We start from the raw sequence: 49760 nt of genomic DNA, 5'->3' as shown, positions 1-49760 counted from the left end.
CTTGGCTGACCGAAGCGGGCTTGGCTGACCGAAGCGGGCTTGGCTGACCGAAGCGGGCTTGGCCGGCTCCGAAGCAGGCTTGGCGGCCGCCGGGTCACGCGGCTGGCGCGCCCCTGTCCCGATCCGGTACAAGCCCGGACGCATGCGACCGCGTCCGGGCCTCGCGCCGGGCATCTGAGAAACACCTGAGAGACCCAGACCCATGTGCGGAATCGTTGGCATCGTCGGACGGGACGCCGTGGCCGGGCAGCTGGTGGAAGCCCTGCGCCGGCTCGAATATCGCGGCTACGACTCGGCCGGCATCGCCACCCTGACGGAGGGGCACCTGGAGCGCCGGCGCGCCGAGGGCAAGCTCGCCAACCTGGAGATGCGCCTGCGCGACGCGCCGCTCGGCGGCAGCCTCGGCATCGGCCACACCCGCTGGGCCACCCACGGGCGGCCCAACGAGACCAACGCCCATCCGCACGCCACGACGCGCGTCGCCGTCGTGCACAACGGCATCATCGAGAATTTTCGCGCGCTGAAGGCCGAGCTGCAGGGCCAGGGCGTGCGCTTCGAGAGCGAGACCGACACCGAGGTGGTGGCCCAGCTCGTCAGCCACGCGATGGAGGGGGGCCTGGGGCCGGTCGAGGCGGTGGCGGCCTGCCTGCCGCGCCTGCACGGGGCCTTCGCCCTGGGCTTCATCTTCACCGGCCACGACGACCTCCTCATCGGCGCCCGCCACGGGGCGCCGCTGGCCATCGGGTTCGGCGAGGGCGAGACCTATCTCGGCTCGGACGCCCTGGCGCTGGCGCCCTTCACCCAGGAGATCACCTATCTCGACGAGGGCGATTGGGCGATCCTGTCGCGCGCGGGCGCCGAGATCCGCGACCCGGACGGACGGCCCGTCACCCGCGAGCGCCAGCGCATCGTCGCCCAGGCCTATCGGGTGGAGAAGGGCAACCACCGCCACTTCATGGCCAAGGAGATCCACGAGCAGCCCGAGGTGGTGGGCCGGACGCTGGCCCATTACGTCGACCTCGCCAACGGCCGCGTGGCCCTGCCCGAACCCCTGCCCTTCGACTTCGCCACGCTCTCGCGGATCTCGATCACCGCCTGCGGCACCGCCTACTATGCCGGCCTCGTGGCCAAGTACTGGTTCGAGAGCCTGGCGCGCCTGCCCGTCGAGATCGACGTCGCCTCGGAGGCGCGCTACCGCGAGCCGCCGCTGGACCGGGACGGGCTCACCCTCGTGATCTCGCAATCGGGCGAGACCGCAGACACCCTGGCCTCCCTGCGCTACGCCAAGGGGCAGGGCCAGCACACCCTGGCGGTGGTCAACGTGCCGACCTCCACCATCGCCCGGGAGGCCTCCGCCACCGTGCCGACCCTGGCCGGACCCGAGATCGGCGTCGCCTCCACCAAGGCGTTCTCGTGCCAGCTCACCGTGCTGCTGTGCCTCGCCATCGCGGCGGGGCGGGCCCGCGGCGCCCTGAGCGCCGAGGCGGAGCGCCGCCTCGTCGACGCGCTGATCACCGTGCCGGGCCTGATGGCCGACGCGACCAAGCTGGAGGGCGAAATCGAGCTGCTGGCCCGCGAGGTCGCCAAGGCCCGCGACGTGCTCTACCTGGGGCGCGGCACCAGCTACCCGATGGCGCTGGAAGGCGCCCTGAAGCTCAAGGAAATCAGCTACATCCACGCGGAAGGTTATGCGGCGGGTGAACTCAAGCACGGCCCCATCGCCCTCATCGACGAGAGCGTGCCGGTGATCGTGATCGCGCCCCACGACGCGATCTTCGAGAAGACGGTGTCGAACATGCAGGAGGTGGCCGCCCGCGGCGGGCGCATCATCCTGATCGGCGACGCCAAGGGCGCGGCCGCGGCCGGCCTCGACACCATGGCCACCGTGACGATGCCCGACCTCGACCCGGTGGTGGCCCCCATCGTCTACGCGGTGCCGATCCAGCTCATCGCCTACCACACCGCCGTCTTCATGGGCAAAGACGTCGACCAGCCGCGCAACCTCGCCAAATCCGTCACGGTGGAATAGGTCCGTGATGGGGGAGGCGGGTGCGGGCCGGCCCTTCGGAACCGCGACGGGCACGGCGGACCGAGGACCGCCAGTGGCCAGCCCCCTGCCACGGGCCTATGCTCGCCGGCACAGGCCCCTGCGACGGTCCACCGGGATGTTCCTGCAAGGGATCGTCATGGGAGGGTTTCATGGACGGAAAGACGGCGAGCCTGTTCCGGAGCGGCCGCAATCAGGCGCTGCGCATTCCGCGCGGGTTCGAGCTTCCCGGCACGAGCGCGCGCATCCGCCGGCTGCCGAACGGCAATCTCGAGATCGAGCCTCTGGGTGAGATCGGGCTGCTGGCCGCCTTCAAGGATGAGCCACCTCTGCCGCCGGACGATGCGATGGACCCGATCCCGGATCGTCCCGCAGAGCCCGTGGAGCGATGAGCGAGCGCTACCTGCTTGACACCAACATCCTCTCCGAGATCATCCGGGCGGGCAGAGACAGCGCCGTCCTGGGCATGATCGCCCGGGTCGGCCAGGACACCATCTGCACGAGCGCGATCGTGGCGAGCGAGATGCGCTACGGCGTCGAGCGCAAGGGCTCGACGCTCCTGCGTGACAAGGTGGAGCGTGCCCTGCGCAACATCGAGATCGTCCCCTACGCCTCCGACTGCGCGCACGCCTACGGCACCATCCGAGCGACGCTGGAGCGCGAGGGCAGGACGATCGGCGCCATGGACATGCTGATCGCCGCCCATGCCCTCGCGCTGAATCGAACCCTGGTGACGGACAATCTGCGCGAATTCGAACGCGTCGCCGACCTGCGCGTGGTCAACTGGCTCGACCCGGCCTCGCGGGAAGGCGGTCCCGCCGTGTAGGGACGCCGGCCGTCGCGGATTCTGTCCACGGTGCCAGGCCCTGATCGGTCCGACGCTCGACCTGACGAAGGGGGACCGGGCGCCGCGCGCCCGGTCCCGTGTCGCCTCACTCGGCCGGCTGCAGGGCCGGGAGCTCCGAGTCGAGGGGCATCGGGTTGCCGCCGAGCGCCGCCGCGAGCTTGACGTCGTCGACCTCGCCCTCCCAGCGGGCGACCACGATGCAGGCCACCGCGTTGCCGATGAAGTTGGTGAGCGCGCGGCACTCGGACATGAAGCGGTCGACGCCGAGGATCAGCGCCATGCCGACGACCGGCACCGAGGGCACCACCGCGAGGGTCGCCGCCAGGGTGATGAACCCCGAGCCGGTGACGCCGGCCGCGCCCTTGGAGGACAGCATCGCCACGAGGAGCAGGAGGCCCTGCTCGCCGTAGGTGAGGGGCGTGTCCGTGGCCTGCGCGATGAACAGCGCCGCCATCGTCATGTAGATGTTGGTGCCGTCGAGGTTGAACGAGTAGCCGGTGGGGACCACGAGGCCGACCACGGGCTTCGAGCAGCCGGCGCGCTCCATCTTCTCGAGGAGCGAGGGCAGGGCGGACTCGGAGGACGAGGTGCCGAGCACCAGCATCAGCTCTTCCTTGATGTAGCGGATGAGCTTGAGGATCGAGAAGCCGTTGTAGCGGGCGACGAGGCCCAGCACGCCGAGGACGAAGATCGCCGAGGTCAGGTAGAAGGCGCCGACCAGGTAGGCGAGGTTGGCGAGCGAGGCGATGCCGTACTTGCCGATGGTGAAGGCCATGGCGCCGAAGGCGCCGATGGGGGCGACCTTCATGATGATGTTGACGACGCCGAAGATGGCTTCCGACAGCACCTTGATGATGTCGAGGACCGGCTTGCCGCGGTCGCCCAGGAATGCGAGCCCGAAGCCGAACAGCACCGAGAAGAACAGCACCTGGAGGATCTCGCCGCCCGAGAACGCCCCCACCGCCGTGGTCGGGATGATGTTCATCAGGAAGTCGGTGATCGTCTGCGTCTTGGCCTTGTCGGCGTACATCGCGATCGACTTCGGATCGAGCGACTTCGGATCGATGTGCATGCCCGCGCCCGGCTGGACGAGGTTCGCCACGATCAGGCCGACGATCAGCGCCAGGGTCGAGAAGGTGATGAAGTAGATCAGCGCCTTGCCGCCGACGCGGCCGACCTTCTCCAGGTTGGTCATGCCGGCGATGCCGGACACCACGGTGAGGAAGATCACCGGCGCGATGATCATCTTGACGAGCTTGATGAAGGCGTCGCCGAGCGGCTTCATGTCCGCGCCGACCTGCGGGTAGAAGTGACCGAGGGCGATGCCGATCGCCACGGCGACCAGCACCTGGAAATACAGGGTCCGGTAGATCGGCTTGGGCTGGGGCGGCGCGTGGGGCGCGGTGAGGGGCGATGGTACAGCGGCCATGATGGCGTTCTCCCGGTGGGTCTCTCGAACGATGCCGGCGCGGCTCGGGGACGGCGTCCCGCGTCCGCGCTCTCTTGCTCTTGCGCCGAGGGGTCCGGCCTCCCCCGGCCGCGCCCCGGAGGGGTGCGGCGGCGGGGACGGCGGCCCTGCGGCGGACAGTCCTGCGGTCGACGCAGGGCTGCATTACCCCTCCGGAATGGCAACCGGCATGCCAGGGCGAGCGCCGGCGAAACGTTTCGTTAAGCCTTTGAAATCGGGATCGTTTTCACGATGAGTCCGCGGCGCGCGCAGGATCGCTTTGCGAAAACCCGGACGCGGCGGCGAAATCCTTTCCGGGAAATCGCAGGGGTCCGACCGGCATGAGGCCCCGCGCCCAGCCGGCCCGATCCCGGCCGGAGGAGGGGCCCGGCGCGCCCCGGGCCCCCGCGTCGCATGGGCCGAGCCGGCGGAGCCTCGTCCTGCTGGCGAGCGTCGCCGCGATCCTGCTCGCGGCCTGGCTCGCCGGGGGGATCGCCGAGCGCTGGGCCCTGGCCGATTTGCGCCGCACGGCCGCGGCGACGCTGGGGCTGCAGGTCGGCGTCCTGGCGGCTGAGATGCAGAAGCAGACCTCCCTGCCCCTGGCCCTGGCGGCGGATCCGGAGATCGCCGCCGCCGCGCAGGCCGCGCCCCCGGCGGACCTGATCGACCGCGTGAACCGGCGCCTCGCAGAGGTCGCCGCCGCGACGGACTCGGCGGTAATCTACGTCATCCGGCCGGACGGCGTCACGGCCGCGGCCAGCAATGCGGGGAGCCGGGGCAGCTTCCTCGGCCGGGACTACGCCTTCCGGCCCTATTTCCGGCAGGCGATGCAGGAGGGGTCCGGCTCGCAGTTCGCCCTCGGCACCGTGAGCGGCCGCGCCGGCCTCTACCTGTCCCGGCGAATCGGCGCCGCCGGCGGCGTCGTGGTGGTCAAGATCGAGTTCAACGGCGTCGAGGCGGCCTGGCGCGCGGCGGGGGACGGGGTGTTCGTCGCGGATGCGCGCGGCATCGTCCTCGTGGCGAGCGAGCCGGCCTGGCGCTTCACCACCCTGCGCCGGATCGACGAGGCCGAGCGGCGGCGCATCCGCGAGGCCCTGGAATTCGGCGACGCGCCCCTCGACGACATGCCGCTCTATCCCGTCGCCGGCACGGAGGATCTCGTGCGCGTCGGCCAGGGCGCGCGCCCGGCCTGGGCCGCCCTGCGGCTGGACGCCCCGATCCCCGGCACCGCCTGGCGGCTCACCGCCCTGACGCCCCTGGGCCGCACCGTGGAGCGCGAGCGGGTCCAGGCCTGGATCATCGCCGCCCTGGTCACGGGCCTCGCCTGCCTCGGCCTCACCGCGCTGGCGGGCCGGGGCCGGCGCAACCGCGCGCGCCTCGCCCGCGCCTCGGCCCAGCGGGACGCCCTCGAGACCCGCGTCCGGGAGCGGACCCTGGAGCTCACCGACGCCAACCGGATGCTGCGCCTCGAGATCGAGGAGCGGCAGCGGGCGGAGGCCGAGCGCGAGCGCCTGGGGCGCGAGCTCGCCCAGGCGGGGCGCCTGGCCGCCCTCGGGCAGTTCGCCGCCAGCATGGCCCACGAGATCAACCAGCCGCTGGCCGCCATCCGCTCCTACGCCGACAACGCCGCCATCCTGGTCCGGCGCGGCCGGACGGAGGAGGCGGCCGAGAATGCCTTCGCCATCGGGCGCCTCACCGACCGCATCGGCGGCCTCACCCGCCAGCTCAAGGGCTTCGCCCGGCGTTCCTCCGCCAGGCGGGAGCCCGTGGCCCTGTCCGAGATCCTGCACAACAGCCTGGAGCTGGTGGAGGCCCGCGCCTCGGCCGCCCGCATCCCCCTGGTGGTGGAGGGCGCGCGCCCCGGCCTGCGGGTGCTCGGCGACGGGCCGCGCCTCGAACAGGTCGTGGTGAACCTGCTCCAGAACGCCCTCGATGCCGTCCAGGGCCGGACCGACCCGCGCGTCGGCGTGCAGGTCGCCGAGGAGGCGCCGGACCGCGTGGTGGTCGCGGTCCGCGACAACGGGCCCGGCATCCCCGAGGCGGTGCGGGCGCAGATCTTCGACGCCTTCTTCACCACCAAGTCGGACGGGCTCGGGCTCGGGCTCGCCATCGCCCGCGGAATCGTCGAGGATTGCGGCGGCAGCCTCACCGTCCAGGGCGATCCGGCGGGCGGCACGATCTTCCGCATGGCCCTGGTGAAGGCCGCGGCACAGGGGGGGACCGGGGTGGCCGGACCGGCGGAGGCGACGACGTGAGCGAGACCATGGCGGGGGCGGCCTCGGCGGAGCGGGTCGTCTTCATCGACGACGAGGCGGAGGTCTGCCGGGCCAACCGCCAGAGCCTGGAGCTCGACGGGTTCACGGTGGAGACCTTCGGGGCCGCCGGGCCGGCCCTGACCGCGATCCTGGCCGATCCCCCCGGCCTCGTCATCACCGACGTGCGCCTGCCCGACCTCGACGGGGTCGCGCTGTTCGCCCGCCTGCGCGCCCTCGACCCGGAGCTGCCCGTCATCCTGATCACCGGCCACGGCGACATCCGCATGGCGGTGGGGGCGATGCGCGACGGCGCCTACGACTTCCTGGCCAAGCCCTACCCGGCCGAGGCGCTGCTGGCCTCGGCCCGGCGCGCCCTGGAGCGCCGCCGCCTGGTCCTGGAGAACCGCCAGCTGCGGGCGCGCCTCGACGCCGCCCTGGAGGAGGATCCGGCCTTCCTCGGGGTCTCGCCCGGCATCGTGCGCCTGCGCCAGCTCGTGCGCGAGGTGGCCCAGGCCGACGTCGACGTCCTCGTGTTCGGCGAGACCGGCGCCGGCAAGGAGGTGGTGGCGAGCGCCCTGCACCGCTGGGGCCGGCGGGCCAAGCGCAACTTCGTGGCGATGAATTGCGGGGCGCTGCCCGACAGCGTCGCCGAGAGCGAATTGTTCGGCCACGAGGCCGGGGCCTTCACGGGCGCCCTGAAGCGCCGGGTCGGCCGGATCGAGCACGCCCAGGGGGGCACGCTCTTCCTCGACGAGATCGAGAGCATGCCGCTCAACCTGCAGGTGAAGATGCTGCGCGTGCTGCAGGAGCGCCGGGTCGAGCCGCTCGGCGGCAACGAGTCCCTGGCCGTCGACATGCGAGTGGTGGCCGCCACCAAGGTCGATCTCGGCCAGGCCGCGGCCCAGGGCACCTTCCGGGACGACCTCTACCACCGGCTCAACGTGATCACGATCGCGATCCCGCCCCTGCGGGACCGGCGCGAGGACGTGATCCTGCTGTTCCAGGAATTCCTGCGGCGGGCGGCCGCCCGCTTCGGCCGCGCGGTCCCGGCGATCACGGGCCCGGTGCTCGACCACCTGCGCCGGCACGACTGGCCCGGCAACGTGCGCGAACTCGGGCACTTCGCCGAGCGCTACGCCCTGGGGCTCGCCGACCTGGAGCGCTCGGCCCCGGAGGCCGTCACCGCCGGCACCCTCGCGGATCAGGTCGACCGCTTCGAGCGCGGCCTGATCCGCGAGGAGCTGATCATGGCCGGGGGCGACGTCCGGCTGGCGGCGGAATCCCTGGGGACGCCGCGCAAGACCCTCTACGACAAGATCGCCCGCCACGGGCTCACGCCGACCGACTACCGCTGACGGCCCCGGTCGGGGAGGCCGGCCCTGGGGCCGGCCTCCCGCTTCAGATCAGTCGACGACCTTGCCGTCGGGGCCGACCTTGACCTTCTGCTCGCGGTCGGGGAGCGCCACCTTGATGTCGTACTGCACCGAGGCGCCCTCGCGCTCGACCTCGGCCTCGTAGGCCTTGCCGCCGCCGGCCTTCTGCTCGGCGATCTTCAGAGCGTCCTTGAGCGAGGTGGTGGCCTTCTGGAAATCGGCCGGCTTCAGGCGGGTGAAGTAGCGCTCGATCGGCTGGTTCTCGGTCTTGTACAGGGCGCCGTCATCGGCGTTGATGCCGTACTCCACCAGCTTGCCGTCGGGGTAGACGACCTTGATGCTGTAGTGGTTCGGGTTCTTGCCGTCGGCCTTCTCGAAGTCGGCGTCGATGGCGCGGCCCTTCTCGCCCTGCTGCTCGGCGGTGGTCAGCGCCTGGGCGAGGGTGACCTTGCTGACGGCGGCGCGCTGGTACTCCTTCAGGTCCTTGTCCGTGTTGGCGTCCATCTTGGCGGCGGGGGTCTGGGCCAGCACGAGGCCGGAGCTCAGGGCGAGAAATCCGGCGGCGGCGGCGAGGCGGTACATCATGGCGGGTCGTCCCGTTTCGGGTTCGTTGAAGGACCCTGGAAACGGGCACCGGCCCGTTTGGTTGCCCCGCGTCGATCCGGTTGCCGCCGCCGGACCTCAGCGGGCCGACGGGCCCGTCGGGGCGAGGCCGCCGAGATGCGCGCGGTGCGGCGGCGAGGCGGACGCGCCGGACGCGGCGGACGCCCGGGCCGCCTGCCGCGGCCCGGCGTAGCGGGCGAGCTTGCGCGCCGCGCCGGCGAACAGGCCCGCCAGGGCCAGCAGCGTCGCGTCGAACCAAACGAAGCGCGCCTGCCCAGCGAGGAGCCCGGCCCAGCCGTGATCGACCAGGGCGAGGTCGGCGGCCACCACCGCAAGATAGAGGCCGGCGGTCGCGGTCAGCGCCGCGCCCCAGGCCCGGCGCCCCGGCCCGGCGAGGGCCGCCAGGGTGACGAGGCCCCAGGTGGCGAAGAAGGCGGCGATCTCCCCGTCGCTCCGCCCCGGCAGGCCGAGGGGCAGCAGGCGGTTGGCGAGGAAGTAGGCCGCGATTCCCGCCGGCAGCCCGGCGACGGCGCCGATGTTGAGGGCCTGGACCAGGCGCAGGCCAGGCAAGCCCCGTTCGCCGGCCTTGGGCAGGCGCGCCACCGCCCACAGCACGAGGCCGGTGGCCACCATGGCGGAGCCCATCAGGCCGCAGACGAAGAACAGGATGCGCAGGGCCGGCCCGGCGAAATGCGCCTCGTGCAGGCCGACCAGGGTGGTGAAGGTCCGGGTCGCCGGCTTGAGGCCGCCCTGCCGGACCTCGCGCACCGCGCCGGTCACCCCGTCGAAGGCGACCTGCGGGTGCTCGTGCGAGAGCCCGTGCGGCTCCTCGAACACCGCCGTCACCACGGCGTTCGCGTCCCGCGGATTGGTGATCGCCAGCCGCTCCAGGGGCTCGGGCACCGTCGCCATGGCCGCGCGCACCATCGGGCCGATGGGCGCCAGGGTGCCGGGCTGCCCGGCGGGGGGGCGCGGCGCCGGGATCTGGCCGCTCTCGGCGAAGAAGGTCTGGGCCTCGCCCCTGTAGGCCGTGGTGATGCCCCAGGGCATGTACATCACGCTCAAGGTGACGATGCCCGTGTAGGTGATCATCAGGTGGAAGGGCAGGGCGAGGACGCCGGTGACGTTGTGGGCGTCGAGCCAGCCGCGCTGGGCCGACTTGTCCCGCCGCAGCGTGAAGAAGTCCGCGAAGATGCGCCGGTGCGTGATCACGCCGGAGATCAGCGCGACGAGCATGATCATGGCGCAGAGGCCGACGATCCAGCGGCCCCAGAGGGGCGGCATGTGCAGCTCGAAGTGGAAGCGGTAGAGGAAGTCGCCGCCCTTCGTGTCGCGGATCACCGCCGGCGCCCCCGTCGCCGGGTCGAGGCGGGCCTGCCCCGGCGGGGTGCCCGGCCTCGTCCGCCAGAACAGGTCGACGACCGGGCTGTCGGGGGTCGGCAGGCCGATGAACCAGCTCCGCGCCCCGCCCGCATGGGCGGTGAGGTGGGCGACGCCGAACTCGGCCGCCCGCACCTGGGCGTCGGGGCTGAGCGATTCGACCTGGCGGAGCTCGGGCCGCATCCAGCGCGAGATGTCCGTCCGGTAGTAGCTCGCCGTGCCGGTGACGAAGACCGCCAGCAGGACCCAGCCCACGACGAGGCCGGACCAGGTGTGGAGCCAGGCCATCGCCTGGCGGAAGCTCGTTCCCATGCATCCTCCGGGGGGGCGGGCCTGGCGAGGGTACGCGTTACCAGCGGTAGCGCAGGGTGGCGTAGACGGTACGGGGCAGGCCGTAGAAGCAGCTCGAGTAGCTGAAGCAGCCCGTGACATAGCGCTCGTCGAGGAGGTTCTGGGCGTTGACCTGCATCGTGAAGCCGTTGAGCGTCGCGTTGAGGTTCTTCAGGTCGTAGGTGAGCACGGCATCCACGAGGACGCTTTCCGGCACCTTGAAGGAATTGGCCGGGTCGCCCCAGGAGGAGCCGAGATAGCGCACGCCGCCGCCGAGGCCGAGCCCGAGCAGGGGGCCGCTGGTGAAGCGGTAGTCGACGAACAGCGAGGCGGTGGTGTCCGGGATCTGGACCGGGACTCGGCCCCGGAGCGGCACCTGCTGGTTGGTGACCTGGTTGAGGGTCGTGGTGATGTCGGAGACGGTGCGGGCGTCGATGACCGAGACGCCGCCGATGACGTTCAGCCCCTCGGCCAGGTTGGCCCGCGCCTCGAACTCCAGGCCCTGCACCCCCACGGCCCCGGTCTGCACCACGAAGTTCCGGTTGACCGGATCGGCGTTGGTCGCGTTCGAGCGGCGGATGTCGAAGGCGGCGGCGGTGAGCAGGATGTCGGTGCCGGGCGGCTGGTATTTGATGCCGGCCTCGAACTGGTCGCTGGTGATCGGATCGGGGATGCGGCCGACCGAGCCGAAATTCGCGTCGAAGATCCGCCCGGCGGTGATGGGCTCGAAGGCCTCGCTGTAGGAGACGTAGGGCGCGACGCCGTTGTCGAAGCGGTAGAGCAGGCTCGCCCGGCCGGTGAAGGCCTCGGAGGGCACGTCCTGGTTGGTCACGACGTTGGTCGTGAGGCTCCGGGTCGGGCCGAAATTGCTGGCCCAGTCGTAGCGGCCGCCCAGGGTGAGGACGAGGCGGTCGAACTTGATCTGGTCCTGGACGTAGAGGCCGGTCTGCTCCGACGTGATCCGCGCATCCGTGGTGAAGGGCGGCGTCGGGATGGTCATGGCGTAGTCGGGCGCCAGCACGTTCAGGCTGGGGGCCGCCGGGAAGGCCGTCGACAGGGTGCGGGTCTCGAACCTCCGGTAGTCCACGCCGACGAGGGCGGTGTGCGCGAAGAGGCCGGTGTCGAACTTGCCCACGAGGTTGTTGTCGATGGTGTAGGCATCGATCCCGACCCGGGTGGCGATGCGCGAGCGGTCGATGAGCGGCCCGCTGCTGAAGGGGCCGGTATTCTCGCTGAAGGCACTGTAGACGCTGCGGTAATCGCCCTCGGTGCGCAGGTAGCGCGCCGCCGAGTGGACGTGCAGCGCCTCGTTGATGTCGTGGTCGAAGATGTAGCTGATCGAGGCCTGGGTCCGGTCCGAGCGCTCGAAGTTGCGGTCGCCGTCGTAGAAGTCCACCGGCAGGCGGCCGGTGACGCCGCCGCCGAAGTTGCGCGGGAACACCGTGCCCACGGCGGGGAAGCCGCCGTAGAAGCCCGAGAACGGATCGCGCTGGTAGTTGCCGATGAGGGTGAGCGAGGTGTCGGCGGAGGGCCGCCAGGTGACGCTCGGGTTGATGAGCACGCGCTCGACCTCCGTCGTCACCGCCGGGCCGTCGCCCTTCCAGCCGAGGCCGATCACCCGGTAGGCGAACTGGTCGGCCAGCGGCCCCGCCGCGGACGGGATCGGGCCGCCGATGTCGAAGCCGCCGCGGACCTCGCTGAAGCCGCCGCCCTGGACGAAGATCTCGCCGTGCTGGACGAAGCGCGGCATCTTGGACACGAAGTTGACGATGCCGCCGGGGCCCGACTGCCCGTAGAGCACCGAGGCCGGGCCCTTGATGACGTCGATGCGCTCCACCCGGAACGGATCGATGCTCGCCGAGGCGTCGCGGCTGCCCGGCAGGGCGAGGCCGTCGAGGAAGAGCGGCGCGGTGAAGCCGCGGATGTAGAACTGCTCCAGGCGGGTGGCGCCGGCGCCGCCCCGCTGCTCGGTGGTCACGCTCGGCGAATAGCGCAGGGCCTGGTTGATGGTGAGCGCGTTCTGGTCCTCGATCTGCTGGCGGCCGATCACCGAGATCGACTGCGCCGTCTCCAGGATCGGGGTGTCGGTCTTGGTGGCCACCCGACTCTGGGTGGCGACGTAGCCGGGCACCGGGCCGACCGCGCCGCCGGGCTGGCTGCCCGAGGCGTTCCGGCCCGCGCCGGCGCCCTCCACCGAGAGGGTGTCGAGGGTCACCGCGTCGGTGGCGTTCTGCGCCTGCGCATCCCGGAGCGCGAACCCGACCGCAGCAACGCCGGACAGCAGCGTGACCAAGAGACAGCGATGGGCTGCTCTGGCGACGGGACGGGCACGCTCATGCGACGCAAAGCAGTTCACAGCCAAAGACCATTCCAGGGTGAGTACGAAGGCGCTACCGCAGACGTGAATTGACTTACTTTCGGAAGCACCAAAACGTCTTGGCAGGATTCCCAATTCATCTGCAAGAGATATGTTTTTTACTTATTCCAGATTGGAACTGAGATGAGCAGACCGCGCGCACACCACCCTTAATCCCGCCCTCTGCGAAAAAACCCGCACCGCGACCCAAAGCGCACAGCCGGCGGAGGGGGCGTCGATCCGGGGACCCCGGACGGGCCGCGCTCCGGCGGCGCGGGCCGGGAGCGGTTTGTCCCCGAGGATCTCCGGGGAAGATCCCGAACGTCGGTCCACGCACCGAAACAGGATGTCCGACGTCTGCCGAGAGACCATGCAGACCCGCACGGATACTTGAAACGCGCGCCCACAACTCCATTTCAGAAATGTCGGTCGCATCCCGCCGCGGGCGGTTGAGGAGACCGCGCGCGCTCTTGCCGTCCTGGGAGGAGCGCCATGCCGGATCCGTCACAGCCGAGGTCTTCGCCACCCGATCCGGTCCGGCAGGCCACGGTGCGGAACCGGCTCCTGCGGGCGATGGGGCCGGAGGATTTCGCGCGGCTCGCGCCGCACCTGGAGCCGATGGCGGGCGCGCTCCGCCAGCTGCTGATCCGACCCAACCAGCCGGTCGAGCGGCTGTACTTTCCCGAGAGCGGATTCGTCTCGATCGTCACCGAGGCCTCGGCCGGCCGGGTCGAGATCGGCCTCGTGGGCCGGGAGGGCCTCGTGGGCGCCACGCCGATCCTGCTCGACAGCGATCGGACCCCCCACCACGCCTTCGTGCAGAGCGCCGGCCGCCTGCTCGCCATCGACGCCCCGGCGCTCCTGGCGGCCGTCGGGCAGAGCCCGTCCCTGCGCCATCTGCTGCTGCGCTTCGTCCAGGTGCAGATCGTCCACCTGGGCAAGACCGCCTTCGCCAACGCCACCTTCACCCTGGAGGTGCGCCTGGCCGCCTGCCTGCTGATGTGCCACGACCGGATCGACGGCGACGACATCGCCATCACGCACGCGTTCCTGGCCCTGATGCTGGGGGTGCGGCGCTCCGGGACGACCCTCGCGGTGCAGAACCTCGAGGGCCAGAACCTGATCCGGGCGCGGCGCGGGCGCATCACCATCCTCGACCGCCCGGCGCTGCGGGCCCTGGCCGACGGAAGCTACGGCACCGCCGAGGCCGAGTACGCCCGGCTGATCGGCGGGGCCTGATCCCCGCCGGGGGCCAATCCCCGCCGGGGGCCAATCCCCGCCAGGGCGGCGGAGCGGAGGCCGCCCCGGCCCGCGCCGACCGGGCGCGCGCCCGGCAGGTCCTCGCCACCATCCTGGGGGGCTGAGAACGTTCGCGGCCGAGAACGCGCGCGGCTCGGCTCAGCCCCGGTCGGGCCGGGCCTCCCAGATCGCCGCCTCGACGAAGGGGCGCTTCAGCTGCGGGCCGGCGCCGCTGCGCAGGACGAAGTCGTTGGCGCCGGGATGGCGGCGGATGGCCTTGCTGAGGTTCAGCCGGTAGCCCGCCCCGAACACGAAGGGCGGCGCCATCGGGTCGGCCATGTAGGCGTTCACGGCCGCCGTCACCTCGGTCGCGGGAATGAGGCCCAGGTCGCACAGGGCGCGAATCGTCAGCTTCTCGGTCATGCGCTCTTCCATAGGCCCCCGGGGGGCGGGGCCGCAACGCGACCCGTCGCACGGGGCGCGGACGCGGTCTTGAGCCGCGGGAGCGCAGGGGCTACCTCTTGGGACGGGGGCCAAGCTTGCCGGAACCCCGGCTCCGCACGCCGCGCGGGGCAGGGGCGTTCCGCGCAGGGCGCTCCGAGACGCCGTCCCCCCGGCCGAAAGTGCATCCGTGGCACCCACCCTGTCCCCCCCGCTTCCCCCACCCGAGCCCGAGGCCGGCGCCCGCCCGCGGGTGAGCGCGCGGGGCCGCCTGCGGACCTATTTCCTCACCGGCATCATCGTGTCGGGGCCGCTCGCCATCACGATCTACCTGACCTGGTGGTTCATCAGCCTCATCGACGGCTGGGTGAAGCCCCTGGTGCCGGCGAGCTACCTGCCCGACCATTACCTGCCGTTCTCGATCCCGGGCCTCGGCCTCCTCATCGCCTTCGTGGCGGTGACCCTGCTGGGCTTCCTCACCGCCAACCTGGTGGGGCGCAGCGTGGTCGAGTTCGGCGAGGTGCTGCTCGCCCGCACGCCGGTGATCTCCGGGCTCTACAAGGGCCTGCGCCAGATCTTCGAGACGCTGTTCTCCGCCAATGGCACCTCGTTCCGCACCGTCGGCCTCGTGGAATTCCCCGTGAAGGGCACCTGGTCGGTGGTGTTCCTGTCCGCGCCGGCCGCCCCGGACGTGCAGAACGCCCTGGCGCCGGGGGGCGACCATGTCGGCGTGTTCCTGCCCTGCGCCCCCAACCCCACCACCGGGTTCTTCTTCTACCTGCCGCGGACCGACATCGTGGAGATCGCCATGAGCGTGGACGACGCGGCCAAGCTGGTGATGTCGGCCGGCGTGATCCAGCCCGACGACCACCCCGCGAAATTCCAGGCCCTGGCGGCGAGCCTGCGGGCCGCCCACGGCGAGCCCCCGAAGGTCGACGCCTGATCCGGGCGCCCCCGGCGTCTCGTCGTCGAACCCGAAGGCTTGGTGCCGTCTGCGACCGACCGAGGCCCTGGAAGCGGATTTGAAAGGGCCTCAACGGCGGATATTCGCCGTATGCGCGTTCCCGCAGCTTCGTGCTCAATCAGGAGCGCAGACCGTGGTGCCGCCGCCATTGGCTGGGCGTTGAGCCCGTCCAGCCCAGGAACGCACGCGTGAAGTGAGCGGCATCGTCGTAGCCGAGCTCTGCGGCGATGCGCCCGATGCTCAGCGTCGTCTCAACCAGCCGCTCGCCCGCGCGGAGAAGCATGATGCGGCGATGAATGTCGGCGTAGCACGTACCAACCTCCTCCAGGCGGCGCTGGAGGGTCCGGCGCGAGAGGCCGAGGCGTCGGGCCACGTGATCGATGGAAGAGCCCCCCTCGTCGAGTTCGAGGGCGATCACGTGTGCGACGCAATCTGCGAGCCGGTCGGTGATCGGCGCGTCCTGCATGGCCCCGTCGCGAACAGGACGGAAGCGGCAGGGATTGACGGTCTCCAGAAGATTGGCTGGGAAGGCGAGCCCAGCGCGTGGGCCTAGCGCGACCTCGCATCCGAACAGGACCTCGATCTCGCCGCGGGCCGGGAGCCACGCCCCTGTCACCACGGCGCGCGTAGGCCGCCAGGCCTTGCCGAGAAAATGGCGCACCGTACCCAGCAGATAGCCGAGCGCCAGGATCTCGTTGGCCTGACGCCCGCACGCGATCCGCTCGGCGACTTCGTAGCCGTAGAAGGCCTCCGCCCCCCGGCAGCAGACGCCGGTCCGGGTCGCGGTCTGCAAGAGCAGCGGTGTGACGACCTCCACCCGCCCAAGGGCGTCGCCGAGGGTGTCAGCGGACTGCACCTGGATGCCGATGGGACCCAGGCCTGCGATACCGGTGCGGGTCGAGAGCCGAGCCGGCAAGGCGGGATCGCCGATCTCGCGGATGGCTGCCTCGACGAGCGTGAGCTGATCCCGGAGGAGGATCAGCCGATCCGGAGTATCCAAGAGCGTCAGGGGCATTCCGGCGCGACCGAAGGCGCGGCCGACGGAACCGCCGGCTGCGGCGACCGCCTCGGCGATCGGCCCCATCGTGCGCGCCCTGGTCAGTCCGTATGCCGACATGGATGGCCTCCCGGCCGCAAGGTCCGCGCTTTGGCGCAGGATGGCAAGATTGGGGGTTCGGTGTCGCCTAGACCGGAGGGAATTGGCCGGCGTGGATCAGGCCAGAGGTATCCGGGAGGGAACGGCCATGTCGGCTTTCAACGATCGCAGCGTCATACGGCACGCGTATCGGATCGGTATGATCGGCGGCGTCATGACATCGCTGGCGGGGACACCGATCCGCGCGGCGGAAACCACCCCGGTTTCAGTCGCGGTGCTGCCTCTCAAATTGCTCGACACCTCAGGCGAGCCCGCTGATCAGTCCGTTCAGCACACGGAGCGTCTGGCACGCCTGACGGACGACCTCGCCGTCGATCTTACCCGCACGGGCATGTACCGCGCGGCCGTGCTTCCCGCCGAGCACCTGAGCCAGGATTGCCCCACGGGCCAAGCGACTTGCTTGCTCCAAGCCGCACGGGATCGCGGTGCGCAGCTGATCTTCGTCGGCGTCGTGCATAAAAGCAGCACCCTGATCCTTCAGCTTTGGGCGCGTCTGGTTGATGCACGGACGGGCCGAGATATCATGACCCGCGACCTGAATTTCCGGGGCGATACGGATGAGTCGTGGCAGCGCGCCGAGGCGTTCCTCGTCGCCCAGATCCGCGATGCGGCGGCGAAGCCGCTTTAGCCGATCACCTATCGAAGGGGAGGCACACACTCTGCAGGCGCAAGATGGCGTTTCGCTCGGTTGGCCAGACTCTCGTACCGGAGCAAATCCTCTGCTTGGAAAAAGCCTCCGGCAGATGATGGATGTTCGCTTCCGCAACACGTTGCTGGGAAGCGAACGGGCAGACATCCCCCCGTCCCGGCCGCTCGCCGCGGTGAACCGAGCGCCCGATCGTCCGGTCAGCCCGCCCCGAGCAGGCGGATCGCCGCGTCGCGCTCGAACAGGTAGAGCAGCACCCGGAGCGCCTGCCCCCGTGCGCTCGTCAGGCCGGGGTCGCGCTGGACCACGAGCTGCGCGTCGTCGCGGGCCACCTGGAGCAGTTCGGCGTCGGTCTCCAGGCTGGCCAGGCGGAAGGCGGCCATCCCCGATTGGCGGGTGCCCAGCACCTCGCCCTCGCCGCGCAGGCGCAGGTCTTCTTCCGCGATGCGAAAGCCGTCCTCGGTCTCGCGCATCATCTCGAGGCGCGCCCGCGAGACCTGGCCCAGCGGCCCGCGATAGAGCAGCAGGCAGGTGGAGGCGCGCGCGCCCCGCCCGACCCGGCCGCGGAGCTGGTGGAGCTGGGCCAGCCCGAAGCGCTCGGCATGCTCGATGACCATGATGCTGGCTTCCGGCACGTCGACGCCGACCTCCACCACCGTGGTGGAGACGAGGATCTTCGTCTCGCCCCGCTGGAAGCGCTCCATGGCGGCGTCCTTGTCGGGCCCCGGCATCTTGCCGTGGATCAGCCCGACCGCGTCGCCGAAGCTGTGGCGCAGGTCCCCGAAGCGCTCCTCGGCCGCAGCGAGGTCGACGAACTCGGATTCCGCCACCAGGGGGCAGATCCAGTAGACCCGGTCGCCAGCGGCGAGCGCCCGCCCCAAGCCCGCCACCACCTCGTCGAGGCGGTCGGTGGAGACGAGGCGGGTGGCGATGGGCTGGCGCCCGGCGGGCTTCTCGTCGAGCACCGAGACGTCCATGTCGCCGAAGCAGGTCAGCGCCAGGGTCCGGGGGATGGGGGTCGCCGTCATCACCAGGATGTCGACCGCCGCGCCCTTGGCGCCCAGAGCCAGGCGCTGGTGCACGCCGAAGCGGTGCTGCTCGTCCACCACGGCCACGCCGAGATCGGCGAAGACCACGCTGTCCTGGAACAGCGCGTGGGTGCCGACGACGATGTCGACCGCGCCGGCCGCCAGGGCCGCCAGGGTGGCCCGGCGCTCGGAGGCCCTGTCGCGCCCGGTGAGGAGGCGCAGGCGCAGGGGCGCGGCCAGGGGGGCGAGGCGCTCGAAGTGCTGGCGCGCCAGGATCTCGGTGGGGGCCATCAGGGCGGCCTGGCGCCCGGCCTCCACGGCCGAGGCCATGGCGAGGAGCGCCACCGCGGTCTTGCCGGAGCCGACATCGCCCTGGAGCAGGCGCAGCATGCGCCGGTCGGAGGCGAGATCGGCGCGGATCTCGGCCACGGCGCGGCTCTGCGCCCCCGTCAGCCCGAAGGGCAGGGCGGCCTCGATCCCGCCGCTCAAACGTCCGTCCCCCGCATTGGCCCGGCCGGGCGCCCGGCGGTTGCGGGCCCGCATCAGGGCGAGGGCCAGCTGCGAGGCCAGGAGCTCGTCGTAGGCCAGGCGCCGCCGGGCCGGGGAGCGGGGGGCCGCGCCGCCGCCCTCGGGCACGGGGGGCGGGGCCACCTCCGGCCGGTGCTCGGCCCGCAGGGCGTCGGCGAAGGCCGGCAGTCCCTCGCGGGCGATCCAGGCCGGGTCCTGCCACTCGGGCAGCACCGGCAGGCGCTCCAGGGCGGCATGGGCCAGCTTCGAGATCGCCCGGGAGGTCAGCCCCTCGGTGGCGCCGTAGATCGGCTCGACGGTGGGCAGAGCGGCGAGCCCCGCCTCGTCGACGATGCGGGCGGGATGGACCATCTGGCGGTGCCCGTCCCAGAGGTCGATGCGCCCCGTGATGTAGCGGTGGCTCCCCAGGGGCAGCATCTTCTCGACCCGGGCCTGGGGCATGCCGAAGAACACCAGGGTGATGTCCCCGGTGGCATCCTCCACCAGCACCCGGAACGGCCGCCGGCCCGCCCCGGGCTGGGGCGCCCGGTAGCCCGTCACGGTGACGCCGAGGGTCACGGGCTCGCCGGGGGGCGCCTCGGCGATGGAGCCCATCAGGCGCCGGGCGACGCCGCCCTGCGGCAGGTGGAACAGGAGGTCGACGATCCGGGCCGGCTGCTCGGGGGTGCCGAGCAGCCGCTCGATCATCGGCGCCATCTTGGGCCCGATGCCGGGAAGGCCGCGCGCGGGCGCGAAGAGGGCATCGAGGACGCTCGGGCGGAGCAGGGGCTGGCGGGACGCAGGCTCGGTCATGCGGCTCGGGGGCGGGAAACGGGCGGATGGGAATCCGGAGGAGGGGGCAGGACCCGGGCGGAATCGGACGGCCCGGGCGGGATGGCGGCGCGGGCCGCTGACTCTATATACCGCCTGGAAGGCTTGGTCCCGCGACGGATGACGCACCGGGGCCGGGCCGGGGCTGCCACGATCCAAAGGATCCTCCGATCCAAGGATCACGGCATCCCGGGATCCCCGCATCACAGGCTGACTGCATGTCCGGCACCACCCGCACCAGCGCCGACCTCGATCCGCGCCGCCGCCGCACCCTCTTCCGCGCCTGGCACCGGGGCATCCGCGAGATGGACCTGATCATGGGCCGCTTCGCCGATGCCGAGATCGGCACACTCACGGAGGAGGAGCTCACCACCTTCGAGGCCCTGATCGAGGTGCCCGACCGCGACCTGTTCCGCTGGCTCACCGGCGAGGACGCGACGCCCGCGAACTACGACACCCCGGTCTATCGCCGCCTCAAGGCCTTCCACAGGCACGACGCGCCGATCCACTAGGGATCGGCGCGCGCGCGACCCGTCCGCGCCCCCGACTTCCCGCCTCCCGGATTCCCGAGCATCGGGTTCGCCGGCCCTGGCATCGGCGCCGGGGTCGTGGGAAGACCGTCGATCGGTCGAGGCCGACCCGGACGGTCAGCGTCGGAGCTGAAAACACAAGAAGAGCGCCGGCCGCGAGGTTCTTTTCCTGCCGTCGATCATCGGGGCAGACCGTAGATCCGCAGACGTGCGCGCCGATACCCAAAAAACGACCGCGATAGTCCACTCCGAATCAACCAAACCCGCTCAAATTTTCGGCGAGATCAAGGCTGCAATGCTTTTGAAACTTTCACGATCTACTGTTCTGCGCAGAACATAAAAGTAGACTATCGCGCGAGCCTGGATGATGGGATCTTTGATGAAGCGGCGCGTTTTCGCGTATGCAACAGGTCTGGCCTGTTGTCTCGGGGGCCTCCAAGCCTACGCCCATGCCTCGAACGTCGCCGGCATCGTCATCCAGAAAGCCCGACAATTCGGCTTCCAGGCCGTCACCCTGCAGGCCGGCGGGTCCATCGTGCTGTCCAACGACGAGGCGACGGCCGTCCACCACGCCTATATCGAGGCGGACGGCGTCCGCCGCGACTTCGGCGACCAGGCCCCCGGCAGCCGCACCACGATGGTGTTCCCGCACCGGGGCGACTTCCTCGTCCTGTGCGGCGTCCACCCGAAGATGAAGCTGGCCGTCCACGTGGACTGAGGTGCCGGCGGGCGCGGATCGAGCGGACTTCGTCGCCCGATCCGCACCGGCAGGGTCCCGTCCCGGGGAGATTCGGTCACCGACCGTGGGCGTGCGCCGCCGATCGTCCGTCGGCCGAGGACAGGAACTGCACGTTCAGGCTGGTGCCGGACCGATGCCGCACGGCGCAGTCGAACTCGCGTCCATCCGCCTCGACGACGACCGCGAACCGATCCGGCACCTGGGCGGGCTGGCCCAGATGCAGCCGCGCCCCGCCCTGCGTCAGGTCGCGGATGGTGCAGGCGAGGCGCGCGCCGCCGGGCAGGCGGATCGCGGCGCGCAGGAGGACGCGCGTCCGTCGCTCGGTGCGCCGCTCCTCCATCCCGATGGTCCAGTCGTCCAGGCCCGTGCTGATGCGCGACACCCCGTCGGCCGCCTGCTGCATGCTGGCCAGGATCGCGCCCGTGGCCTGCGCCTGCTCATCCATCGCGGCGGTGACGCCGTCGACATGCCGGCTGATCGTGCCGACCGCCGCCGTGATCGTCGCCAGGGTGGTGGCGACCTCGCTGGAGACCGCCTGCATGCCGGCGATCTCGCTGCTGATCCGGTTCGTGGCGGCGGCGGCCTGGCCGGCCAGGGTCTTCACCTCGGTCGCCACCACCGCGAAGCCGCGCCCGGCCTCGCCGGCCCGGGCCGCCTCGATCGTCGCGTTGAGGGCCAGGAGATTGATCTGCTGGGCGATGTCCGTGATCATCGTGGCGACGCCGCTCATCGCCTGGGCCGCGCCGCGGAGCCGCTCGGTGGCGGCATCCGCCTCCCCGGCCCGGCCGTGGATGTCGTCCACGACGGTCTTGGACTGGGCCATGCTGCGGGAGATCTCCCGCGCGGAGGCGTTCATGACGTCGGCCGCATCGGTGACCGCCTGGACGTTGTCGAGGGTGCGCTCGGCGGTCTCGACCGCGACGGAGCGCGCCTCCATGTTGGCGGTGACGTCGGTGGCGTACTTGACGATCTTGGTCAGGCGGCCGGCGGGATCGAAGATCGGGTTGTAGCTGGCCTGGATCCAGACGGGCCGGCCGCCCTTGCCGAAGCGCTGGAACATGCCCGACGCGAAGCGGCCGGCGCGCAGGCGGTCCCAGAAGGCGGCATACTCGGCCGTCTGCGCGTAGCCGGGCTCGACGAACAGGGCGTGCGGCCGGCCCCGGATCTCCTCGATCCCGTAGCCGAGCGCCGTCAGGAAGTTGGCATTGGCGTCGAGGACCGTCGCGTCGGGGGCGAACTCGATCACCGCCTGCGAGCGGTTGACCGCCGCCAGCTGCGCCATCGCGTCCGCGACCTGCAGCTTCTGCGCGGTGATGTCGGTGGCGAACTTGACCACCTTGACCGGCACCCCGTCCCGGTCCCGGATCGGGTTGTAGGTGGCCTGGATCCAGATCTCGCGGCCACCCTTGGCGATGCGCTTGAACTCGCCCGAGCGGAACTCGCCGCGGCCGAGATCCGCCCAGAACGCGCGGTACGCGGCCCCCGCGCGCTCGTCCGGATCCACGAACAGGCCGTGATGGCGCCCCTGGACCTCGTCGCGGGTGTAGCCCACCGCGGCCAGGAAATTGGCGTTGGCCTCCAGGATCGTGCCGTCGAGGGCGAAGGCGATGACGGCCTGGGAGCGCTGCAGGGCCTCGAGCTGCCCGTCGTGGTCGATGCTGCGCAGGACCTCCGCGGTGACGTCGGTGGCGAGCTTGACCACCCGGGTCACGCGCCCGGCGCGATCGCGGACCGGGTTGTAGGTGGCCTGGATCCAGACCGCCCGGCCATCCTTCGCGAAGCGCTTGAACGCGCGCGTCTGCGGCTCGCCGCGGCGCAGGGCGTCCCAGAACGCGCGATAGGCTTCGCTGGCCCGCTCTTCGGGGGAGACGAAGCGCCCGTGGGGCTCTCCCGTCACCTCGGCGAGGGTGTAGCCCATCAGGTCGAGGAAGAGGTCGTTAGCGGTGAGCACCGTGCCGTCGGGGGTGAACTCGATGCGGGCCCGGGATCTGTCGATGGCGGCCATCAGCGCGCGCAGATCGGTGTCGAAGAACGGCACGGAGGGCCCCCCACGATGCGCAGCCCGCATCCGAACCCGTCCTACGAGAGTCTGATTAAGCAAACCCGAAACATCTTAAAGTCGAGGACTCGAACACCTTCAATCTTTGACGCGATGCGCTTCACGGAGTCGCGATCTCGACATTCATCGATGAGGTTAAACAATGTTGTTGCTGGGCAGCACAGGGCGCCTTGCCTGACCGGGTGAGGGACCGGCCCGGGCCGCCGCGCAGCCCCGCCCGACGGGCTTCCCAAATGCCGATCCGCCAAATGCCGATCCGCCAAACGCCGATCCGCCAAACGCCGATCCGCCAAGCGTCGATCTCCCAAGCGTCGATCCACCGGGCGGGCGGGCCCGACGCGGGGCGGACCGCGAAAGTCTTGACAATATTCCTAATTCGTGCCCCTATCTCCCGACCTGCCGCCCGTACGAATCGGGAGCCCGACCGGAGACCGACCGGACGGGCTGGGGGCGGCGGGGCGGTGCCCGCGTCGGTGGCTTCGGTCGCTGCCGCCCCGGGCGACGGCTCGCTATGACCGCCGGCTCGGCACAGGGCGGCGCGCCGGGGGAGGAAATGCCCCCGCCGTCCGACCCGTCGCTGGGCCAGCGGGAAGACGCTGCGGCGCCGCCCATGACGAGGCGGCGTGCGACGAAGGCTCGCTCCGAAGCGTGCGGGGTCTCCCCAGAACCCGCCGAACTTAGCGCCAGCGCGAGCCCCGTCGGAGACACCGCGACGCCAACGGCCCCGGCGGCGACGCCGGAGCCGAGGGACGCCGGGGAACCGGCAACATTCCAAGCGCAACACAGGGTTCCGCGGCGTCCCGCGTCCCCGTCCGCGCGTTGACATCTGGGCCATGCCTCCGGCGCGGAACCGCGCGCGGGGGTGAAGCCGCGTGGGGAGGGGGAACCCGCCGCCGGTCGAGGTCCGCCGGCCGCTGCGCTGGATCAACGCGGCGGGGTAGGTTAACGCCGGTTACGGCGGGGGGCGGGTCTGGTAAGGACCGGGCTCAGGGATACATACGGTCCCGTCCCCTTGCGCGTCCGTCCCGCCGGTCCGCCCCCGGGGGGGAACGAAACGTCCTTTCGAGGCCGCCGAGGCGGTCCTTCCGAGACAGGATGGCGGACGGAAGAACAGGCGCTTCCGCCCGGCCCAGCACGAGTTCAGAACCCCGACCCGATGGCAAAACCTCAACCCAAAGCCCCCGCGCCCGCGGCAAGACCCCAGACGGCGCGCTTCGCCCTGCCGAAATCCGGGGCGCTGGCCCGCGCCCTGGAGGCGCTGAAGCGCGGCGACAGCCCGACGCTCGCCAACGTGCCGGAGGGGTTCGACGCGGTGGTCGTGGCGGATCTCGCCCGGGCCCTCAGCCGGGACGTCGAGGGGCCGGCGGTGCTGGTGCATGTCGCCCGCGATTCGGGGCGCTCGGCCGCCTTCGTCAGCGCCCTGAAGTTCGTCGCCCCCGAGATCGAGGCGATGAGCGTGCCAGCCTGGGACTGCCAGCCCTACGACCGGGTCTCGCCCAACGGCGCCATCGCGGCCCAGCGCATGACGGCCCTGTCGCGCCTCGCCCGCTCGCGCTCCTCGGAGGAACAGCCCCGCATCCTCTGCACCACCGTCAACGCTTTGATTCAGCGGGTGCCGCCCCGAGAGAAGATCGCGGTCGAGACGTTCTCGGCCGCCATCGGCAACGTGGTGCCGATGGACACGGTGACGGCCTGGGTCGAGGCCAACGGGTTCCTGCGCACGGGCACCGTGCGGGACACCGGCGAGTACGCGGTGCGCGGCGGCATCCTCGACCTGTCGCCGCCGGGTCTGCCCAACCCGATCCGCCTCGACTTCTTCGGCGACACCCTGGAATCGATCCGCGCCTTCGACCCCGAGACCCAGCGCACCGTCGGGCAGCTGCGCTCCCTCGACCTCGTGCCGATGAGCGAGGTGCAGCTCACCACCGAGACGATCCGGCGCTTCCGCCAGGGCTACCTCTCGAATTTCGGGGCCGCCACCCGCGACGACCGGCTCTACGAGACCATCAGCGAGGGCCGGCGCTATGCCGGCCTCGAGCACTGGATGCCGCTGTTCTACGACCACCTCGACACGCTGTTCGACTACGTGGCCGGCGTGCCGATGGTGTTCGACGCCCAGGTGGACGAGGCGGCGCACGAGCGCCTCACCCTGATCCGCGACTATTACGACGCCCGCGCCGAGGCGATGAAGGCGCCGTCCCCCGGGGTCGCGCCCTACAAGCCCCTGAAGCCCTCCGCCCTCTACCTCACCCCCAACGAGTGGCGCGACCGGGTCGCGGCGGCGGCGATCGCCCGGCTCTCGCCCTTCTCGATGCCGGAGAGCCCGGACCGGGCGACCATCGACTGCGAGGGCCGCCAGGGCCGCACCTTCGCGGCCGAGCGCGCCGAGGAGGCCGCCAGCGTGTTCGACGCGGCCGTCGCCCACGTGAAGGACCTGCAAGGGTCCGGGCATCACGTCATCCTGGGCTCCTGGTCCGACGGCTCGCGCGACCGGCTCTGCTCGGTGCTGGCCGACCACGGCCTGAAGAAGCCCGTGGCCATCAACACCCTCGCGGCGGTGAACGCCCTGAAGCGCGGCACCGACGTCGCCGTCGCGGTCTGGGGCCTGGACTCCGGCTTCGTCGTCGACCGCCTCGCGGTGATCTCGGAGGGCGACATCCTCGGCGACCGGCTGGTGCGCCAGAAGCGCAAGGCCAAGCGCCCGCAGGACATCATCCTGGAGGTGCAGGCCCTCCAGCCCGGCGACCTCGTGGTCCATGCCGACCACGGCATCGGCCGCTTCGTCGGCCTCAAGACCGTGACGGCCGCGGGGGCGCCGCACGATTGCCTGGAGATCCAGTATGCCGGCGGCCTGCTGCTGCTGCCGGTGGAGAACATCGAGCTCCTGACGCGCTACGGCTCGGAGGATGCCGAGATCGCCCTCGACCGTCTCGGCGGCGGCGCCTGGCAGGCCCGCAAGGCCAAGATGAAGAAGCGCATCCTGGAGATGGCCGGCCAGCTCATCCGGGTCGCGGCCGAGCGCTTCGTGCGGCAGGCCCCGCGCCTGCACGCGCCGGAGGGGCTCACCGACGAGTTCGCCGCCCGCTTCGCCTTCGACGAGACCGAGGACCAGGCCAACGCCATCGACGCGGTGCTCACCGACCTCAATGCGGGCCGGCCGATGGACCGCCTCGTCTGCGGCGACGTCGGCTTCGGCAAGACCGAGGTGGCGCTCCGCGCCGCCTTCGCGGGGGCCATGGGGGGCAAGCAGGTGGCGGTGGTGGTGCCCACCACGCTGCTGGCGCGCCAGCACTACCGGACGTTCAGCGAGCGCTTCAAGGGCCTGCCCGTGGAGGTCGCCCAGATGTCGCGCTTCGTCTCCAACACGGAGATGAAGCGGGTGCGCGACGGGCTCGCCGCCGGCACCGTCGACATTGTCGTCGGCACCCACGCGCTGCTGGCCAAGGCCGTGGCCTTCAAGGATCTCGGCCTCATCATCGTCGACGAGGAGCAGCATTTCGGCGTGGCCCACAAGGAGCGCCTCAAGGCGCTCCAGGCCGACGTGCACGTGCTCACCCTGTCGGCGACGCCCATCCCCCGCACCCTGCAGCTCGCCATGACGGGGGTGCGCGAGCTCTCGATCATCGCGACGCCGCCGGTGGACCGCCTGGCGGTGCGCACCTTCGTGACCCCGTTCGATCCGCTCCTGATCCGCGAGGCCCTGCTGCGCGAGCGCTACCGCGGCGGCCAGTCGTTCTACGTGGTGCCGCGCATCGAGGATCTGGCCGAGGTCAAGCGCTTCCTCGACCAGGAGATGCCCGAGACCACGGTGGCGGTGGCCCACGGCCAGATGGCGGCGGGCCAGCTCGAGGACGTGATGACGGCCTTCTACGAGGGCAAGTTCGACGTGCTGCTGTCGACCACCATCGTCGAATCCGGCCTCGACATCCCCACCGCCAACACCCTGATCGTGCACCGGGCCGACATGTTCGGCCTCGCCCAGCTCTACCAGCTGCGCGGCCGCGTCGGACGCGCCAAGGCCCGGGCCTACGCGCTGTTCACCACCCCGGCCAACCGCACCCTCACGGTCCAGGCGGAGAAGCGCCTGAAGGTGCTCCAGACCCTCGACACCCTGGGCGCGGGCTTCCAGCTCGCGAGCCACGACCTCGACATCCGCGGCGCCGGTAACCTCCTCGGCGACGCCCAGTCGGGCCACATCAAGGAGGTGGGCTACGAGCTCTACCAGCAGATGCTGGAGGACGCCGTCACCGCGCTCAAGGCCGGCATCGACGAGCCGGTGGAGGAGGCCTGGTCGCCCACCATCGCGCTCGGCGCGCCGGTCACGATCCCGGAGGACTACGTGGAGGACCTCACCGTCCGCCTCGGGCTCTACCGCCGGCTCTCGACCCTGGAGAACGACGCCGAGATGGAGAGCTTCGGCGCCGAGCTGATCGACCGCTTCGGACCCCTGCCGCCGGAGGTGGAGCAGCTCCTCAAGATCGTCACCATCAAGATCCTGTGCCGCGACACCAACGTGGAGAAGGTCGAGGCCGGCCCGAAGGGCGTCGTCGTCCACTTCCGCGACAAGGCCTTCGCCAACCCGCAGGGGCTCGTGGCCTACGTCGCCGAGCAGGCCTCCTTCGCCAAGGTGCGGCCGGACATGAGCATCGTCTTCATCCGCGAGCTCGACACGATCCCGGAGCGCCTCAAGGTGACGACCACGATCCTGCGCAGCCTGTCGACCATCGCCCGCCGCAAGAAGGCGGCCTGAGCCGGAATGCGAAAAGGGCGCGCCGCCGGCACGCCCTTTTCGCATGGAACAGAAGAGGGTGGGACGGTCTCTTCGACCAGTCTCTCAGAGGTCCGGCTGGTTCAGCACGTAGGGGCCGATCTGGCTCTGCAGGTCGATGCAGGTGCCGGACCGGCGGCCCATCGTCTCGTCGACGACGATCACCGGGATGCCGGCCTGGCGCATCTGCTCGCGCAGGCGCTCGGAGAGCTGGGCATAGGCCGGATCGCGCCGGGACGAGGCCTGGAGCAGGATGGCGGCCGGGCGCGCGATGACCGCGAGCACGTCATGCGCCGCCTCGAGGGAGGCGGTGACGCTGGCGTAGCCGAGCTCCGCGAGCTCGGCGGCGAGCGAATGATCGATCGCACGGTGGCCGTCGTCGACCACGAGAACTTGTTGCAGCGCACCCATGAGCATCAGTGCTAGCCCATCCTTCGTCCCTTGGAAAGAGACCCGTGTGACAACACACATGGGGGCGGTTGGTTCGCCGGCCACGTTTCGGACGTGACCGTGCCGCCCGATCCCTGAGCGGCGGATGAACCGATTCGATGCGGCGCATCATTCGGTGGCGACGGAGCGCACGGCCTTCGCCCAACCCGTTCCGGCGAATCGGCAAACCGGCTTTCGGCACCGCAATCGCGGATCGGCGGCGGGCGCCGCGGCCGATCGCCGGAGGGCGCCGCGGTCCCCCGGCTGGCAGCCCGGACGGCGGGCGGTTCAGGCCCGCCGGATGGCGAGGGTGCGGTCGTCCTCGATGCCCGCGGCGAAGGGCGAGGGCGCCCAGGCATCGACCGTCTCGGGGATCGCGATATCGCGCTGCAGCGGTTCGGCGTGGCAGGCCCGGCCCCGGAAGGCGAGGCGCCCGTCCGGGTCCCGCCGCAGGGCCATGAGGGTCGAGAACAGGTGGGCGCGCTCGGGATGGGTCAGCGCCAGGGCGACGTCGTTGGCCTCCCGGGCACCGGCCAGGAGGGCGGTCTCGTCGAAGGCGACCACGTCGATGATCGGGCGATGGGCCTCGGAGGCGAGGGTGCGCGGACCGAGGCGCCCCGGGGCGCGATGCGCGAGGACGATGGCCTCCAGCGTCCGCGGTAGGCGGCTGGCGGCGAGGTTTCGCTCCAGCGCCGCCGGCACGACGAGGCGGGTCGGCAGCGGCCGGTCGAGGGCGTCGGCGAAGCTGCGGGCCTCGAACACCGGCAGCGTCTCGAGGCCGGCGCCCGCCACGAGGGCCGCCCCGAGGCCGGTCACGAGGCCGCGCAGGTCGCTCTGCGGCACCAGGCTGAGGATGCGGTCCCCGGGCTGGACCCGGGCGGTGACGAGGTACACGGCGATGGCCGCCAGCAGGGCGTCGCCGCTGCGGTGGACCGGATGCGCGGGATCGCCCGCGGTGAAGCTGATGAGGCCGCCGGGCCCGGGGGCGAAGGGGCCGCCCGCCTGGTCGAGGGCCATGGCGTCGAGGCTGATCACGCCGTCCGGAACGTCCGGGCCGAAGGCGGCGAGGTAGCGCAGCCCGAAATACCGGACCGCGACCCGGCACAGGCGCTCGGCCAGGGCGAGGGGGCCGAACCGGGTCTGGGTGATGACCGCCGGGAGCGCGGCCTGCTGCACGGCGGCGAGGAGGCCCTCCTCGTCGAGGCTCAGCGGCAGCAGGCAGGGGATGTGGCCGGCGGCCTCCACGGCCAGGTAGGCGAGGAAGCTCTCGGAGCTGCCCGGGAGGGCGAGGCCGATGCGGCTGCCGGGGGCCAGGCGCCAGCTGCGCAGGCCGTTGGCGAGGCGGGCCACGATCTCGGCCGCCGCCCCGTAGGTCCAGGTGATGGCGGGCCGCCCGCTCCAGAGGGGCTTGTGCGGCGGATCGACGAAGGCGACGCGATGGGGATGGGCATGGGCCGTCCCCGCCAGAAGGGTACAGAGACGCTGCGCCCGGGGCGGAACCCGCGCGCTGTCGGGCCCCGCGCCCGCAGGGCTCCCCGGCGTGGCCCCGGACCCCACCAGGGCCGGACGGCCGGGCCCGGGTGCGGACCCGCCGGCCATGCGGCGGCTGGCCTGGGACAGGGGGATTCCCGCCCGGACCGAGTCCAGGAGATGGGAGGCTTGGAACTGGGCTGCTTGCTGCGCCGGCACGTACGCTGACTCCCGCGACCCTTCGTTCATGAAGGCTTAGGGTTAAGTTCGCCTTAACCCCGGAGCCGCCGCAGCCCCCCGGCCACGGCCGTGGTGTCATGTCTTCGCCGCATTCGGGGGGAAAGCAGGCCGCCCTGTCGTCGGGACGGGACTGCGCCGTCGAGGGCGCGGTCCGCGGGTTGCCGCGCGGTGGCGGAGGCTCTCATCCGCTGCACCGCTGCGATCCCGGTCCAGTCATGATCTCGGCCCAGGGGGATGTCGGCTTCGAAGCGATCTCGGTCGAAGGGTACCCGTCCGGCGGGCCTGGTGCGATGTATGCGCCGGGCAGGGGCCGAACGGACGTCCGAACGCCCGAAGCGCCCTTGAAGTCCGAACCGTTCGATGCGAATCCGCGCCCCAGCTTCGAGGCGCATCCCGCGAGCCGAATCCGTTACGCCGTATCTTAAGGGGTCAGAGCTGATGTTCTTCGCCAACCGTCCCGCGCGCCCGCTGCGCGTCGCCGCGTTCCTCGCCCTGGCGGGCCTTACCGGAATGGCGGGGGTTGCCGGACCGGCTCTCGCGCAGGGAGCCAAGGGCAAGGCCGCGCCGGCCCCGACCGCCCCCGCGCCGACGGCGCCCCCGGCCGCCGCTCCCACCGGGGCGGCCCAGACGGGCCCGCAGATCGTCAACGTGAAGTCCGATCCGGCCCAGACGGAATGGACCAAGGTCTGCGGCAAGGACCAGGCCAGCGGCACCGACGTCTGCTACACCACCCGCGACTTCGTCTCCGACCAGGGCCAGCCCGTGCTCGCGGTCGCCGTCTACGAGATGAAGAACGCCGCCCAGAAGCAGGAAGTGCGGGTGATCCGCTACCTGCTGCCCCTCGGCCTGCTGCTGCAGCCGGGCATCCGCTTCACCATCGACGGCCAGCAGGGCACCGCCGGCAAGTTCGCCGTGTGCTTCCCCAACGGCTGCTTCGCCGAGGCCGGCAATGTCGGCCCCGAGCTCGTCGCCGCGATGAAGAAGGGCACCACCCTCAACGTCAGCGTCCAGAACCAGACCCAGCGCGAGGTCACCTTCGCGGTGCCGATCACCGGCTTCGGCAAGGCCTTCGACGGCCCGGCCATCGATCCGAAGGTGCTGGAGGAGCAGCAGAAGAAGCTGCAGGCGGAACTCGAGAAGCGCAGCGAGGACATGCGCAAGAAGCTCGAGCAGCAGAACGCCGCCGGCGCTGCACCGGCCGCCGGTGCGCCGGCCGCCGCGCCGAAGCCCTGAGGATCGCGACTCCGCCGGCCGCTCGCGCGGCCGGCCTTCCTGAACGCAACGAGGCCGGGCGCGATGCCCGGCCTCGTTGCGTTTCACGGGCCTGTCTCCCGGCGCCGACCGCGCCGGCGGGGTCTCAGTTGGCGTGGGCTGCCCCGCGCATCCGGTAGCTGCCGTCGGCGCCGCGCTCGAACACCTCGGCGATGCCGGTATGCCGGAGGGCCTCCCCGGAGGTGTCGGTCACGAGGTTCTGCTCGGACACGTAGGCGACGTATTCGCTCTCCGCATTCTCGGCGAGCAGGTGGTAGAACGGCTGGTCCTTGCGTGGCCGGACCTCCTCGGGAATCGCCAGCCACCATTCCTCGGTGTTGTCGAACACCGGGTCGATGTCGAAGACGATGCCGCGGAAGGGATAGATGCGGTGGCGCACGACGGCACCGAGGCCGAACTTGGCGGTTCTCATCACGGAATCGGCAGTGATCGTATCGGTCATGCGATAGAAAATAAGCGGCTCCGGGCCACTTGTCATCGGCGGTGCTCCGCCGATGACGAAGGGGAGGGGAAAAACCCTCAGGCGAGACCGTAGGTCTTGGCGAGTTCCGGATCCTTCTCGGCCACGAGCTTGGCGAGATCGACGATGACCTTGGCCTGCTTCCAGGTGGCGTCGTCCTGCATCTTGCCGTCGAGCATCACCGCGCCGGTGCCGTCGGGCATCGCCTCGACGATCCGCACCGCGAAGGCGACCTCCGCCGGATCGGGGGCGAAGACCCGCTTGGCGATGGCGACCTGATTCGGGTGCAGGGTCCAGGCCCCGGCGCACCCCATCAGGAAGGCGTTGCGGAACTGGGCCTCGCAGGCCTCGCCGTCGGAGAAGTCGCCGAAGGGGCCGTAGAAGGCCTTGAGACCGTTGGCCATGCAGGCATCCACCATCTTGGCGATGGTGTAGTGCCAGAGGTCCTGCTGGGCGGAGGCCCGGGCGGCGCCGTCGCTCGTCGGGTCGGCGATGACCCGGTAATCCGGATGGCCGCCGCCGACGCGGGTGGTCTTCATGCCGCGGGAGGCCGCGAGGTCGGCGGGTCCGAGGCTCATGCCGTGCATGCGGGGCGAGGCGGCGGCGATGGCATCGACGTTGGCGACCCCCTCGGCGGTCTCGAGGATGGCGTGGACGAGGATCGGCTTGGTCACGCCGTGCCGGGCCTCGAGCTGGGCCAGCAGCTGGTCGATGTAGTGGATGTCCCACGGCCCCTCGACCTTGGGCACCATCACGACGTCGAGCTTGTCGCCGACTTCGGCGACGATCTCGAACAGGTCGTCGAGGATCCAGGGCGAGTTCAGGGCATTGATGCGGGTCCAGAGGCCGGTGCCGGACGCGGCGAAGTCGGTGGCCCGGGCCATGGCCACGAAGCCCTTGCGGGCCGCCTCCTTCTGGTCGATCGGCACAGCGTCCTCGAGGTTGCCCAGCACCACGTCGACGGTGGCGGCGAGCTCCGGCACGCGGGCCCGGACCTTCTCGTTGTGGGGCGGCACGAAGTGGATCATCCGCTCCAGCTTGACGGGAAGCTCGCGGAAGGGGGCCGGTGCGCCGGTGGCGAGCGGCTGGAAGAAGCGGCGTGGCAGTTTCATGGGTGGTTCTGGCTCCCGGGAGTTTCTTTGTGTGAGATCGGCGTCCCGAACCAGCGGTTAGGGCAAGGCCGGCCCCGCCGTAAAGGTGCGCGGGCGCACGCAAGCCGTTTGCCATGCCGCCATCGCGGTGCGCGCGGCGGAACGCCCGTCTCCGGCTCACGTTCTCACGATCGAGGGGGCACCTCACGGACGACGAAGGACGGACCCATGTCCGGATCATCGACCCGGCGGACTGGCTTCCGCCATCCGGTGCTGCTTGGAGCAGCCCTGATCGGTCTCGGCCTTCCGCAGACCACGTTCGCCGCCGAGCGCGCCAAGCCGGCCGCCGAGAAGCAGGTCCAGTCCGCGACGCAATCCGGGCGCGTGGCCTTCACGGCCGCCGAGGCCGCGACGGCGTGGCCCGACGGACTGGCGGCGGGGCTGCGCATTCCCGGCGACGATGCCGCCGCCTTCCGCACCCTTCTCGATGGAGCCTCGGCCGCCAACCGGCCCTGGCTCGTGCTCTCGGGCGGGGGTGAGAACGGCGCCTACGCGGCCGGCCTGCTCAACGGCTGGAGCGAGGCCGGCACGCGGCCGGATTTCGGCATCATCACGGGCGTCAGCACCGGCGCGATGATCGCGCCCTTCGCCTTCATCGGCACCGCCGGCGACGCGGCCCTGCGCCAGAACTACACCGAGATCTCCGCCGCGGACGTGTTCGAGTTCGGCGGCACGAACGAGGCCCTCACCGATACCTGGCCCCTCAAGCGCCGGATCGACCGGGCGGTGACCCCGGCCCTTCTCAAGGCGGTGGCCGCGGAGCACGCCAAGGGCCGCCGGCTCCTGGTGGCGACCACGGCAGTGGATGGCGAGCGGCCGGTCCTGTGGGACATGGGGGCCATCGCGCAGACCGGGGGCCCGAAGGCGCTGGCGCTGTTCCGCTCGGTGATCCTGGCCTCCTCGGCCGTGCCCGGAGTGTTTCCCCCGGTGATGATCGACGCTGTGGCGGGCGACGGCAAGCATTTCCAGGAGATGCACGACGACGGCGGTACCACCGCGCCGTACTATCTCGCCCCGGAAGCGATGCTCCTGGCGAAGGATCCGGCGCCCTTGCCGACGCCTCAGGTCTACCTCGTCGTCAACAACAGTCTGGCGCCCGACTTCCAGATGGCGTCGCGCACGACCCTGAGCGTGCTCGGCCGCTCGATGTCGGCGGCGATCAAGGCACAGACCCGCGCCGCGCTCGCCCTCAGCCAGGGCTTCGCCCGGCGCACCGGCCTCGACCTTCAGGTCGCCCAGATCGACGGGCGCTTCGGGAAGACCTCCACTGCGCCGTTCGACCAGGGGTATATGAAGGCCCTGTTCGCCCACGGCGTCGCCCTGGGCAAGTCCGGCACCGCCTTCCAGGACGGTACGGCGGACCCGGCGGCGGAGATCGCCACCGGCTCGGTCGACCGGCGGGTGGCCCGGGAGAGTCCCGCTCAGGACGGCCCGGTCCGGAGCGTGGCCGGGCGCTGATCAGCGCATCAGGCTCGGGGCGCCGAGGCGGGGCAGCACGCCCTCGCGCATGACGATGCGGCGCAACGGGCCGATCGTCGTCATGGCGAGGAGGCCGAGGCCGCGCAGGGCGTCCACCGGCAGGAGGTCGGCGAGCAGGCTGCGGTTGAGCGCGTCGACCGCGGTCGACCGCAAGCGCGCGTCGAGGTCGCGCCCGCGGGCAAAGCCGGCCAGCGCCGCGCGCGAACCCGGGTCGCGCCCGTCCGCCACCGCCCGCATCACCGCGTCGCGCAAGGACGCGGCGTCGCGCAGGCCGAGGTTGAGCCCCTGTGCGCCGATGGGCGGGAAGACGTGGGCGGCCTCGCCGATCAGGGCGAGGCGGGCCGCGACCGGGCTCGGCACGGACAGGCCCCGCATCGGCACGAGGCCGCGCGGCCCGTCGACGCGCATCGCCCCCAGCATCGCCTGGGCCTGGCGCTCCACCGCCCGGGCGAGGGCCGCATCGTCGCAGGCCGCCAGGCGCTTGGCGGGGCTCTCGCCCATCACCCAGACGAGGCTGGAGCGGAGCCCACCGGGCAGGGGCACCAGGGTGAACGGCCCCTGCCGGGTGTGGAACTCGGTGGAGACGTCGCGGTGGGGCCGCGTGTGGGCGAGGATCGTCGTGATGGCGCTCTGCGGATAGGACCAGGTGCGGGGCACGATGCCGGCGGCCTCGCGCAGCTTCGAGCGGGCGCCGTCCGCCCCGGCCACGAGACGGGCCGACAGGGTGGCGCCCCCGGCCAGCGTGATCGTGGCGGCGTCCGCGCCGGCCGTGAAGCCCGCGGCGTCCTCCTCGAACAGGGTCAGGTTGGCGGCCGAGCGGGCCTCGGCGCGCAGGCCCTCGACGAGGCGGGCGCTCTCGACGTTCCAGCCGAAGGCGTCGAGGCCGATCTCGGTGGCGACGAAGCGGGCCGGGGGCGGGCGGAACAGGCTGCCGGTGTCGTCGACGATGTGGAGCTCGGCCAGGGGACTCGCCTGGGGCGCGATCGCCGCCCAGACCCCGAGGGCGTCGAGGAAGCGCACCGAGCCATCAAGGAGCGCCACCGTGCGCCCGTCGGCCACGGGGGCGTGCCGGCCGACCAGGGCGGTGGCGACGCCGTCGCGGGCGAGCGCCAGGGCGAGGCTCAGGCCCGCCGCGCCGGCCCCGACCACGGCGACCGCGAAGGTCTCGGACGGGGGAGCCTCGGATTTCGCAGGAAGTGTCGCCACGGCGTCGCGGTCTCCAGAACGGCATCGGGCAGTGCATCGGCCGGCAAGAGCCCGGCCGACCGAAAGAACCTGACGCTTACAGAGGCGTGTCACCGCGCCGGTCAAGGCCGCGATGGTGCCGCAGGGGCGGGGCTTGTACCATCCGGCGCAAGGCCGCGAAACTCGGCGACCCGGAGGCCCACCCCGATCATGAGCCTGTTCATCGCGCTGCTGGCGCTCGGCTTCCTGATGCTCGTCGCCTATCGGGGCTTTTCCGTCATCCTGTTCGCACCGGTGGCGGCCCTGCTGGCGGTGCTCCTCACCGATCCGTCGGCGGTGCTGCCGGTCTTCTCCGGCCTGTTCATGGAGAAGATGGTCGGCTTCGTGAAGCTGTACTTCCCGGTGTTCCTGCTCGGCGCGGTGTTCGGCAAGGTCATCGAGATGTCGGGCTTCTCCCGCTCCATCGTGACCGCCGTGATCGCGCTCGTGGGCGCCCGGCGGGCCGTGCTCTCCATCGTGCTGGTGTGCAACCTGCTCACCTACGGGGGCGTCTCGCTCTTCGTGGTGGTGTTCGCGGTCTATCCCTTCGCGGCGGAGGCGTTCCGCCTCAGCGACATCCCCAAGCGCCTGATCCCCGGCACCATCGCGCTCGGGGCCTTCTCCTACACGATGGACGCGCTGCCCGGCACGCCGCAGATCCAGAACATCATTCCCACCACCTTCTTCGGCACCAACACCTGGGCCGCCCCCTGGCTCGGGCTGATCGGCGCGGCCTTCATCCTGGGGGTCGGCGTCGGCTATCTCGACCGGCGCATCGCCGCGGCCAGGCGCCGGGGCGAGGGCTACGGCACCGGCCACAGCAACGAACCGCAGGTGATGGACGCGGCGTCCCGCGCGCATCCAGCCATCGCCCTCCTGCCGCTGATCGTGGTGGGGGTGGCGAACCTCGCCTTCACGGCCCTGATCCCACGCCTCTACGGCGCGAAGGCCGAGACGGCCCTCGCCGGCCTCGACAAGCCCATCGTCACCGCGGTCTCGTCCGTGACCGCGATCTGGGCGGTGGAGCTGGCGCTGCTCGCCGGCATCCTCACGGTGCTGGTCTTCGCCTGGCGCCCGGTCTCGCAGGGCTTCGCGGAGGGCAGCCGCGCGGCGGTGGCGGGCTCGCTGCTGGCGGCGATGAACACCGCCTCCGAATACGGCTTCGGCGCGGTCATCGCGGCCCTTCCGGGCTTCCTCGTCATCCGCGACGCCCTCTCGGCGATCCCGAACCCCCTGGTCAACGAGGCCGTGACGGTGACGGCGCTGGCCGGCATCACCGGCTCGGCGTCGGGCGGCATGAGCATCGCGCTGGCGGCCATGTCCTCCACCTTCATCGCGGCCGCGCAGGCCGCCCACATCCCCATGGAGGTGCTGCACCGGGTCGCCGCCATGGCGAGCGGCGGCATGGACACCCTGCCCCACAACGGCGCGGTCATCACCCTGCTGTCGGTGACGGGCCTGACCCACCGGCAGGCCTATGCCGACGTCTTCGCCATCACGCTCCTGAAGACCGGGGCGGTGTTCCTGGTGATCGGGGTCTACTACCTCACCGGCATCGTGTGAGCTGGCGCCGTGCCTGGGCGAAGCCCGGATTCGTCCGTGCCGAAGGGATCAACCGGATCCGGCGCGGAGCGGCGGTTCCTCCGGTTCGACGAGCCGTAGGGTGAGCTGCGTGAAGGGCCGGATGTCCCAGGCCGGACCGGCATGGAACATCATCACTACGGGCCGGCGGGCCAGCACCTGGAATTCCGGCAGTCCCGCCTCCGGGCGCAGGATCGTGCCCGGCTGGACGGCGGGGTCGTACCCGGCAGGACGTATCCACACGATCTCATCCATTCAGCCGATCCATCGTCATGGTCGTGCCGCGCCCTCCCGGCGGGACCGGGACGGCCGCATCCCGGCGCCGGAGCCGGGAACGGCTCGCGGGACGGGGGCCGGTTAACCTGCGTTAATCACGCGGCCGCCGTGGACGCAATCGGAGAGCTGCGGGAGTCCGATCCGGTGCGCCAGCGCACATGGACTGGCGGGAGCGGGATGAGAACCTGCACCATTGCCGGCATACCGGGACCGTCTATGGCGCAGATCATCGCGGCCGGTGGCCCCGCACCCGTCCCGCCCCAGACCTACACCGAAGACCCACACTGAGGAACGACACGATGCCGAAGGCGATCCAGGTTCACGCGTACGGCGGCCCCGAGGTGATGCGCTACGAGGACGTGACGCTGCCGGCCCCGGGCCCCGGCCAGATCCACGTCCGGCAGACCGCCATCGGCGTCAACTTCATCGACATCTACTTCCGCTCGGGCGCCTACAAGGCGCCGCAGCTGCCCTTCACCCCCGGCAAGGAGGGCGCCGGCGTGATCGTGGCGCTCGGCGAAGGCGTCACCGGCTTCCGGCCCGGCGAGCGGGTCGCCTACGGCTCGGCCGCGAGCACCTATGCGGAGGAGGCGGTGATCGAGGCGAGCGCCGCCGTGCACCTCGCCGACGACATCGACGACAAGACCGCCGCCGCGATGATGCTGAAGGGCCTCACCGCCGAGTACCTGCTGCACCGGACCTACGCGGTGAAGCCGGGCGACACCATCCTGTTCCACGCCGCCGCCGGGGGCGTCGGCCTCATCGCCTGCCAATGGGCCAAGCACCTCGGCGCCACGGTGATCGGCACCGTCGGCTCGGCGGAGAAGGCGGAGCTCGCCCGCGCCAACGGCTGCGACCACGTCATCCTCTATCGCGACGAGGATTTTTCGGCCCGCGTCCGGGAGATTACGGGCGGCAAGGGCGTGCCGGTGGTCTATGACGGCGTCGGCAAGGACACCTTCCCGGCCTCCCTCGACTGCATCAGCCCGCTGGGCCTGTTCGTCAGCTTCGGCTCGGCCTCCGGCCCGGTGGACGATTTCAGCCTGGCGCTGCTGGGCCAGAAGGGCTCGCTCTACGCCACCCGCCCCTCGCTCTTCGCCCATGCGAGCAAGCGGGAGACCCTCGACGCCATGGCCAAGAACCTGTTCTCGGTGGTGGCGAGCGGCGCGGTGAAGATCCCGGTCCACAGCACGGCCCGGCTCGCCGACGCGCAGCAGGTCCACCGGGATCTCGCCGCCCGCAAGACCACCGGCGCCACGGTGATGATCCCGTGATCCGGTCGTCCCGGGATCGGAGGATCGCGTGATCCCGGGAGCCCGGGACGTCCTCCTCGTCATCGACGTGCAGGTGGACTTCCTGCCCGGAGGGGCCCTCGCCGTGCCGGACGGCGACGCCGTGGTCGCGCCGGCGAACCGCCTCCTCGGCCTGTTCCCGCACGCGGTGCTGACGCAGGACTGGCACCCGCCGGGGCACGTCTCCTTCGCGACGAGCCATCCCGGCCGGGCGCCCTTCGACACCGTGCCGCTCGCCTATGGCCCGCAGGTGCTGTGGCCGGAGCATTGCGTGCAGGGCAGCGCCGGGGCCGCCCTCGCCCCCGGCCTCGCAGCGGACCGCGCCGAACTGGTGATCCGCAAGGGCCACCACCCGGGGGTCGACAGCTATTCGGCCTTCCTGGAGGCGGACCGCCGCACGCCCACGGGGCTGGCCGGCTACCTGCGTGAGCGCGGCTTCACCCGGGTGGTCCTGTGCGGCCTCGCCACGGATTACTGCGTAGCCTGGAGCGCCCGCGACGCGCGGGCGGCCGGCTTCGAGGCCCTGGTGGTCGCGGACGCCGTGCGGGGCATCGACCGGGACGGCTCGCTGGCGCAGGCCTGGACCGAGATGGCGGCGGCCGGGGTCGGGCGGATCACGAGCGGGGCGATCGGAGGCGGGTAGGCCTCCGAGGCCTTCTCCCGGCAGCACTGCCCTGTCCGGACAAGGCGCGTTCCGCTCCCCCTTAGGACAGGGCGATCGCAGATGCCGATCGGCTCTTCGGAAACGCTCTCGCAGCCCCCGTCATCCCGGGGCCGCGCAGCGGAGCCCGGGATCCTGAAACACAGGTGATGCAAGGCCCCGCACCGTCAGCCGCTCCGGACTTGCGTGCGCGCCCCTTCGGGTCCGGGCTCGTGCGGCGCCCCGGAATGACGGCGCGCCACCCTCTGCGATGGACCTGCCCTCGTGGGGGCACTCAACCACCCCACCGCCTCCCCACAAGGTGGGGGGAGGGGTGCATAATCCTACACCGCGCTCCCGTAGAGATCGTAGGCGTCCGCGCGCTCGATCTTCACGGTGACGATGTCGCCCACCCGCAGGGGCCGGCGCGCCGTGACGTGGACGTTCCCGTCGATCTCGGGGGCGTCGTATTTCGAGCGGCCCTTGGCGACGGTGCCGTCGGCCGCGTCGATGATGACGGGCAGGCGCTTGCCGATGCGGGCCTTCTGCAGGCGGGCGGAAACGGCCTGCTGCGCCTCCATGAAGCGGCGCTTGCGCTCGGCCTTGACCTCCGGCGGGACGAGGTCGCCGAGGCCGTTGGCCACGGCGCCGGCCACCGGCTCGAACTCGAAGCAGCCGACGCGCTCGAGCTTGGCTTCGCGAATCCAGGTCAGCAGCTCCTCGAACTCGGCCTCGGTCTCGCCGGGGAAGCCGACGATGAAGGTCGAGCGGATGGCGAGATCGGGGCAGATCTCGCGCCAGCGCCGGATGCGCTCGAGCTGGCGCTCCTGGTTGCCGGGCCGGCGCATGCGCTTGAGCACGGACGGGCTCGCGTGCTGGAGCGGCATGTCGAGGTAGGGCAGGATCTTGCCCTCGGCCATCAGCGGAATGACCTCGTCCACGTGCGGGTAGGGGTAGACGTAGTGCATCCGCACCCAGGCCCCCAGTTCGCCGAGTTCGGCGGCGAGGTCGTAGAACTTCGCCCGTACCGCGCGGTCGCGCCAGGGGCTCTCCGCGTAGCGGATGTCGACCCCGTAGGCGGAGGTGTCCTGCGAGACCACCAGCAGTTCCTTGACGCCGGCCTTCACCAGCTTCTCGGCCTCGCGCAGCACCTCGCCGGCCGGCCGGCTGACGAGATCGCCGCGCAGGGAGGGGATGATGCAGAAGGTGCAGCGGTTGTTGCAGCCCTCGGAAATCTTCAGGTAGGCGTAGTGGCGCGGGGTGAGCTTCACCCCCTGCGGCGGCACGAGGTCGAGGAACGGGTCGTGGGCCGGAGGCACCGCCGCGTGCACCGCCGCCACCACCGATTCGTAGGCCTGCGGCCCGGTGACCGCGAGCAGGTTCGGATACTTCTCGCGGATCTCGTCGGGCTGGGCGCCCATGCAGCCGGTCACGATGACGCGGCCGTTCTCCGCCATGGCCTCGCCGATGGCCGAGAGCGACTCGGCCTTGGCCGAATCGAGGAAGCCGCAGGTGTTGACGATGACGACGTCCGCGCCGTCATGCCGCCGGGCGAGCTCGTAGCCCTCCGCCCGCAGGTGCGTGAGGATGCGCTCGGAATCCACCAGCGCCTTGGGGCAGCCGAGGGAGACGAAGGAGATTTTCGGCGCCGCCTTGGCGGGGGCCGGCGGCAGGGGGGATGCGGTCATGGATGCTCGTCGGGCCGGACCGGCTGCGGAAGAACCGGATCGGCCGTGGACTCGGGGGAGGGCGGGACAAAGAGGTTGACAGCCCTATAACGGGATTCGCGCGCCCAAGCGAGCCGGGCGGGTCCGAGCCATGCGCGGATCGCGCTTTTGCCACGGCATCGCGCATGCCACCTGTGCATGATACCGCAGGCCACGACGGATGCGTCGGCCCCCAATGCTTCGGCACACCGGGATCGTCGGTCCGTCGCCGCCCCAAAACCTTCGAGTCGTCATGTGGATTGCTGACATCCCGTTCGTCGAGCCCGTCGCGGCGGCCGAGGCCCTGGCCGCCCTGCCGGGGCTCGCCTTCCTCGACAGCGCCATGCACCACGACACCCTGGGGCGGACCTCGACCCTGGCGGCGGACCCGTTCGGGCGCTTCCGGTTTCGCAATGGCCAGGCCACCCTGGATGGGCGTCCCGTCCCGGGCTCCGGCCTGGAGGCGCTGCGCGCCTGCCTCGCCCCCTACCGCACGGCGCGGGACCCCGATGGCCCGGCCTTCGCGGGCGGCGCGATCGGCTACGTCGCCTACGATTTCGGCGCCGCCCTGGAGCGGGTGGCGCCCCCGGCCCGGCGGGCGGGCCTCTGCGACGACATCGCCTTCAACCTCTACGACACGGTGCTGAGCCTCGACCACGCGACCGGGCGCTGCCGCCTTCTCGCCACGGGCTTTCCCGAGACCGACCCCGCCGCGCGCGAGGCCCGCGCCCGGGCCCGGCTGACGCAGTTCACCCGCCTGCTGGAAGGCGCGCATCCGAGCCCCGAGCCGGCGGCGCAGGGGCCGCTGGCCTGGCGCTCGAACTTCACCCGCGCCGGCTACGAGGCGGCCGTGGAGCGGGTGCGCGACTACATCCGCGCCGGCGACATCTACCAGGCCAACATCGCCCAGCGCTTCGAAGCCGACCTGCCGGAAGGCTTCGATCCGTTCGCCCTCTATCGGCGCCTGCGCGCCACCAACCCGGCGACCTTCGGCGCCTATCTCGACTTCGAGGACCTGCGGGTCGCCTCCAGCAGCCCCGAGCGCTTCCTCAAGCTCAGCGGGCGGGCGATCGAGACCCGGCCGATCAAGGGCACGGTGCGGCGCGTGGCCGATGCGGCCGCCGACGCGCGCCTGGGCGAGGCGCTGCAGGCCAACGCCAAGGAGCGGGCCGAGAACATCATGATCGTCGACCTCCTGCGCAACGACCTCTCGCGCATCTGCGAGCCCCACAGCGTGCGGGTGCCGGTGCTGTGCGGCCTCGAATCCTACGCCTCGGTCCACCATCTCGTGTCGGTGGTCACCGGAACCCTGAAAGCCGACATGGACGCCCTCGACCTGATCGCCGCCACCTTCCCGGGCGGCTCGATCACCGGCGCACCGAAGCTGCGCGCCATGGACATCATCACGGAGATCGAGAGCGACGCGCGCGAACTCTATTGCGGCGCCATCGGCGCCCTCGGCTTCACCGGCGACCTCGACACCGCCATCGCCATCCGGACGGTGTTCATGAACGACCGCACGGCCGTGCTCCAGGCCGGCGGCGGCATCACCCTGCTGTCCGAGCCGGGCCCGGAATACGAGGAGACCCTGACCAAGGCCGCGCGGGTGTTCCAGGCCTTCGAACCTGAGGCGGGGAGGGCGCCGTGATCCTCGTCATCGACAACTACGACAGCTTCGTCTTCAACGTGGTGCGCTACTTCGAGGAACTGGGCGAGACCGTCCGGGTGGTGCGCAACGACGCCCTCGACGTCGCCGGCATCCGCGCCCTGGCGCCCGAAGCGATCGTGATCTCGCCCGGCCCCTGCACCCCGGCGGAGGCCGGCATCTCGCTGCCCGCCATCCGGGCGCTCTCCGGGGCGGTGCCGCTGCTCGGCGTCTGCCTCGGCCACCAGGCCATCGGGGCGGCCTTCGGCGGCCGGGTGGCGCGCGCCGGGCGCCCCCTGCACGGGCAGGCGACGCCGATCCGGCACGATGGGGCTGGGCTCTTCGCCGGCCTGCCCGACCCGATGCAGGTCGGGCGCTACCACTCGCTGATCGTGGCGCCGGAGGCCGGCATGGCCGACCGGCTCAGCATCGATGCGGTCTCGACGGAAGGGGAGGTGATGGCCCTGTCGCACCGGACCCACCCGACCTGGGGCGTGCAGTTCCACCCGGAATCGGTGCTCACCGAGAACGGGCACGCCATCTTCGCCAATTTCCTGCGACTGGCCCGCGACTGGCGCGCCGACCACGCCCTGCCGGCCCAGACCGATGCTGTGGTTTGACGGCGGCCTCACCGAGGGGCCGGTGCCCTTCGACCTCGGCGACCGGGGCCTGACCCTCGGGGACGGGGTGTTCGACACGGCCCTCGCCCGCCAGGGCCGCATCCTGTTCGAGGCCGCGCACGTGGACCGCCTGGCGGCCGCCACCGCGACGCTGGGCTTTCCCGTGGCGCCGGAGCGCATTGCCGAAGCGATGCGGGAGCTCGCCGAAGCGGCGGGCCGGGTGCATCCCCTGGCGGCGATCCGCACCACCGTGACCCGGGGCTCCGGCCCGCGCGGGCTCGGCCCCCCGGCCGCGCCCCGGCCGGTGCTGTGGGCGAGCGCCGCCCCGGTGGGCGACGCCCTGGCCTTCGCGCCCCTGACCCTCCACCCCACGGAGATCCGCCGCAACGAGACCTCGCCGGCCGCGAGCCTGAAGACGCTGGGTTACCTCGACGCGGTGCTGGCCGCCGGCGCGGCCCGGGCAGCCGGCTTCGACGAGGCCCTGTTCCGCAACACGCGCGGGCACGTCGCCTGCGCAGGCACGGCCAACCTGTTCGCGGTGGTCGACGCCACCCTCGTCACCCCGCCCCTGTCGGACGGCGTCCTGCCGGGCATCCTGCGCGGCGAGGTTCTGTCGGGATGCGCTTCGCGCCTCGGCCTGCCCGCCGCCGAACGCAGCGTCGGCCTCGAGGCGCTCCTGCGCGCCGACGCGGTGTTCGTCACCAATTCCCTGCGGGGCCTCGCCCCCGTGACGGCGATCGGCGAGACCGCCTTCGCGAGCGCCGACCACCCCATAGTGGCGGCCCTCATCGCCGACCTGCGCGACGCCTTCGCGCCATGAGGGCGCCCGATCCATGAGGACGCCGCGCTTCTGGTGGCGCCTGCCCCTGATGGCGGCCTACGGCTTCATCGGGATCGTGCACCTGGCCGCCCCCGACGCCTTCCTGCCGATCATGCCGGGCTGGGTGCCGGAGCCCCGCCTCACCGTGATCGTCACAGGCCTGTGCGAGCTCGCCGGGGTGCTCGGCCTCGCCTGGGGCCCGACCCGGCGCTGGGCCGGGATCGGGCTCGCCCTCTACGCGGTCTGCGTCTTCCCGGCCAACCTCAAGCACGCCCTGGAGGGCATCGTCGTGCCGGGCCTGCCCGACAGCTGGTGGTACCACGGCCCCCGGCTGGCGTTTCAGCCGTTCTTCGTCTGGTGGGCCCTCTATGCCGGCGGGGTCGTCGACTGGCCGTTCGGCCGGCGCCCGGCCTGAGCCCCAGGGCCCACCCTTCGGCGGTGCCCACGGCGTCAGCCCTTCTCCGCGACCTTGACCGCCGCCCAGGCCGCCTCCATCGCGTCAAGATCGCTGTCGGCTAGGTCGCGCCCCTCCGCGACGAGGGTCGCCGCCATCGCGGTGAAGCGGCGCTCGAACTTCATATTCCCTTCTCGTAAGGAATATTCCGGATCGATCCCAAGGTGGCGGGCGAGGTTGGCCACCGAGAACAGGAGGTCGCCGAGTTCCTCCGCCACCGCCGCCCGGGTGCCGTGGGCCATGGCGTCCGCGACCTCGTCGATCTCCTCGCGCACCTTCAGCACCACCTGGGCTGGATCGGTCCAGTCGAAGCCGTAGGTCGCGGCCTTGGCGGAGAGCTTGTGGGCGCGGGTCAGGGCGGGGAGGGGCAGCGGAATGCCGGCGAGCGGGCCGGTCTCCCGCGGCGGCTTGGCCCGGCGTTCCTCCGCCTTGATCGCCTCCCATTGCCGCGCCACCGCCGCGGGATCGCGCCGGGGCGAGCCCGTCGGCAGCAGGGTTCCGTCCGGCGCGAACACATGTGGGTGGCGCCGGACCATCTTCTCCATCACCGCCCGGACCACGTCCGGGAACGCGAACAGCCCGGCCTCCTCGGCGATGCGCGCGTGGAACACCACCTGGAGCAGCAGGTCGCCGAGCTCGTCGCGCAGGTCGTCGGTGTCGCCGCGCGCGATGGCGTCGGCGACCTCGTAGGCTTCCTCCACCGTGTAGGGGGCGATGCTGGAGAAATCCTGCGCCACGTCCCAGGCGCAGCCGGTCTCCGGGTCGCGCAGCTGCGCCATCAGCGCCAGCAGATCCTCGATCCTCACTCCACCGCCTCCGCGTCATGCCTCGATCCGCTTCCCTTAGCGGATCGAGGGCCAACCCGTGAGGCTGGGGATGGAGGTGGGAGAAGCAGTGGCTTCCTCTGGAAAATTCCCACAAAAAGCCTTGGCCGGGGGGGTGTTCGTTCTTCCGAACGGTTCCCGCGCCCTTAGGAAAGGTATCAGTAAGGGATTCTCAGAGAGTCATTTCTGAGAGTTATATGGGGGCGTCGAAAGCCGTTCTGCTGCAGGGGTTTGGCGGGTGTTCGCGCATCGAACTCTGCGCAAGTCCGTATCGAACTCTGCGCGGGCCCGCATCGAACTCTGCGTGTCCGAACCCGGCCGGCGCATGGGATTCTGCGTGCCTGCGTATCGGGTTCGGCGTGGATCGGCGGTCGCAGCGGTGAACTCTGGGGATTGTGCCGAATCCGGCCCCGTATCGAACTCTGCGTCGGCGCGCGCCGGCCGGATCCGGCCCGTCCACCGGCGTCGGTTTTCCCCGTCCCGGCCGGTGGATAGCCGGGATGACGCCGGTCTTCGGCCTGGGCCGGCGAGACTCCGCGGCGGGGAATCGGGCATGGTCGCCCCGCGGCGGGGTCCGGGGATGTCGATCCCCGGGCGGGTCTTCTCGGGCTGCCCGAGGGGCGCCGCCGGGAGCATGGGGCGGGGGCGCGTGGGGATCGAGGACACATTGGCGGGCATCCGCGACGCCGACCTCCTCGCCGAGGTGGAGGCGGCCCGGGGCAGCTTCCTATTCGCCACCATCGCGGAGACCATCCTGCATCGGCAGCGGGCCCGGGACGCGGAGGCCGCCGCCCGCGGCGCCGTGGCCGGCCGGCGCCAGGCCATGGGCCGCGACCAGCGACGCCGGGACGCCATCCGCGAAGTCATCGAGACCGAGCCCACGGGCCCGGAGAACCTGCAGCACATCCACTCGGTGCTGGCCCTCTGCGGCCTGCCCTATCGCGACCCCGGCGACGCGCGCGAATTCTTCCGCGAATACGGGCGGAACTCCCTCAGCCTGCTGGCCGGACGGCTGAAGAACCCCGCCACCGGCGAGATGGAGTTCCAGGGCCTGCCCTACGGTCCCAAGGCCCGCCTCGTGCTGCTGCACCTCTGCACCGAGGCGGTGCGCCAGCGCAGCCCGACGATCGCGGTGGCCGACAGCCTGTCGGGCTTCATGAAGGAGATGGGATTCGCCGTCACCGGCGGCGAGCGCGGCACCATCCGGCAGTTCAAGGAGCAGCTCGCGCGGCTCGCCGCCTGCACCCTGCAGATCGGTCTCTGGGACGGGGCGGGCAGCGCCAGCACCCTCAACGTGCCGCCCTTCCGCCAGCTCGACCTGTGGCTGCCCCAGGGAGCCGACGGGGTGGTCTGGCAGAAGAGCGTCCAGTTCCACCAGGATTTCTACGACAACCTGATCCAGCACGCCCTGCCGGTGGACATCCGGGCGGCCCGGGCCTTCTCGGGCTCGGCCCGCAAGCTCGACCTGCTGTTCTGGGTCGGATACCGCCTGCGCGCCCTGCAACGGCCCCTGCGCCTTACCTGGGACAACCTGCACAAGCAGTTCGGCGCCGACAACGCCAGCATCCGCAGCTTCCGCCAGGCCTTCAAGGCGGATCTCGCCCACCTGCAGGAGGTCTTCCCGAAACTGCCGATCCGCCTCGACGACGGCGGCATGCTGCTCCAGCCCGCCGACCCGAGCGCCCTGCTGATCCCGCCGCGCGGGGCCAAGCTGCCGCGCAAGGCCGCCGCGTCGGGCTGAGCCACATGTTCCCTTAATGGAATGGAATAAAGGAAGGAATACGGCTTGTTCCCCTTTCGCAGATAAGGAATAAGGTTTGGAATTCTGGGTCGCTTCGTCGCCCGTGGAATATTCCAAGAGGATTCGATGTTCCTGTCCGAAGCCGAGGCGGAAGCGGCCCTGCGGGATTTGCGGCGTCGCCGCGACGAGCTCGACCGGGCCATCGCCGACCACCAGCTCTACCTCGAGCTCGGCCGCCGCCTGCGGCCGATCGGCCCGGCGCCGGCCGCCGAGGCGGAGACTTCCCCGCCCGGCGCCTGGGACGCGCCCGCCCGCCCGCCCGCGGCGGAGCCGGCCTCGCTTCCGGAGCCGGTCTTCGTGCCAGGACTGGATTTCGTCTCAGGACACGGCGTCGTGCCAGGGCAGATCTCGGGTCCCGGACAGGCCGAGCCTGCGCGCGCCGGCGAGGATCTCGTGGCCGCGCGCCGGCACGGGCGCGCGCTCGTCGCGGCGGCCGTGAACCTGCTGCACGAGGCCGGCCGGCCCCTCCATGCCGGCGAGATCTGGCAGGGCCTCACCGCCCTCGGCTTCGCGCTTCCCGGCCACGATCCCGTGGCGGCCCTCAACACCCGCCTGTGGAAGCGCTCGGGACCGGGCGGCCCGCTGAAGCGCCTCGGCGAGGCGGTCTACGCCCCGTCCGAGGAGGATGACGATCTGGGCTGACCCGCGCCGCCGGTCCGGCGCGCCGGAAGCGTTCCGTCCCGAGACGGCGGCGTTGACATCCGGCCCCCTGATCCCCGGTTCCGCTGCGCGGCCCCGGGATCAGGGGGCTGCGAGCGGGCTTCGGCGCGACGCTCCGCCCATGCGATCACGCGCCACAGCAGAGGGTCATTCGGGCAGGGCGAACACGGTGAGCTGGCCGCCGAGCGCGGTGTAGCGCGCCAGCGCGGCGTAGCCGCCGACCGCGCCGGCGCCGTCGTTCGGGTCGGTGAGGCCGGCCGCGAGGCCGATCCCGGCCCAGCCGCCGACGCCGGAGAGCACGGCGACGTATTGCCGGCCCTCGTGCAGGTAGGTGGTGACGTTGCCGACGATGCCCGAGGGCGTCTTGAAGCGGTAGAGCTCGTGGCCGTCCCGCGCGTCGACGGCTTTGAGATAGCCCTCGAGGGTCCCGTAGAACACCACGTCCCCGGCGGTGGCGAGCACGCCGGACCAGACCGAGAACGGCTCGGGAATCGTCCAGCGGATCGCCCCCGCGACCCCGTCCCAGGCGGTCAGGGTTCCGGTGCGGGGATCGTCGGGTGCCGGGTGCAGGCTCACGGTGGCGCCGACATAGGGCAGGCCGGGGGTGTAGGAGACCCGGAACGGCTCGTAATCCATGCAGATGTGGTTGGTCGGCACGTAGAACAGCCGGGTCCGGGGCGAGTAGGCCGCCGGCTGCTGGTTCTTGGCCCCGATGGCGCCGGGGCAGATGCCCGTGGTGGTCTCGTCCTCGCCCGAGGATTCCGGCGCATGGCGCGGGTCGAGCACCGGGCGCCCGTAGCCCGGCGAGGCCCGGTCGAGGTCCACATGGGTCGCCCAGTTCACGGAGCGGTCGAACTTCTGCGCCACCAGGAGTTCGCCGGTGGCGCGGTCCAGGGTGTAGCCGAAGCCGTTGCGGTCGAAATGGGTGAGGAGCGGGCGGGGGACGCCGCCGACCGCCGCATCGGTCAGGATCATCTCGTTCACGCCGTCGTAGTCCCACTGGTCGTGGGGCGTCATCTGGTAGAGCCAGCGGGCGATGCCGGTGTCGGGGTCGCGGGCCACGATCGATGCCGCCCAGCGGTTGTCGCCGGGGCGCTGCGCCGGGTTCCAGGTCGAGGGATTGCCGGTGCCGTAATAGACGAGGTCGAGGGCTGCGTCGTAGGCGAACCAGCCCCAGGCGCAGCCGCCGCCGGTCTTCCACTGGTCGCCCTCCCAGGTCTTCAGGGAGGAATCCCGGCCGATGGGCTTGCCGAGCGACGTCGTGCGCGCGGGGTCGACCCGCATCTGTTCGTCGGTGCCCGTGGCGGTGGCGCGCCAGAGCCGGCCGCCGGTCTTCGCGTCGTAGGCGGTGACGTGGCACTGGACCCCGAACTCGCCGCCCGAGAGGCCCACCAAAACCTTGCCCTTCACCGGCAGCACGGCGGCGGTGTTGGTCTCGCCCCGGGCCGGGTCGCCGTTGCGGACCGACCAGTTCACCCGTCCGGTCTTCGCGTCGAGGGAGACCAGGGTGGTGTCGGCCTGCTGCAGGAAGAGCGCGCCATCCGCGTAGGCGAGGCCCCGGTGGACCGTGTCGCAGCACAGGAGGGCCATCACGGCCGGGTCCTGCTTCGGTTCGTAGCGCCAGAGGATGCGGCCGTCGTGGTCGAGATCGAGGGCCGTGACGGTGTTGGGGAAGGGGGTGTGGACGTACATCACCCCGTCGACCACCAGGGGCGCACCCTCGTGGCCGCGCAGGATCCCGGTGGAGTAGGTCCAGGCCACCCGGAGCCGGCCGACATTGGCGGCGGTGATCCGGTCGAGATCCGAATAGCGGGTGTTGGCCGCGTCGACCGTGGGCAGCACCGTCTGGGCCGCGGCGGGACCCGGGAGGACGCTCGCCAGCAGGGCGAGCAGGGGGATGGCGCGCATGGGACTCCCGGTTGCGGGTGCGGAGACGGTCGCTTCCCCTCCCCGTGCCACAGCCGGGCGCCGAAGCGAAGGGACCGGGCGGTGCGCGGCCGCCCGATCCCTCCCGGAGAGACCCGATCCTAGAAGTAGGGCCCGAAGGGCGGGCGCGGGCGGTAGTCGCCGTAGCGCGGTCCGTAGAAGGGACGGGGGCCGTAGAACGGCCGCGGGCGATAGTCGCCGTAGGGGCGGTACATCGGCCGGCAATAGCCGAACCGGTTCGGGA

General features: G+C 71.6%; 39 protein-coding genes. 22 read left to right on the top strand and 17 right to left on the bottom strand.

Features of this window, described 5'->3' with window-relative positions:
• Positions 1–202: 202 nt before the first annotated feature.
• From glmS to ASF20_RS14005, 3 genes are all read left to right on the top strand, one after another.
• Entirely contained in the window at positions 203–2029 is a 1827-nt protein-coding gene (gene glmS / locus ASF20_RS14015; protein ID WP_056274997.1) for a glutamine--fructose-6-phosphate transaminase (isomerizing), read from the top strand.
• A gap of 170 nt (positions 2030–2199) precedes the next feature.
• Positions 2200–2439, top strand: coding sequence for a hypothetical protein (locus ASF20_RS14010; RefSeq protein WP_056221894.1), 240 nt, complete (start codon positions 2200–2202; stop codon positions 2437–2439).
• Positions 2436–2873 carry a type II toxin-antitoxin system VapC family toxin gene (locus tag ASF20_RS14005; RefSeq protein WP_056221897.1) on the top strand — a complete coding sequence of 146 codons (438 nt, stop codon included), beginning with the start codon at positions 2436–2438 and terminating at the stop codon, positions 2871–2873. Before ASF20_RS14010 ends, ASF20_RS14005 begins: the two co-directional genes overlap by 4 nt.
• Positions 2874–2979: 106 nt before the next feature.
• Here ASF20_RS14005 and ASF20_RS14000 read toward each other — a convergent pair whose 3' ends face one another.
• Positions 2980–4323: a dicarboxylate/amino acid:cation symporter gene (locus ASF20_RS14000; RefSeq protein WP_056221902.1), complete on the bottom strand. Its 1344-nt coding sequence runs from the start codon at positions 4321–4323 to the stop codon at positions 2980–2982.
• Between the two features lie 359 nt (positions 4324–4682).
• On the opposite strand from ASF20_RS14000, the gene ASF20_RS13995 reads away from it, so the two are divergent.
• Positions 4683–6596, top strand: a complete 1914-nt coding sequence (locus ASF20_RS13995; RefSeq protein ID WP_082501339.1) for an ATP-binding protein — start codon at positions 4683–4685, stop codon at positions 6594–6596.
• Positions 6597–6604: 8 nt separating this feature from the next.
• Positions 6605–7951 carry a sigma-54 dependent transcriptional regulator gene (locus ASF20_RS13990; protein ID WP_056275093.1) on the top strand — a complete coding sequence of 449 codons (1347 nt, stop codon included), beginning with the start codon at positions 6605–6607 and terminating at the stop codon, positions 7949–7951.
• Between the two features lie 48 nt (positions 7952–7999).
• Here ASF20_RS13990 and ASF20_RS13985 read toward each other — a convergent pair whose 3' ends face one another.
• The 3 genes from ASF20_RS13985 to ASF20_RS13975 all read right to left on the bottom strand — a co-directional run bounded on the left by ASF20_RS13985 (position 8000) and on the right by ASF20_RS13975 (position 12566).
• Positions 8000–8554 (bottom strand): PepSY domain-containing protein, encoded by a 555-nt coding sequence (locus ASF20_RS13985; RefSeq protein WP_056221905.1) that lies wholly within the window; start codon positions 8552–8554, stop codon positions 8000–8002.
• 96 nt (positions 8555–8650) lie between these two features.
• Positions 8651–10264: a PepSY-associated TM helix domain-containing protein gene (locus ASF20_RS13980; protein ID WP_082501338.1), complete on the bottom strand. Its 1614-nt coding sequence runs from the start codon at positions 10262–10264 to the stop codon at positions 8651–8653.
• Between the two features lie 37 nt (positions 10265–10301).
• Positions 10302–12566, bottom strand: coding sequence for a TonB-dependent siderophore receptor (locus ASF20_RS13975; protein WP_244476439.1), 2265 nt, complete (start codon positions 12564–12566; stop codon positions 10302–10304).
• A 564-nt stretch (positions 12567–13130) separates the two neighbouring features.
• Here ASF20_RS13975 and ASF20_RS13970 point away from each other — a divergent pair.
• A complete protein-coding gene (locus tag ASF20_RS13970) occupies positions 13131–13877 on the top strand; it encodes a Crp/Fnr family transcriptional regulator (protein WP_056221913.1) in 747 nt (248 codons plus the stop codon).
• 159 nt (positions 13878–14036) lie between these two features.
• Here ASF20_RS13970 and ASF20_RS13965 read toward each other — a convergent pair whose 3' ends face one another.
• Positions 14037–14300 carry a hypothetical protein gene (locus ASF20_RS13965; protein ID WP_056274994.1) on the bottom strand — a complete coding sequence of 88 codons (264 nt, stop codon included), beginning with the start codon at positions 14298–14300 and terminating at the stop codon, positions 14037–14039.
• A gap of 208 nt (positions 14301–14508) precedes the next feature.
• Here ASF20_RS13965 and ASF20_RS13960 point away from each other — a divergent pair, with 208 nt between their 5' ends.
• Positions 14509–15261, top strand: a complete 753-nt coding sequence (locus tag ASF20_RS13960; RefSeq protein WP_056221922.1) for a DUF502 domain-containing protein — start codon at positions 14509–14511, stop codon at positions 15259–15261.
• A 139-nt stretch (positions 15262–15400) separates the two neighbouring features.
• On the opposite strand, the gene ASF20_RS13955 is transcribed toward ASF20_RS13960, so the two are convergent.
• Positions 15401–16366 (bottom strand): AraC family transcriptional regulator, encoded by a 966-nt coding sequence (locus tag ASF20_RS13955; RefSeq protein ID WP_244476438.1) that lies wholly within the window; start codon positions 16364–16366, stop codon positions 15401–15403.
• A 160-nt stretch (positions 16367–16526) separates the two neighbouring features.
• Between ASF20_RS13955 and ASF20_RS13950 the strand changes: the two genes are divergently transcribed.
• Positions 16527–17066 (top strand): DUF2380 domain-containing protein, encoded by a 540-nt coding sequence (locus ASF20_RS13950; protein WP_244476437.1) that lies wholly within the window; start codon positions 16527–16529, stop codon positions 17064–17066.
• A gap of 218 nt (positions 17067–17284) precedes the next feature.
• On the opposite strand, the gene recG is transcribed toward ASF20_RS13950, so the two are convergent.
• On the bottom strand, positions 17285–19432 hold the full coding sequence (recG, locus tag ASF20_RS13945) for an ATP-dependent DNA helicase RecG (RefSeq protein ID WP_056274989.1): 2148 nt from the start codon (positions 19430–19432) through the stop codon (positions 17285–17287).
• Positions 19433–19668: 236 nt separating this feature from the next.
• On the opposite strand from recG, the gene ASF20_RS13940 reads away from it, so the two are divergent.
• Together ASF20_RS13940 and ASF20_RS13935 are read left to right on the top strand one after the other, a co-directional pair.
• Positions 19669–19962 (top strand): succinate dehydrogenase assembly factor 2, encoded by a 294-nt coding sequence (locus ASF20_RS13940; protein ID WP_056221932.1) that lies wholly within the window; start codon positions 19669–19671, stop codon positions 19960–19962.
• A gap of 397 nt (positions 19963–20359) precedes the next feature.
• Complete coding sequence (locus ASF20_RS13935) at positions 20360–20698, top strand: hypothetical protein (protein WP_056221935.1); 339 nt, start codon at positions 20360–20362, stop codon at positions 20696–20698.
• A gap of 76 nt (positions 20699–20774) precedes the next feature.
• On the opposite strand, the gene ASF20_RS13930 is transcribed toward ASF20_RS13935, so the two are convergent.
• The gene (locus tag ASF20_RS13930) at positions 20775–22787 is read right to left on the bottom strand and encodes a PAS domain-containing methyl-accepting chemotaxis protein (protein WP_244476436.1); all 2013 of its coding nucleotides are present in this window, start codon (positions 22785–22787) and stop codon (positions 20775–20777) included.
• A 1147-nt stretch (positions 22788–23934) separates the two neighbouring features.
• On the opposite strand from ASF20_RS13930, the gene mfd reads away from it, so the two are divergent.
• Positions 23935–27528 (top strand): transcription-repair coupling factor, encoded by a 3594-nt coding sequence (gene mfd / locus ASF20_RS13925; protein ID WP_056221939.1) that lies wholly within the window; start codon positions 23935–23937, stop codon positions 27526–27528.
• A gap of 84 nt (positions 27529–27612) precedes the next feature.
• Here mfd and ASF20_RS13920 read toward each other — a convergent pair whose 3' ends face one another.
• Both ASF20_RS13920 and ASF20_RS13915 read right to left on the bottom strand, forming a co-directional pair.
• The gene (locus ASF20_RS13920) at positions 27613–27957 is read right to left on the bottom strand and encodes a hypothetical protein (RefSeq protein ID WP_056222214.1); all 345 of its coding nucleotides are present in this window, start codon (positions 27955–27957) and stop codon (positions 27613–27615) included.
• A 306-nt stretch (positions 27958–28263) separates the two neighbouring features.
• Positions 28264–29664 (bottom strand): class I adenylate-forming enzyme family protein, encoded by a 1401-nt coding sequence (locus ASF20_RS13915; RefSeq protein WP_244476435.1) that lies wholly within the window; start codon positions 29662–29664, stop codon positions 28264–28266.
• Positions 29665–30123: 459 nt separating this feature from the next.
• Between ASF20_RS13915 and ASF20_RS13910 the strand changes: the two genes are divergently transcribed.
• Positions 30124–30918, top strand: coding sequence for an invasion associated locus B family protein (locus ASF20_RS13910; RefSeq protein WP_056221942.1), 795 nt, complete (start codon positions 30124–30126; stop codon positions 30916–30918).
• Positions 30919–31042: 124 nt separating this feature from the next.
• On the opposite strand, the gene hspQ is transcribed toward ASF20_RS13910, so the two are convergent.
• Complete coding sequence (gene hspQ / locus ASF20_RS13905) at positions 31043–31369, bottom strand: heat shock protein HspQ (protein ID WP_244472571.1); 327 nt, start codon at positions 31367–31369, stop codon at positions 31043–31045.
• Between the two features lie 107 nt (positions 31370–31476).
• The gene (locus ASF20_RS13900; RefSeq protein WP_056221945.1) at positions 31477–32529 is read right to left on the bottom strand and encodes a CoA ester lyase; all 1053 of its coding nucleotides are present in this window, start codon (positions 32527–32529) and stop codon (positions 31477–31479) included.
• A gap of 207 nt (positions 32530–32736) precedes the next feature.
• Here ASF20_RS13900 and ASF20_RS13895 point away from each other — a divergent pair, with 207 nt between their 5' ends.
• Complete coding sequence (locus ASF20_RS13895; RefSeq protein WP_056274985.1) at positions 32737–34026, top strand: patatin-like phospholipase family protein; 1290 nt, start codon at positions 32737–32739, stop codon at positions 34024–34026.
• Here ASF20_RS13895 and ASF20_RS13890 read toward each other — a convergent pair whose 3' ends face one another.
• Positions 34027–35253: an FAD-dependent monooxygenase gene (locus ASF20_RS13890; protein WP_056274983.1), complete on the bottom strand. Its 1227-nt coding sequence runs from the start codon at positions 35251–35253 to the stop codon at positions 34027–34029.
• A 189-nt stretch (positions 35254–35442) separates the two neighbouring features.
• Between ASF20_RS13890 and ASF20_RS13885 the strand changes: the two genes are divergently transcribed.
• Positions 35443–36834, top strand: coding sequence for a GntP family permease (locus ASF20_RS13885; RefSeq protein ID WP_056274980.1), 1392 nt, complete (start codon positions 35443–35445; stop codon positions 36832–36834).
• 48 nt (positions 36835–36882) lie between these two features.
• Here the strand turns inward: ASF20_RS13885 and ASF20_RS13880 are convergent, their stop codons facing one another.
• A complete protein-coding gene (locus ASF20_RS13880) occupies positions 36883–37107 on the bottom strand; it encodes a hypothetical protein (protein WP_056221957.1) in 225 nt (74 codons plus the stop codon).
• A 320-nt stretch (positions 37108–37427) separates the two neighbouring features.
• Here ASF20_RS13880 and ASF20_RS13875 point away from each other — a divergent pair, with 320 nt between their 5' ends.
• Together ASF20_RS13875 and pncA are read left to right on the top strand one after the other, a co-directional pair.
• Positions 37428–38402 carry a quinone oxidoreductase gene (locus ASF20_RS13875; RefSeq protein WP_056274978.1) on the top strand — a complete coding sequence of 325 codons (975 nt, stop codon included), beginning with the start codon at positions 37428–37430 and terminating at the stop codon, positions 38400–38402.
• A 28-nt stretch (positions 38403–38430) separates the two neighbouring features.
• Positions 38431–39063: a bifunctional nicotinamidase/pyrazinamidase gene (pncA, locus tag ASF20_RS13870; protein WP_056274976.1), complete on the top strand. Its 633-nt coding sequence runs from the start codon at positions 38431–38433 to the stop codon at positions 39061–39063.
• A gap of 341 nt (positions 39064–39404) precedes the next feature.
• Here the strand turns inward: pncA and rimO are convergent, their stop codons facing one another.
• Complete coding sequence (gene rimO / locus ASF20_RS13865) at positions 39405–40748, bottom strand: 30S ribosomal protein S12 methylthiotransferase RimO (RefSeq protein WP_056221965.1); 1344 nt, start codon at positions 40746–40748, stop codon at positions 39405–39407.
• 271 nt (positions 40749–41019) lie between these two features.
• On the opposite strand from rimO, the gene pabB reads away from it, so the two are divergent.
• From pabB to ASF20_RS13845, 4 genes are read left to right on the top strand one after another with little or no spacing between them, the layout of a single operon-like run.
• Positions 41020–42414: an aminodeoxychorismate synthase component I gene (gene pabB, locus ASF20_RS13860; RefSeq protein ID WP_056274975.1), complete on the top strand. Its 1395-nt coding sequence runs from the start codon at positions 41020–41022 to the stop codon at positions 42412–42414.
• Positions 42411–43031, top strand: a complete 621-nt coding sequence (locus ASF20_RS13855; RefSeq protein ID WP_056274973.1) for an aminodeoxychorismate/anthranilate synthase component II — start codon at positions 42411–42413, stop codon at positions 43029–43031. Before pabB ends, ASF20_RS13855 begins: the two co-directional genes overlap by 4 nt.
• Positions 43018–43851, top strand: coding sequence for an aminotransferase class IV (locus ASF20_RS13850; protein ID WP_056274971.1), 834 nt, complete (start codon positions 43018–43020; stop codon positions 43849–43851). The genes ASF20_RS13855 and ASF20_RS13850 overlap by 14 nt, the downstream gene beginning before the upstream one ends.
• Positions 43852–43864: 13 nt before the next feature.
• Positions 43865–44266, top strand: coding sequence for a DoxX family protein (locus tag ASF20_RS13845; protein ID WP_056274969.1), 402 nt, complete (start codon positions 43865–43867; stop codon positions 44264–44266).
• 35 nt (positions 44267–44301) lie between these two features.
• On the opposite strand, the gene mazG is transcribed toward ASF20_RS13845, so the two are convergent.
• Positions 44302–45111 carry a nucleoside triphosphate pyrophosphohydrolase gene (gene mazG / locus ASF20_RS13840; protein WP_274534755.1) on the bottom strand — a complete coding sequence of 270 codons (810 nt, stop codon included), beginning with the start codon at positions 45109–45111 and terminating at the stop codon, positions 44302–44304.
• A gap of 652 nt (positions 45112–45763) precedes the next feature.
• Between mazG and ASF20_RS13835 the strand changes: the two genes are divergently transcribed.
• Positions 45764–46870, top strand: coding sequence for a replication protein RepA (locus tag ASF20_RS13835; protein WP_056274967.1), 1107 nt, complete (start codon positions 45764–45766; stop codon positions 46868–46870).
• A gap of 126 nt (positions 46871–46996) precedes the next feature.
• Entirely contained in the window at positions 46997–47572 is a 576-nt protein-coding gene (locus ASF20_RS13830) for a hypothetical protein (RefSeq protein WP_056274965.1), read from the top strand.
• 165 nt (positions 47573–47737) lie between these two features.
• Here the strand turns inward: ASF20_RS13830 and ASF20_RS13825 are convergent, their stop codons facing one another.
• The gene (locus ASF20_RS13825; protein WP_056274963.1) at positions 47738–49498 is read right to left on the bottom strand and encodes a methanol/ethanol family PQQ-dependent dehydrogenase; all 1761 of its coding nucleotides are present in this window, start codon (positions 49496–49498) and stop codon (positions 47738–47740) included.
• Positions 49499–49760: the final 262 nt, after the last annotated feature.

It is taken from the genome of Methylobacterium sp. Leaf88, assembly GCF_001422795.1.
In the GTDB taxonomy this organism is placed as follows: domain Bacteria; phylum Pseudomonadota; class Alphaproteobacteria; order Rhizobiales; family Beijerinckiaceae; genus Methylobacterium.
Note: the sequence above shows the minus strand (reverse complement) of the source record. Positions and strands in the feature narration are given on the sequence as shown.

Excerpts from the sequence above, each read along its gene's own strand:
- glmS (WP_056274997.1), top strand. The coding sequence starts at position 203 with ATGTGCGGAATCGTTGGCATCGTCGGACGGGACGCCGTGGCCGGGCAG.
- ASF20_RS14010 (WP_056221894.1), top strand. The coding sequence starts at position 2,200 with ATGGACGGAAAGACGGCGAGCCTGTTCCGGAGCGGCCGCAATCAGGCG.
- ASF20_RS14005 (WP_056221897.1), top strand. The coding sequence starts at position 2,436 with ATGAGCGAGCGCTACCTGCTTGACACCAACATCCTCTCCGAGATCATC.
- ASF20_RS14000 (WP_056221902.1), bottom strand. The coding sequence starts at position 4,323 with ATGGCCGCTGTACCATCGCCCCTCACCGCGCCCCACGCGCCGCCCCAG.
- ASF20_RS13995 (WP_082501339.1), top strand. The coding sequence starts at position 4,683 with ATGAGGCCCCGCGCCCAGCCGGCCCGATCCCGGCCGGAGGAGGGGCCC.
- ASF20_RS13990 (WP_056275093.1), top strand. The coding sequence starts at position 6,605 with ATGGCGGGGGCGGCCTCGGCGGAGCGGGTCGTCTTCATCGACGACGAG.
- ASF20_RS13985 (WP_056221905.1), bottom strand. The coding sequence starts at position 8,554 with ATGATGTACCGCCTCGCCGCCGCCGCCGGATTTCTCGCCCTGAGCTCC.
- ASF20_RS13980 (WP_082501338.1), bottom strand. The coding sequence starts at position 10,264 with ATGGGAACGAGCTTCCGCCAGGCGATGGCCTGGCTCCACACCTGGTCC.
- ASF20_RS13970 (WP_056221913.1), top strand. The coding sequence starts at position 13,131 with ATGCCGGATCCGTCACAGCCGAGGTCTTCGCCACCCGATCCGGTCCGG.
- ASF20_RS13965 (WP_056274994.1), bottom strand. The coding sequence starts at position 14,300 with ATGACCGAGAAGCTGACGATTCGCGCCCTGTGCGACCTGGGCCTCATT.
- ASF20_RS13955 (WP_244476438.1), bottom strand. The coding sequence starts at position 16,366 with ATGGGGCCGATCGCCGAGGCGGTCGCCGCAGCCGGCGGTTCCGTCGGC.
- ASF20_RS13950 (WP_244476437.1), top strand. The coding sequence starts at position 16,527 with ATGTCGGCTTTCAACGATCGCAGCGTCATACGGCACGCGTATCGGATC.
- recG (WP_056274989.1), bottom strand. The coding sequence starts at position 19,432 with ATGACCGAGCCTGCGTCCCGCCAGCCCCTGCTCCGCCCGAGCGTCCTC.
- ASF20_RS13940 (WP_056221932.1), top strand. The coding sequence starts at position 19,669 with ATGTCCGGCACCACCCGCACCAGCGCCGACCTCGATCCGCGCCGCCGC.
- ASF20_RS13935 (WP_056221935.1), top strand. The coding sequence starts at position 20,360 with ATGAAGCGGCGCGTTTTCGCGTATGCAACAGGTCTGGCCTGTTGTCTC.
- ASF20_RS13930 (WP_244476436.1), bottom strand. The coding sequence starts at position 22,787 with ATGCGGGCTGCGCATCGTGGGGGGCCCTCCGTGCCGTTCTTCGACACC.
- mfd (WP_056221939.1), top strand. The coding sequence starts at position 23,935 with ATGGCAAAACCTCAACCCAAAGCCCCCGCGCCCGCGGCAAGACCCCAG.
- ASF20_RS13920 (WP_056222214.1), bottom strand. The coding sequence starts at position 27,957 with ATGGGTGCGCTGCAACAAGTTCTCGTGGTCGACGACGGCCACCGTGCG.
- ASF20_RS13910 (WP_056221942.1), top strand. The coding sequence starts at position 30,124 with ATGTTCTTCGCCAACCGTCCCGCGCGCCCGCTGCGCGTCGCCGCGTTC.
- hspQ (WP_244472571.1), bottom strand. The coding sequence starts at position 31,369 with ATGAGAACCGCCAAGTTCGGCCTCGGTGCCGTCGTGCGCCACCGCATC.
- ASF20_RS13900 (WP_056221945.1), bottom strand. The coding sequence starts at position 32,529 with ATGAAACTGCCACGCCGCTTCTTCCAGCCGCTCGCCACCGGCGCACCG.
- ASF20_RS13895 (WP_056274985.1), top strand. The coding sequence starts at position 32,737 with ATGTCCGGATCATCGACCCGGCGGACTGGCTTCCGCCATCCGGTGCTG.
- ASF20_RS13885 (WP_056274980.1), top strand. The coding sequence starts at position 35,443 with ATGAGCCTGTTCATCGCGCTGCTGGCGCTCGGCTTCCTGATGCTCGTC.
- ASF20_RS13880 (WP_056221957.1), bottom strand. The coding sequence starts at position 37,107 with ATGGATGAGATCGTGTGGATACGTCCTGCCGGGTACGACCCCGCCGTC.
- ASF20_RS13875 (WP_056274978.1), top strand. The coding sequence starts at position 37,428 with ATGCCGAAGGCGATCCAGGTTCACGCGTACGGCGGCCCCGAGGTGATG.
- rimO (WP_056221965.1), bottom strand. The coding sequence starts at position 40,748 with ATGACCGCATCCCCCCTGCCGCCGGCCCCCGCCAAGGCGGCGCCGAAA.
- pabB (WP_056274975.1), top strand. The coding sequence starts at position 41,020 with ATGTGGATTGCTGACATCCCGTTCGTCGAGCCCGTCGCGGCGGCCGAG.
- ASF20_RS13850 (WP_056274971.1), top strand. The coding sequence starts at position 43,018 with ATGCTGTGGTTTGACGGCGGCCTCACCGAGGGGCCGGTGCCCTTCGAC.
- ASF20_RS13845 (WP_056274969.1), top strand. The coding sequence starts at position 43,865 with ATGAGGACGCCGCGCTTCTGGTGGCGCCTGCCCCTGATGGCGGCCTAC.
- ASF20_RS13835 (WP_056274967.1), top strand. The coding sequence starts at position 45,764 with ATGGGGCGGGGGCGCGTGGGGATCGAGGACACATTGGCGGGCATCCGC.
- ASF20_RS13830 (WP_056274965.1), top strand. The coding sequence starts at position 46,997 with ATGTTCCTGTCCGAAGCCGAGGCGGAAGCGGCCCTGCGGGATTTGCGG.
- ASF20_RS13825 (WP_056274963.1), bottom strand. The coding sequence starts at position 49,498 with ATGCGCGCCATCCCCCTGCTCGCCCTGCTGGCGAGCGTCCTCCCGGGT.